Source organism: Microcoleus sp. B13-B6, assembly GCF_036705405.1.
Lineage (GTDB): Bacteria > Cyanobacteriota > Cyanobacteriia > Cyanobacteriales > Microcoleaceae > Microcoleus.
In genome coordinates, this window is record NZ_JAUBUJ010000064.1 from 1 (window position 1) to 50,682 (window position 50,682).

The 50,682-nt window shown below is 45.3% G+C and carries 40 protein-coding genes; 18 read left to right on the plus strand and 22 right to left on the minus strand.

Annotated features, from left to right (window positions below; genetic code table 11):
• Positions 1-204: hypothetical protein (locus QUB35_RS24495; protein WP_333144277.1), on the plus strand; the 204-nt coding region annotated here is incomplete at its 5' end.
• Positions 205-274: 70 nt separating this feature from the next.
• Here the strand turns inward: QUB35_RS24495 and QUB35_RS24500 are convergent.
• From QUB35_RS24500 to QUB35_RS24515, 4 genes are all read right to left on the minus strand, one after another.
• On the minus strand, positions 275-874 hold the full coding sequence (locus QUB35_RS24500) for a TerD family protein (RefSeq protein WP_333144278.1): 600 nt from the start codon (positions 872-874) through the stop codon (positions 275-277).
• A gap of 180 nt (positions 875-1,054) precedes the next feature.
• Positions 1,055-1,627, minus strand: coding sequence for a TerD family protein (locus QUB35_RS24505; RefSeq protein WP_333144279.1), 573 nt, complete (start codon positions 1,625-1,627; stop codon positions 1,055-1,057).
• A gap of 187 nt (positions 1,628-1,814) precedes the next feature.
• Positions 1,815-2,348, minus strand: coding sequence for a peptide deformylase (def, locus tag QUB35_RS24510; RefSeq protein WP_333144280.1), 534 nt, complete (start codon positions 2,346-2,348; stop codon positions 1,815-1,817).
• 131 nt (positions 2,349-2,479) lie between these two features.
• Complete coding sequence (locus tag QUB35_RS24515) at positions 2,480-3,721, minus strand: HhoA/HhoB/HtrA family serine endopeptidase (protein ID WP_333144281.1); 1,242 nt, start codon at positions 3,719-3,721, stop codon at positions 2,480-2,482.
• A gap of 207 nt (positions 3,722-3,928) precedes the next feature.
• Between QUB35_RS24515 and dnaA the strand changes: the two genes are divergently transcribed.
• The 3 genes from dnaA (at position 3,929) to dnaN (ending at position 7,063) form a co-directional block, all read left to right on the plus strand.
• Positions 3,929-5,296 carry a chromosomal replication initiator protein DnaA gene (gene dnaA / locus QUB35_RS24520; RefSeq protein ID WP_333144282.1) on the plus strand — a complete coding sequence of 456 codons (1,368 nt, stop codon included), beginning with the start codon at positions 3,929-3,931 and terminating at the stop codon, positions 5,294-5,296.
• Between the two features lie 11 nt (positions 5,297-5,307).
• A complete protein-coding gene (locus QUB35_RS24525; RefSeq protein WP_333144283.1) occupies positions 5,308-5,625 on the plus strand; it encodes a hypothetical protein in 318 nt (105 codons plus the stop codon).
• Positions 5,626-5,923: 298 nt separating this feature from the next.
• On the plus strand, positions 5,924-7,063 hold the full coding sequence (gene dnaN / locus QUB35_RS24530; protein WP_333144284.1) for a DNA polymerase III subunit beta: 1,140 nt from the start codon (positions 5,924-5,926) through the stop codon (positions 7,061-7,063).
• A gap of 233 nt (positions 7,064-7,296) precedes the next feature.
• Here the strand turns inward: dnaN and QUB35_RS24535 are convergent, their stop codons facing one another.
• Positions 7,297-8,757 (minus strand): ATP-binding protein, encoded by a 1,461-nt coding sequence (locus QUB35_RS24535; protein ID WP_333144285.1) that lies wholly within the window; start codon positions 8,755-8,757, stop codon positions 7,297-7,299.
• A gap of 317 nt (positions 8,758-9,074) precedes the next feature.
• Positions 9,075-9,209, minus strand: a complete 135-nt coding sequence (locus QUB35_RS24540) for a hypothetical protein (RefSeq protein WP_333144286.1) — start codon at positions 9,207-9,209, stop codon at positions 9,075-9,077.
• Positions 9,210-9,853: 644 nt separating this feature from the next.
• Between QUB35_RS24540 and QUB35_RS24545 the strand changes: the two genes are divergently transcribed.
• The 8 genes from QUB35_RS24545 (at position 9,854) to QUB35_RS24580 (ending at position 21,158) form a co-directional block, all read left to right on the plus strand.
• Entirely contained in the window at positions 9,854-10,933 is a 1,080-nt protein-coding gene (locus QUB35_RS24545) for a permease (protein WP_333144287.1), read from the plus strand.
• 160 nt (positions 10,934-11,093) lie between these two features.
• Complete coding sequence (locus QUB35_RS24550) at positions 11,094-11,882, plus strand: TIGR03943 family putative permease subunit (protein ID WP_333144288.1); 789 nt, start codon at positions 11,094-11,096, stop codon at positions 11,880-11,882.
• Between the two features lie 185 nt (positions 11,883-12,067).
• A complete protein-coding gene (locus tag QUB35_RS24555) occupies positions 12,068-13,444 on the plus strand; it encodes an oligosaccharide flippase family protein (RefSeq protein ID WP_333144289.1) in 1,377 nt (458 codons plus the stop codon).
• 234 nt (positions 13,445-13,678) lie between these two features.
• Positions 13,679-15,244, plus strand: a complete 1,566-nt coding sequence (locus QUB35_RS24560; RefSeq protein WP_333144290.1) for a hypothetical protein — start codon at positions 13,679-13,681, stop codon at positions 15,242-15,244.
• A gap of 82 nt (positions 15,245-15,326) precedes the next feature.
• On the plus strand, positions 15,327-15,893 hold the full coding sequence (locus QUB35_RS24565) for a hypothetical protein (RefSeq protein ID WP_333144291.1): 567 nt from the start codon (positions 15,327-15,329) through the stop codon (positions 15,891-15,893).
• 710 nt (positions 15,894-16,603) lie between these two features.
• A complete protein-coding gene (locus tag QUB35_RS24570; protein ID WP_333144292.1) occupies positions 16,604-17,959 on the plus strand; it encodes an ATP-binding protein in 1,356 nt (451 codons plus the stop codon).
• A gap of 713 nt (positions 17,960-18,672) precedes the next feature.
• Positions 18,673-20,046: an ATP-binding protein gene (locus tag QUB35_RS24575; RefSeq protein WP_333144314.1), complete on the plus strand. Its 1,374-nt coding sequence runs from the start codon at positions 18,673-18,675 to the stop codon at positions 20,044-20,046.
• A 242-nt stretch (positions 20,047-20,288) separates the two neighbouring features.
• On the plus strand, positions 20,289-21,158 hold the full coding sequence (locus QUB35_RS24580; RefSeq protein WP_333144293.1) for a hypothetical protein: 870 nt from the start codon (positions 20,289-20,291) through the stop codon (positions 21,156-21,158).
• Positions 21,159-21,448: 290 nt separating this feature from the next.
• On the opposite strand, the gene QUB35_RS24585 is transcribed toward QUB35_RS24580, so the two are convergent.
• Complete coding sequence (locus tag QUB35_RS24585; RefSeq protein WP_333144294.1) at positions 21,449-22,225, minus strand: ion transporter; 777 nt, start codon at positions 22,223-22,225, stop codon at positions 21,449-21,451.
• 46 nt (positions 22,226-22,271) lie between these two features.
• On the opposite strand from QUB35_RS24585, the gene QUB35_RS24590 reads away from it, so the two are divergent.
• Complete coding sequence (locus QUB35_RS24590; protein ID WP_333144295.1) at positions 22,272-24,239, plus strand: pentapeptide repeat-containing protein; 1,968 nt, start codon at positions 22,272-22,274, stop codon at positions 24,237-24,239.
• A gap of 283 nt (positions 24,240-24,522) precedes the next feature.
• The gene (locus QUB35_RS24595) at positions 24,523-25,044 is read left to right on the plus strand and encodes a hypothetical protein (protein ID WP_333144296.1); all 522 of its coding nucleotides are present in this window, start codon (positions 24,523-24,525) and stop codon (positions 25,042-25,044) included.
• 60 nt (positions 25,045-25,104) lie between these two features.
• Here QUB35_RS24595 and QUB35_RS24600 read toward each other — a convergent pair whose 3' ends face one another.
• Positions 25,105-25,725: a DUF4276 family protein gene (locus tag QUB35_RS24600; RefSeq protein WP_333144297.1), complete on the minus strand. Its 621-nt coding sequence runs from the start codon at positions 25,723-25,725 to the stop codon at positions 25,105-25,107.
• The gene (locus tag QUB35_RS24605; RefSeq protein ID WP_333144298.1) at positions 25,719-26,918 is read right to left on the minus strand and encodes an AAA family ATPase; all 1,200 of its coding nucleotides are present in this window, start codon (positions 26,916-26,918) and stop codon (positions 25,719-25,721) included. Before QUB35_RS24605 ends, QUB35_RS24600 begins: the two co-directional genes overlap by 7 nt.
• 223 nt (positions 26,919-27,141) lie before the next feature.
• Between QUB35_RS24605 and QUB35_RS24610 the strand changes: the two genes are divergently transcribed.
• Positions 27,142-27,486, plus strand: a complete 345-nt coding sequence (locus QUB35_RS24610; protein WP_332954908.1) for an NAD(P)H-quinone oxidoreductase subunit M — start codon at positions 27,142-27,144, stop codon at positions 27,484-27,486.
• Positions 27,487-27,865: 379 nt separating this feature from the next.
• Here the strand turns inward: QUB35_RS24610 and QUB35_RS24615 are convergent, their stop codons facing one another.
• Entirely contained in the window at positions 27,866-28,222 is a 357-nt protein-coding gene (locus tag QUB35_RS24615) for a hypothetical protein (RefSeq protein WP_333144299.1), read from the minus strand.
• A 1,284-nt stretch (positions 28,223-29,506) separates the two neighbouring features.
• On the opposite strand from QUB35_RS24615, the gene QUB35_RS24620 reads away from it, so the two are divergent.
• Positions 29,507-31,822, plus strand: a complete 2,316-nt coding sequence (locus tag QUB35_RS24620; RefSeq protein ID WP_333144300.1) for a protein phosphatase 2C domain-containing protein — start codon at positions 29,507-29,509, stop codon at positions 31,820-31,822.
• A 162-nt stretch (positions 31,823-31,984) separates the two neighbouring features.
• Positions 31,985-32,707 (plus strand): glycosyltransferase family 25 protein, encoded by a 723-nt coding sequence (locus QUB35_RS24625; RefSeq protein WP_333144301.1) that lies wholly within the window; start codon positions 31,985-31,987, stop codon positions 32,705-32,707.
• Between the two features lie 393 nt (positions 32,708-33,100).
• Here the strand turns inward: QUB35_RS24625 and QUB35_RS24630 are convergent, their stop codons facing one another.
• From QUB35_RS24630 to QUB35_RS24675, 10 genes are all read right to left on the minus strand, one after another.
• Positions 33,101-33,466, minus strand: a complete 366-nt coding sequence (locus QUB35_RS24630) for a DUF1823 family protein (protein ID WP_333144302.1) — start codon at positions 33,464-33,466, stop codon at positions 33,101-33,103.
• 158 nt (positions 33,467-33,624) lie between these two features.
• Positions 33,625-34,656, minus strand: coding sequence for a type I glyceraldehyde-3-phosphate dehydrogenase (gene gap / locus QUB35_RS24635; RefSeq protein WP_333144303.1), 1,032 nt, complete (start codon positions 34,654-34,656; stop codon positions 33,625-33,627).
• Positions 34,657-35,301: 645 nt separating this feature from the next.
• A complete protein-coding gene (locus QUB35_RS24640) occupies positions 35,302-35,610 on the minus strand; it encodes a P-II family nitrogen regulator (protein ID WP_015174010.1) in 309 nt (102 codons plus the stop codon).
• Positions 35,611-35,614: 4 nt separating this feature from the next.
• Positions 35,615-36,586, minus strand: a complete 972-nt coding sequence (locus QUB35_RS24645; protein ID WP_333144304.1) for a sodium-dependent bicarbonate transport family permease — start codon at positions 36,584-36,586, stop codon at positions 35,615-35,617.
• A gap of 203 nt (positions 36,587-36,789) precedes the next feature.
• The gene (locus QUB35_RS24650; protein ID WP_333144305.1) at positions 36,790-37,524 is read right to left on the minus strand and encodes a glutathione peroxidase; all 735 of its coding nucleotides are present in this window, start codon (positions 37,522-37,524) and stop codon (positions 36,790-36,792) included.
• Positions 37,525-37,865: 341 nt separating this feature from the next.
• A complete protein-coding gene (locus QUB35_RS24655; protein ID WP_333144306.1) occupies positions 37,866-38,507 on the minus strand; it encodes a Uma2 family endonuclease in 642 nt (213 codons plus the stop codon).
• 42 nt (positions 38,508-38,549) lie between these two features.
• On the minus strand, positions 38,550-40,451 hold the full coding sequence (locus tag QUB35_RS24660) for a tetratricopeptide repeat protein (protein WP_333144307.1): 1,902 nt from the start codon (positions 40,449-40,451) through the stop codon (positions 38,550-38,552).
• A complete protein-coding gene (locus QUB35_RS24665) occupies positions 40,444-44,535 on the minus strand; it encodes a tetratricopeptide repeat protein (protein WP_333144308.1) in 4,092 nt (1,363 codons plus the stop codon). The genes QUB35_RS24660 and QUB35_RS24665 overlap by 8 nt, the downstream gene beginning before the upstream one ends.
• Positions 44,536-44,559: 24 nt before the next feature.
• Positions 44,560-47,391, minus strand: coding sequence for a tetratricopeptide repeat protein (locus QUB35_RS24670; RefSeq protein ID WP_333144309.1), 2,832 nt, complete (start codon positions 47,389-47,391; stop codon positions 44,560-44,562).
• 523 nt (positions 47,392-47,914) lie between these two features.
• The gene (locus QUB35_RS24675) at positions 47,915-48,793 is read right to left on the minus strand and encodes a calcium-binding protein (protein ID WP_333144310.1); all 879 of its coding nucleotides are present in this window, start codon (positions 48,791-48,793) and stop codon (positions 47,915-47,917) included.
• A gap of 887 nt (positions 48,794-49,680) precedes the next feature.
• Here QUB35_RS24675 and QUB35_RS24680 point away from each other — a divergent pair.
• Positions 49,681-49,986, plus strand: a complete 306-nt coding sequence (locus QUB35_RS24680; protein WP_333144311.1) for a transposase — start codon at positions 49,681-49,683, stop codon at positions 49,984-49,986.
• Between the two features lie 7 nt (positions 49,987-49,993).
• Here QUB35_RS24680 and QUB35_RS24685 read toward each other — a convergent pair whose 3' ends face one another.
• Together QUB35_RS24685 and QUB35_RS24690 are read right to left on the minus strand one after the other, a co-directional pair.
• Positions 49,994-50,131, minus strand: coding sequence for a hypothetical protein (locus QUB35_RS24685; RefSeq protein WP_333144312.1), 138 nt, complete (start codon positions 50,129-50,131; stop codon positions 49,994-49,996).
• 166 nt (positions 50,132-50,297) lie between these two features.
• Complete coding sequence (locus tag QUB35_RS24690) at positions 50,298-50,477, minus strand: hypothetical protein (protein ID WP_333144313.1); 180 nt, start codon at positions 50,475-50,477, stop codon at positions 50,298-50,300.
• Between the last annotated feature and the right edge of the window lie 205 nt (positions 50,478-50,682).

The window sequence follows — 50,682 nt, forward strand, 5'->3', positions numbered from 1 at the left end:
TACTCATTATTGTCTCGGATGATTCACTTTTACGCCCTCAATCCGTCTATGTGCCAGTTGGGGGTGCGGAATGTGGGTTTAATTCCCACAAACAGTCTCTATAAACCCGCCCCACCACCACAGATAACCTACATCAACCTTGATGTTTCTTTAATGCGGAAAATGTGCATTTTGATGGCGGGTTGGGAGGGGGCGGGTTTATAGAGATTGTCAATTATTGACAGGTAGTTTGGGTGAACCCGCCCCTACAAGCCTGAATTTAACAGATTTGATATCACCGCATAAACGAACCGACAACACCGTTCATATCCTCAGCCAAAGGATTTCCTAAAGCCTTAAACTTCCACTCGCCGCCTTCTCGATAAACTTCTCCCATCAACATATTTAATTTTCCTTCATAAGATGGGTCATTTGACAAGCGATAGCGAGCTATTTCTTTCCCGGCGGCATCTACAGCTCTCACAAAAGCATTTTCTACCAGGCCGAAATGCTGTTTTCTCTCTTTTCCATCGTAAATATTTACGCCCAAAATAATTTTGTGATATTCTGCTGGCAAAGAACTCAGTTTCACCACTATTTGTTCGTCGTCTCCCTCTCCCTCGCCCGTGAGATTGTCGCCTGAGTGAACAACTGTTTTGTCCTTTGACTCCAAATGAGAGTAATAAATTACATCTTCTTTGTAGTTCTTTATTTTGCCATTTTCTCCCAGCAGCATAGCGTAGGAATCTAAGTCAAAATTTGCACCGCTGCTTCGCCCGAAAAGACCTTTTTTAGCTTGTGCAACATCCCAGCCCAAACCCATTGTGAGTTTGGACAAGTCGTATTCGCTTTTGCTGAGAACTATTGATTGTCCTTTGGTTAAGTTGATAGCCATAGTTTTGTGATTTTGTATGGTTTATAGTGGAGATGTTTTAGAAAGATTAAATCTTTCGCCCTTCTTTAATTGAATTCCCATCTGGTTTGTCACCTCATGAGTCTGATTGCTTAAAATCGAGGGAAACATTCCTGCTTCCGAATTTCCCCTCGATTTATTTAGCTAGGAGCGATCGACATTTTATGCGGCATACTTATCTACAAAGCTTTGCAAGCCGGAATTGTAGCCTTGTCCCACTGCTTGGAACCTCCACTCGCCATCTTTCTTGTAAAGTCGGCCAAATTCGATGGCAGTTTCCCGAGAAAAATCCTCATCCAAATCGTACTTCATGACTTCTGTGTTAGTAGTGGTGTCGTAAATCCTGATAAAAGCATTCCGCACTTGACCGAAGTTTTGCCTTCTCGATTCTGCTTGGTCGATTGTTACCACAAACACAATTTCTTGCACCGCCGGATCGACTTTGGTTAAATCGACTGTAACGGTTTCATCATCACCAAATCCTTCTCCGGTTCTGCTATCTCCCAGATGTATTACAGAACCGTCCGGCGACTCTTTGCTGTTGTAAAAAACAAAGTATTTTTCGCTGGGAATTTTTGCATTAGCCCCCAACATAAACACGGAAGCATCTAAGTCAAATGCTGCGCCTGTGTCTGTAGCATTGGTATCCCATCCCAGACCAATCCCGGCATTTTTTAGCCCCGGTGCTTCTTTAGAGAGATTGATTCTCCCGCCTTTTTCCAAATTGATAGACATTTGCCCTCCTATTCACAACATCACTGGCGTTACTACTAGCAATTATATCAAGTGTTATAGTAAGTTGACAATTTCCTTTTGGTACTCATCTATCGATTTTAGATTTTAGATTTTGGATTTTAGATTGGATAATTGAAGAAAGCGACCCTGCGGATGAATCGGGGGCCTGTACGCTGAATGCTTTTGGTTAAAGTAGCTTGACAAATTGCTGCTGATACTCATCCTCTGTGATTAGTTCGTGGGTATTTTCCACCCTGTCTAAAAACACGATTCCATCTAAATGGTCGTGTTCGTGTTGAAAAATTCGGGCCACAAAGTCTGTCAATTCTTGTCGGTGGAGTTTGCCGTCTCTACTGGTGTATTCTATCTCGATCGCCCTACTTCTCGGCACTAATCCCCGAATCCCCGGAATGCTCAAACAGCCTTCCCAGTCTTTGACTGTCTCTGTTGATGCAGCCACAATCCGGGGATTAATCATCGCTGTGGGTTCCATGTGGGGTGCTTGGGGATACCGCAGGTTGGGGCGGGATGCGACGATGAACAGGCGATCGGACTGAGCGGCTTGAGGGGCGGCAATCCCCACTCCGTTTGCCTGCTGTACTGTAAATATTAAGCTGTCAATCAACTGTTGAATGCGATCGTCCTTAATATTCTCGACAACTTGCGATCGGCGGCGCAGCACGGGATTTCCTAATTGTGAGATTTGTAAGATTTCTGCCATAGTTATTGGTTAGTCGTTATTGGTTATTTGTTGTTACAGTTTTGTCGGTTGGGTGGAGGAACAAAATATAACTTACTCACTCAATAATTAATCCGTGTATCCGTGTCCAAATCCGTGTCGTGCTTTCCTTCTTATCCAACTTTTTGAACCGGCAAACTCCCCGGTTTAACAGTCAAATTAACTATTTGCCCGTTGCGGTTGATTTCCATTTGCAACAGCCCGCCAACCTTAGCATTTTGCACGAACTCCTGAACAGCTTCCGACTGAATAATCGGCTGATTATTAATTTTTTGAATCACATCTCCAGCCCGCAAACCGGCTGCTGCTGCGGGAGAATTAGGAACTACACTAACAATAGCCACACCCCGATCGACTGCAACTCGCAGGCTGCTGGTAGCATTGCTGTTAATTTGCTGCTTAACCTCTGGAGTCAGCGTCGCCATTTCAATACCCAAATAAGCGTGTTCGACTTTCCCCGTCGTAATCAGTTCCTTCGCCACCTGTTGCGCCGCCTGAATGGGAATCGCAAACCCCAACCCTTGAGCACCTTGAATAATCGCCGTATTCATGCCAATAACTTGGCCCGAAGCATTCAGCAGCGGGCCGCCGGAATTCCCCGGATTAATTGCAGCGTCTGTTTGAATAAAACCGATCCGCTTGTCAGGTACGCCGACATCAGAGCTCGATCGTCCCGTAGCGCTAATAATCCCCGCAGTTACGGAATTGTCCAAACCCAAAGGATTGCCGATCGCGATCGCCCATTCCCCAGGCAACAGCTTATCCGAATTGCCGATCGTCGCCACAGGCACATTATTCGCCTCAATCTTCACCACAGCCACATCCGTCACCTTATCAGCCCCCAACACCCGCCCCTGAAAGCTGCGGCCGTCCTTGAGAGTTACATTTACCGTATCGGCTCCCTCTACAACGTGAGCGTTAGTGAGAATCAGGCCGTCGGCACCGATGACAAAACCCGAACCAGTGCCCCGTTCGATCCCGCCCCGGCCGCCCGAATTCGGTTCTCTGCCAAAAAAATCTTCCGGCGACAGCCCTCTATTTCCCGCTTTCACCCGGCGCGAAGCATCGATCCGAACCACTGCCGGCCCAACTTTTGCCACCGCCGCCACAATAAAATTCACATTAGTCCCGTCGCCGGACAAGGAAGCCGGCGGCAAGACTTTCCTAGCTTGATCCTTTGTATTAGGAGGCAGTTGCAATTTCGGTTCCAGCGCCCTTTGTCCAGAATCGCCAGAATTTCCACGAAATTGAGGAACCGTCAGACGATCGCCCAACATGGCGGCCCCGGCTCCCGTTACCAGCAGCAATATGTAAATTGCCGGTTGCTTCCAAAATTTGCCAGTAGAACTCTTCATGGCCATGTTTTAAGGCTTTCCTGCCAAATCTAAATATTTGCTGATCCGCTCCCCGATACCTGGCGCAGGACTGCAGAGCCGCCAAATTTTTGGGCGATGGCGTCGGGCCCCGCAAGCTACGGCAGACTCCCTTAAACTTTAGCATCTGACGACTAAACTCTCTAGAGTAGAATTAATATCTTGAATGCCGATCGGCAGAGGTGAGCAGTGGACATTCCCCTCGAAAGTCTGTGGAATCAGATACTTGAACGTCTCCAGGTACAACTGAGCAGACCTAGCTTTGAGACGTGGATCAAAACTGCTAGGGCCGAACAACTCGAAAATAACTGTTTGATTGTCAGCGCCCCCAACCCCTTTGCTCGCAATTGGTTGCAAAAATATTACAGAGAAATCCTTGCCGATGCAGTCGCAGAAATTCTCGGCTATCCCGTAGACATTTACTTGACCATTGCCGGAGGAAACGAAACAGGTGGCAGCAGTGACTCCGCCATAATTTGGCCCTCCCCCATCGCCGATATGGAAAGCCACTCGCTTCACCCCCCCAAACCCGCCAATTTAAACCCAAAATACTTATTTTCCCGCTTTGTCGTCGGTTCCAACAACCGCATGGCTCACGCGGCTTCCCTCGCGGTAGCCGAGTCTCCGGGCCGAGAATTCAATCCCCTATTTTTGTGCGGTGGCGTTGGTTTGGGCAAAACTCATTTGATGCAGGCGATCGGTCATTATCGCTTGGAAATTGACCCCAACGCCAAGATTTTTTACGTTTCTACTGAGAAATTTACTAACGATTTAATCGCAGCCATTCGCAAAGACAGTATGCAAACTTTCCGCGATCATTATCGCGCTGCCGATGTTTTATTAATAGATGACATCCAATTTATTGAAGGGAAAGAATACACTCAAGAAGAATTTTTTCACACTTTTAATACTTTGCACGAAGCGGGAAACCAAGTAGTTTTAGCTTCTGACCGTCCGCCACAGCAAATCCCCCGCCTGCAAGAGCGTTTGTGTTCCCGATTTTCGATGGGATTAATTGCCGACATTCAATTGCCCGACTTGGAAACTCGGATGGCAATTTTGCAGAAAAAAGCCGAGTATGAAAATATGCGACTGCCGCGAGATGTGATTGAATACATTGCTTCTAGTTACACTTCCAACGTGCGGGAATTGGAAGGAGCTTTGATTCGGGCGGTAGCATATCTTTCAATTACTGGTTTGCCGATGACCGTGGAAAATATCGCCCCCGTTTTGAATCCGCAAACTGAAAGCGTAGAGGCAACGCCAGATGCAGTAATTGCAGTTGTGGCTGAGGAGTTTGATGTTTCTGTTGAAGATTTGAAAGGAATTTCCCGGCGGCGAGAAATTAGTCTCGCCCGTCAAATAGGGATGTATTTAATTCGGCAGCATACTGGTTTGAGTTTGCCGAAAGTTGGTGAAGTGTTTGGCGGCAAAGATCACACGACTGTGCTTTACAGTTGCGACAAAATTGCTCAGTTGCGGAACACTGACCCGAATTTGGCTCAAACTTTGCGTCAGTTGAGCGATCGAATTAATGTTGTCAGCCGCAAAAGTTGAGAACAAGTCAGTTGTCAGTTGTCAGTTGTCAGTTGTCAGTTGTCAGTTGTCAGTTGTCAGTTGTCAGTTGTCAGTTGTCAGTTGTCATCACTCCACGCAGTCAACAGTTAACAGTTAACAGTCAACAGTCAACAGTCAACAGTCAACAGTCAACAGTCAACAATTCCCATAATAGACAATCTTGCCTGTGGAAAAACCTGTGGAAAAGTTGCCTTCCGTTTGTGGAAAACTTTACTCGATCGCCCGAAACAGCTTTTGCACAAAAATGGGCGATCGACCGCACCAGCTTTTCCACAAGTTTTCCACAGGTATTTATTACCTATAAGTGACGCCCAGCAAGCAGTTAGCTTTTTTTTCCACAGTTTCCACAGGGCGATCGATACAAAAATAATTCAATAAACTAAAAAAAACTGGTGAGCCCTTCGCACCCTACACAGATAGTTCACGACGCGCGCGAACCTCAGAAACCCGGTTTCTTGGAAGATTTCTCGTTTTTACAGACAAAATTTTGCGTAGAAACCGGGAATAAGCGCCCAGGCTTAAGCCCTGACAGAGAAAAACCGACCCGCCGGCTTTCTGTGATACCATTTGTTTCTGTTTCAAATCCGGTTAATTAACCTTCGTACCATGAAATTGGTTTGCACCCAAAGTGACCTCAACGCCAACCTCTCGTTGGTAAGTCGGGCCGTTCCCTCCCGCCCGACACATCCGGTACTCGCCAACGTGCTCTTAGTAGCGGATGAGGAAAATCAGCGGGTTAGCTTGACAGCTTTCGATCTCAGTTTAGGCATTCGTACCAGCTTCGCAGCAGAAGTGACTGGCGGCGGCAGTTTTACCATACCCGCTAAATTGCTTAACGATATTGTTTCGAGACTCCCAGATGGAGAGATTACTCTAGAAGACGAAGCGGGGGACACCGTAGCATATCTCACTTGCAGTTCTGGCAGCTACCAAGTTAGAGGCATGGGCCCGGAAGAATTCCCTGAATTGCCTGCAATAGAAGGCGGAACAATCCTTAAATTGCCACCGGAAGCCTTGATAGAAGGACTCAAAGGAACTTTATTTGCTACTAGCCCCGACGAGGCAAAACAGGTACTTGCAGGCGTGCATTTAAAGGTATTGCAAGATTGCCTGGAGTTTGCAGCTACAGACGGCCACAGATTGGCAGTAGTTCAAACTGCCAATGAAAAATCTGAAGGCGAAGAAACCCAAGAAGAATTTGAGGTGACAGTCCCCGCTAAAGCATTGCGGGAAGTAGAAAGAATGCTGGTGATGCGGCAGTGGACTGAACCTGTCACGCTGCATTTTGAACACGGTCAAGTAGTGTTTGAATGGGCAGACCAGCGGCTGACAACCCGCACCTTGGAAGGGCAATATCCCGCATACCGGCAGTTGATTCCGCCGTCTTTTGAGCGACAAATTACCTTAGAAAGGCGATCGTTCTTAGCAGCAGTAGAAAGAATTGCCGTTTTTGCCGACCAAAAAAATAATATTCTCAAATGCAGCATCGACGAGGAAAATCAGGAAATTACTTTGTCTGTAGATGCTAAAGATGTCGGCTGTGGCAAAGAGTCAATGCCCGCACAGATTTCGGGAGATAGCATAGATATTGCTTTCAACGTGAAATACTTAATTGACATTTTGAAAACTGCTCAATCCCCAGAAATTCAACTGCAATTAAACGGTGCTTTAGCCCCAGTAATTTTCCAGCCTTTGGGCGGAGTCAATGCTACATTCTTGGTAATGCCAGTGCAGCTAAGAGCTTAAAAAGAGTCATTAGTCATTAGTCAGTAGTCATTAGTCATTAGTCATTAGTCAACAGTCAACAGTCAACAATCACCGATGGTGCAACCGGAATTGATATAATTCATCTGCGTTAATCGGTGTTAATCTGCCTGTATCTGCGGTTAAAAAAAGAGAATGTATTAACCGCAGATGACAAGGGATTGAGGCAGATTCACGCAGATAAAGAGAAGAGAGATGTGATATGACTTATTGCTTCAAATCAATGGCAACAAAATTTCAAATTCAGTACCGGTACCGGGCGTTGAATGCAAATTCAACTTGCCTTTATGCTTTTCCGTAACAATTTGATGGGTAATTGCCAACCCCAAACCGGTACCTTTCCCCGCCGGTTTAGTGGTGAAAAATGTCTCAAAAATCCGCCGCTGAATTTCTGGCGGTATTCCCGGCCCGTTATCGGCAATTCGGATGGCTATCCAAGCGTTATTTTGATTTTTTTCCGCTGCTTCTAGGCTGAAGTCGCCGTTTTGGCTGGCGGATGATAGCTGTTTGGCATTTTGTCGTAGCTTGCGGGGCGGGACGCCATCGCCCATAACATAATTTTGAAGTAATTCCGAATTCACGCAGTCTCCGTCAGAACTCTCTATTACCTCGGTTTCAATAGTAATCGCCGGCATAAAATCTTTTTCTGCTTTTGCCTCTTCCAAAGCGTCGATCGCATTGCTGATGATATTCATAAATACCTGGCTCAACTGACCAGAGTAACACTTGACTAAAGGCAAATCACCATAGTTTTTAACTACATTAAACCCGTACTTCAGACGGTTTTTCATAATTAGCAGCGTACTGTCAATACATTCGTGGATGTTAGCTTGCTTCAAGTGGGTTTCGTCCATGTGAGAAAAGGTGTGCAGGCTGGTGACGAGTTCGGTCAGCCTCTGCGATGAAACTTTCATACTTTTGAGAATTTCCACCCAATCTTCTTGCAAGAAATCAAATTCTATGTGTTTTTTGAGTTCGCCAATTTTTTCGCTGTCACCCACAATGTCTTCGTAAGCAGACAGCAAATCCATGATGTCTTTCGAGTAGTTGGACAAAAAGCCGAGATTTCCGCTGATGCAGGTGACGGGATTTCTAATTTCGTGGGCGACTCCAGCTACCATCTGTCCCAAACTTGCTAGTTTTTCTGTTTGAATTAGTTGAGATTGAGTTTGCTGCCTCAGCAATTTTGTTGCTAGTTCATGAATGTTGGATTGGGCTACTAGCAGTTCGTGCACGTCTAGCAAACTATAAGTTTGAGGCGAAACTTGAACCACAATCGGTTCGTAAAGCAGTTCTTTAGATCGCAACAGCGACTTCCTCGCTGCATCCACAATTAAAGTATTGCTGGGAAAAATTAAACTCTCAGTTTCGGCAAAGCGGTACAAAGCCCTCACAGGTCGCTTTAAAAATAATTCTCGCCCAAAAGGACGGCTGATAAATTCTAAAAATCTCCGCCGGGAAATCATACCGGCAAATTCACCTTGATGGGTGACAATGACTCCCGGTAACAGCGGATTAGCTTCTAACATCTGGGAAATTCGCATTCCCCAATCCGTAGCTTCTACCTGAAAATCGTAAAGCGACAATTGTTGGAGAGTAGAGTCTAAACAAAGTTCTCCTAGGTCAGCCTCGGAGATGGGTTGGACGGGTCTTTCTACGCAGGAGGTATTCAACATAAATTTATCAGCACGCTTTTTTGGGTTCTATTTGCCAGCGACATTCAGCTACCAAAGGTCAACAGGTGACTTGTTGAGTGTTTTGACCGGCATCCCCCTGGCAAACTGCATTTTAAATTACACAAAAAACTGACTGTAGCAAGGAAAATTTTACCACTTAAAGTATTAGGCAAGATTGAGGATCACCGAGATAAATGCGCCCTGGTAATTATACCTGACTTTATTTTATACTGACTTGAGCGGTATTAACGCTTGGTTTAACTATTTAACTATTCATTAACCTTAAGTTATCGTCTTAACCTTTTGTTAATAAATTATTAGGCTGAGAAATATAATTGATTGATAATAGAAGAAAATCGGAATTGCCCGATCGCCAACACGATGTAGCCCGTCAGCAGACAAGTTAAAAGCACAAAGCTAGGGCGATCGCGTCCCTGAGTTTTAGCTTGCAATCGCGATGGCGGGACGCCTTGCAAGCTAGGGCATTTGAGGCGATTTCATCCCATCTCCCCGATCCGGTACTCGCAACCCCCCGTAACGGCCAGCCAGCGGCACACCTGCCAGTGCGTCCCCTATAGGTTTGTCGTGAAAACTAAAGTCATCGCTACAAAGCAATTTTATAGCGATCGTTATATAAAAGAGTTATCCTCGCCCGCAATCTGCCAAATCTGCCTTAGCAGTTGTTCTACAATCAACCATTGTTAACCGAAAGATCCATCAAATCGGCGACGGTTGGCAGAGTCAATCGATTTTAGATTTTAGATTTTAGATTTTAGATTTTAGATTTTAGATTTTAGAATTGAAGCATTGACCCCAGGGATAAATTCGGGGGCTTGTATCCTGGATAATTTCGGTCAATTATTGATTGGCTGTACGAGGCGGATATGAATAGAAATTCATTCAAATTAAAACAAGTTTAACCATTCCCAATCATTCAAGGCATCAGCATTGATTAAAATATAATATCTACAAAATCCAGCAAAAAAAAGGCAAAAATAATTAACGGGATCTTAACTTAGTGCTATGCTTTGGTATGATATACAAGCAGTTCTACCAAAGACGTATAGCTAAATAGCAATCTACCAGTAGGTGATCGATGCAACCCGCCCTGACGAATCAGTTAAATAATGCTTTCACCCTGTTTCTCAGCTTGTTAGTAGAGGCAATACCTTTTCTGCTGCTGGGAGTTTTATTCTCAGGTTTGCTGCTGGGCTTTGTAGACGAACGCAAACTCGTATCGCGCATCCCATCAAACCCGCTGCTGGCGGCTTTGATGGGCAGTTCGATCGGCTTTTTGTTTCCCGTGTGCGAGTGCGGTAACGTGCCCGTAGCCCGCAGGTTACTGATGCAGGGAGTTCCCGCACCAGCGGCGATCGGCTTTTTGCTGGCGGCCCCCACCATCAACCCCGTGGTAATTTGGGCGACTTGGACGGCATTTCGCGATCAGCCAGAAATTGTAGTTTTGCGGGTGGTATTTTCTCTGTTTATAGCCACAATTATCGGCTGGGTGTTCAGCGCCCAAAAAGACTTGCGGCCTCTGCTGCAACCTTCTGTAGCCCGCGCAATCCCCTTGCCAAAACCAGAGTTTTCCGAAAAAGAACTCGTCCAAGCTAACACTCCGCTGCTTTTGCAGTCGGGAACATTTATGCTGGGTCAGCCGGGGGGGGTGGTGCCGATCGAATCTTTGCTACAAGACGACTGGAAGCGATTACAAACAAGCAAAACAGAAAAAACCTCGAAACGTTCCTCCCTGTTCCACCGCGTTTCTAAAGAGCGTTTGCGCCTGCTTTTAGATACTATGGTACAGGAGTTGCGCGAATTGGGAGGAGTGTTGGTAATCGGAAGTGCGATCGCAGCCATCATTCAAGTTGGCGCACCCCGCGAACTAATTCTCAACCTCGGCCAAGGCCCCGTTTCCTCGATTCTAGCCATGCTGCTATTAGCCACAGTCGTATCGATTTGTTCTACAGTAGATGCCTTTTTTGCCCTGTCTTTTGCTTCCACATTTACCAGCGGTTCGCTGTTAGCCTTTCTCGTTTTCGGCCCGATGATTGACCTCAAAGGCATCGGTTTAATGTTGTCAATTTTTAAAGGTCGAGCAGTAGTTTACTTAATTGTCTTGGCCGCTCAGTTAACCTTTTTAATGACCCTTGCTGTCAACTTGCATTTAGGTTAATAATAAATTGAACCGGACTGACAACTAACGATAGATTCCCAATGACTAATGACTAATGACCAATGACTAATAACTAATGACCAATGACTAATAACTAATGACCAATGACTAATGACTAATAACTAATGACTAATGACCAATGACCAATGACTAATAACTAATGAATCTTAAAAAAATTAGCCCCTGGCTGGACGCCCTAGCTATCTTAGCCTGGGGAATACTGCTTCTTAAATATTGGATCACCGGCAAATTAAGCATTCTCATTCACCCCAATTACTTTGGCTTGACTCTAGCGGGAGGAATCGGCTTAATGGTTATTGGCGGTTTAAAAGCTTGGGAACTCTTAAAACTCGATCGCACCACAAAGCAATCGCGGACATCACCAGCAAATAACTCTCTCAGAACCACCGAAGTTGAACACGTTACTTTGTTTCCCCCCAGTATCGGCAGCACCTTAATGTTGAGCGTCGCATTAATAGGTTTACTAACAACGCCACGCACATTTACCAGCCAGACAGCATTAGAACGAGGCCTCACCGAATCCCTGCCCATCACCAGACTGCAACCCCAAGAATTTCGCAATAATACAAAACCAGAAAAGCGATCGCTCGTCGAATGGGTGCGGCTGTTAAATTTCAACCCCGAACCGGATATATACAGAGGTCAAAAAGTCAAAGTTCAAGGATTTGTAATTCATCCCCCCAACATAGCAGAACAATATATGTGGATCGGGCGTTTTATCATTACCTGCTGCGCGGCCGACGCCTATCCGATCGGGTTGCCGGTAAAATTACTGATCGGTCAAAGCCGCACCACCTTTGCCCCAGACAGTTGGCTAGAAATAGAAGGAGAAACGATCGTAGAAGAACTGCAAGGCAAGCGCAAATTAATCATTCAAGCATCCTCCCTCAAACCAATTCCTGAGCCCAAAAACCCTTATGATTATTAGATGTGGAGTAAGTATGAGATTAAATTTTACCTTTATTGTGGTGAGATGGACACCCCAGACCCGTCCTCCCTATGCAAATTAAGACAAGGTACAGTCAGCTATAAAAGTGGCAACACCATCCTGTAGGAGTTGCCAAAAACAAATTCAGCAACTACACTCGTCATTAGTAAATAAATTCTGAGTATATGTCATCAGGAAAAAAATTAGCAATCAAAGGTGCAGCCTGGACGATCGTCAGCTATGGAAGCAGTCAAATTATCCGATTTGGCAGCAACCTAATCCTGACGCGTCTGCTTTTGCCCGAACTATTTGGTCTGGTAGGTCTAGCCTACGTTTTCATCGTAGGGATCAACTTATTTTCAGACATAGGTCTAGGCCCAAGCATCATCCAAAATAAGCGCGGGGAAGATCCTCAATTTCTCAATACCGTTTGGACACTGCAAGTCATTCGCAGCTTTTTCGTTTGGATTTGTTTGATTATAATTACCAAGCCTGTTGCTATTTTTTATGGAGATGACCGTCTCCTGTGGTTGATTCCAGTAATAGGTATAACTTGCGTGATAGGAGGGTTCAACTCGACTGCTACATCCAGCCTCAACCGGCAGATGGCAGTCAAGAGAGTAGTATTTTTTGAGTTGGGCCTACAGATCGCTTCTACTACAGCGATGCTTGTCTGGGCCTGGTTTGATCGCAGCATCTGGGCGATCCTCGCCGGCGTCTTTACTAATAGTTTGGTCGAGTTAGTATGGAGCCATTTTTTAATTCCTGGCAAGTCAAACCGTTTTGCTTGGGATAAAGAAGCAGCTAAAGAAGTATTTTCTTATGGTAAATGGATATTTTTGTCTACGGCTTTGTCTTTCTTGTGTTCTCAAGCCGATAGACTCATCCTCGGTAAAATATTTACTTTAACAATGTTGGGCATTTACGGCATCGCTTTTACTCTCGGCGATATGCCGCGCCAAGTAATCCTCGCCCTTAGCGGCAAGGTGATTTTTCCCTCAATTTCTCTGCTAGCAGAGTTGCCACGGGAGGAGTTGCGCGCCAAGATACTGAAAAACCGCAAGCTACTTCTAATACCGTTAGCGGTAGGTTTAGCAATTTTTGTGAGCTTCGGAGATCAGTTAATTTTAATACTGTATCGGAAAGAGTATGCGGCGGCATCTTGGATGATGCCTATCTTGGCTTTAGGTATCTGGCACACCACACTCTACAATATGATGGGTTCTTGTCTGTTAGCCGTAGGAAAGTCTCAGTACCAAGCTATGGGCAATCTGCTGACTTTAGTGAATCTATGTATAAGTATACCGCTGGGATATCACTTAAAAGGTAATTTAGGTGCGGTGATTGCTATAGCTCTCGGCGACCTTCCTACCTATGCAGTAACTAACTACGGTTTGTGGCGAGAAGGACTAACTTGTTTTTGGCAGGATATTCAATTAACAGCACTGTTTGTAGGGGTGCTAGCTATTCTAATTTGGTGTAGAGTGGCTTTTGGTTTGGATCTGCCGATCGATAAAATATCACCGATGGATTTAATCCCAATCAATCCGCTGTTTCAGTAAACAAACCTGTTGAAAGTGCCGCGTGTCCAACCTAGTTAATATCTTAAGTTGCATTCAGTCCTGGAGGCACCACAAGTTTCAAAAACTAGGTTTGTTACGGAAAATAACTCGTTGCAGCAATTTACTGTGGTAAAAAAATGGCTTTTTGAGTGTTAGGAATGGGACCATAAGTGTAAAATTTAACAGGTAAAATTGGGCAGTTAATTTTCAGCAGAAAGTAGGAGAGAAAGATTGGTGAGTATTTTTAAGAAAAAAATTAATCCTTCACCCTTCGCTATTGGGCCATTCAAACAGCCGATCGACCGCACGGCCATCTTCCTCATGCTAGTGCTGAGCGTCTTAATAGGGCTGCTGCTGCTTAGCGGCGATCGCACGGCACCCAGAGTGCGAGAATTTACCTGGGAAAACAAACAAATCGGCGCCGAAGATACCGGCTTTATCCTCACATTCTTTCGCCCGATGAACCAGTCCACCGTCGAGGAAAACTTAAAGCTAGAACCCCCCCTCCCCGGTAAATTTAGTTGGGCTGGAAAGCGCATGGCTTACACCCTCAAAGATCCAGCACCCTACGGCGTTACCTACACATTAAAACTCGCTGGAGCAACCGACAAGTATTTCGGAGAAAAAAACCAAAATAAAGGAACGCTAATGCAACCGTTTAGCAGTTCCTTTCGCAGCCGCGATCGAGCTTTTGCTTACATCGGCGTCCAAGGCGAAACAGAAAGCAGATTAATGCTAGTCAATCTCACCAGCAGCGACTCGAAACCGATACCGCTGACTCCCAAAGATTTAGTCGTTACCGATTTTAAACCGTATCCTGAGAGCGATCGCATTTTATTCTCCGCCACAGATCGATCGATCGCCCGTACTCGCGGCACTCTCAATCAAGAACTATTCACAGTCACCACCGGCCTCAACCCCCAATCGGGATCAGGAACTCAACAAAAATACCCAGCCGGTAGAATCGACAAAATCTTAGACTCCAAAGATTACCAAAACCTCAAATTCGACCTCTCAGCCGACGGAAAAATCATAGTTGTCCAGCGCGTCAACCGCCGCAATCCCGGCGATTTCAGTCCTTGGATTTTGGAAGAAAAAGTGCCGCCCAGACCCTTGGAAAATGAACAAGGCGGAGATTTTATGATTCGCCCCGACAGCAAATCGATGGTAATATCTCAAAAACAAGGATTAGCGATCGTCCCCCTCAAACCGGAAGCAGACCCAGTAGAATTTTTGCCAAAATACGAACAAGTATTGGGCATGGCCCGCGACAACTCCGCCGCCGCCTATGTTAAATACAACAGCGACTTTACTCGATCGCTTTTCATCTTAGATAACCAAGGTGTAGAACAAGAAATATTGCGTATTCCCGGCAGCATTATGGCCGTTTATTTCGACCCCCGCAAAAACGAAGACAACCAAGTTCAGCGTCTCTACTGTTTGTTAGCCCAACGCCTCAAAACAGAAAGCTACAAAGAACAGCCTTTCATCGCCACCATCGACCTCAAAAAAGAGGGTACTCGTTTGGTAGGAACCATCAAACCGCTGCTGATTTTGCCCAACCAATTAGATACCCAAATCAGTTTATCTCCCGACGGGCTGGCATTAATTTTCGACCAATCAGTCACAGCAGCAACTCCCTCAGCAGCAGACAGTCCCCGCAACGATAGTGGACAGTCGATCGCCACCAGCCGCCTCTGGCTGCTACCCTTAGTAGAAATACCTGCAGACGGTTCTCCCGCCAAAGTACAGCCAGAAGAACTTCCCTTTGCCGGCTATCACCCCCGCTGGCTACCATAAACCAATTTGAGATTTGAGATCGCACTGCTGACTAATCACTGGTGACTAATCTAAAATCTAAAATCTAAAATCTAAAATCATTATGACTCCCGAAGAAATTAGCAATACCCTTAAAGACTTATTTGGTGACAGTGTTGAGATGCCTGCTGCCACTTCTTGGCAAGTAGAAACCCCCAAATTTCGCCTGTTAGTCCTCCTTTCAGAAGACGGGAGTTGGCTGCGGATTTTGCTGCCGATCGCCGATGCCCAGGAAGCTCAACCATTTTTTGATAAACTCCTAGAAGCTAACTTTGACACCACCCTGGAAACTCGCTACGCCTTACATCAAAACGTTTTGTGGGGAGTATTTCAGCACAGTTGTGCCACACTCGCGGCTGCCGATTTCTCAGCCGCCGTCGCCAGACTGCTGGCTTTGCAAGAGAGAGGTTTGTCTGACTTTTTCGACGGTTTGATAGAAAACCGCATCCGTCAAATCATCAAAGCTGCGAAGATGCAGGGACAGTCTGTCGAAACTACCCTTCAGACTTTAGACCGTTTCTACGCAGAGGGATTGATGGGTGAAATGGAACTAGGGCGAGAGTCTCGCGAAAATACTCTCGCGGCTTGGCGGTATCAGCTAGAACGCCTCTGGCCGGAGGTGGAACCCTAAGACGATTGCAGATTGCAGATTGCAGATTGCAGATTCCAAAAAACTGATGACTATTGAGGTTCGGAAGTTGCCTAAAGTTGCATTTCTTTTGAGTGGTATAGGAACTGTGGCCGACGGTTAGGACGTTCTTAATTCCACAAACCCTTGCGGAACATTGCTTCTTCCTTCTCTCCTAGATAACTAAAGCCTTCCATCCGTTACATTCGGTTACATCCAAAGAAAGCGAATCCGTGGCCGAACTTCCTTCTGCTGTACAATCTGCCGATTTTGGTCTGGGCCCCAGTCTGGACCGTTCGAGCCTCAAGCCCCTTGGACGATGGCTAATCCGGGCCCTCCAACCCTTGAAGGATGCCCGTATATTCACTGATAACCCGCTCGCGGTTCTCCAATTCCCTTCTCTCACTGGAAAAATGGTATAATTTATCACAATAATTAGTTATAAATATTAAAAATTTTCGGAAAACAGGCGATCGCAGGTATATCATGGTAAAAAGTTTAAAGTGCCTACTCCGTAAGTTACACAAAAGCTTAGATCGTTTAATATTAACTTAGAAACAAAATCTTTAGCAGACAATGCTACTGCGATCGGGTTTTCCCATCGGGTGCTCTTGTAATTTGACAAATTAGCAACTACCGCTACCAATTACCAGTTACGAATTAATAGCAACTTAAGTTGTCCATTAATACAATATTTAACAGGGGTTTCATCTATGTTTGCTGTGCGTGAGACTAGCTCGGAGTTATCAGTGTTGCATATACCTGAATTTTGTACTTGGAACATCTCCTTAGAATCAACTCTCCTAGACCTGCCCCTCTCCAACTGCCAAATTGAAATAACTCAACAGGCAAAAGAAGTAGCCCAGGCTTTTGAAGAAAATTCCATGCTTCCCGGCGTCATTTTGACAGATGGGGGGAATTTTGTCGGCATAATATCGAGGCGTCTATTTTTTGAAAAAGTTAACTGCCGCTACGGAGTAGAAATGTTTTTCAAGCGACCAATAGAGGTGCTGTACAAGTTTGCCAGGCCAGAGGAACTCGTACTTCCCGCGAGTAAATTAATAGTAGAAGCAGCCCAGGAATGTCTTTACAGATCAGCCGAATTAATTTACGAACCGGTAGTAGTGGAAATAGCCCCCCAGACCTACAAGCTGTTAGACGTACACCAATTAATGGTCGCTCAATCAAGAATTCACCAATTAACAAATAAATTACTCCACAAACAAACCCAAGCCAAACTCATCCAAACAGAAAAAATGGCGAGTTTGGGGAGGATTGTAGCAGAAGTAGCCCACGAAATCAGAAATCCGCTGAACTGTATTTGGGGAAATTTAACTTTTCTGCTGTCCTATTTTGAAAACTTGCTTCAGCTAATGTCCGTTTATGAAGAAGAATATTCGGCACCGTCTCCCCGAATAGATGCCCTTAAAAAAGAAATTGAATTTGATTTTTTACAAGAAGATTTGCCGATTACCTTAGAAGGGATGGAGTTGGGAGCCGCGCAATTGCTAAAAATAGTTAACGGGCTGCACCACTTCTCTCACATGGACGAGACAAAACCAGCCGAGACAGACATTCACGAATGCGTGGAGATGACGCTGTTAATTTTGAAAAACCGCTTTAAAAACAGCATAGAAGTGGTTAAAAATTACGGCGAACTGCCGCTAGTTAGCGGCTACTCCGGACAGTTGAGTCAGGTGTTTTTGAATTTGTTAGTTAATGCTCTAGACGCCCTGGCAGAGTACGCAGCCGATCGAGAAACACACACCCCGTGCCGGGACAACTGGCAGCCCCAAATCGAAATTACCACTAAAGTTATAGAAACCGAACACGGCAAGCGGGTGGCAATTTGCATTGCCGATAACGGGCCCGGCATTCCCCCAGAAAATCACCAGCAGATATTTGACACCTTTTTTACCACTAAACCAGCGGGCAAAGGCACCGGTATGGGGCTGGCTATCTGCAATCAAATCGTCACAGAAAAGCACGGCGGCCAACTGAGAATGCGATCGCAACCAGGTAAGAACACTGAATTTGAAATTCTCCTGCCTCTAGTTGGCACAACATGATTAACTTCAGAATATTCTCGGTGGTTCGCTCAGAAAAGTGAAGTGATAGGCTAGCTTAGTAGTAGGTTCTCAATTCACCGAAGAACGAGACGGAAGCCCCTGGCTTTAGACACGGGGAGGAAGTCGGCTTCGGTTTCAACCGCCTTCAATATTTCTTTATACAACTGATTGAAAGGTTGTTTGAGAATCAATAGTCCGGACAGTTTTTATAGGGCCCAATGGCTTATACTCGCTTGACTTCGCAGCCCCTGTGGATAATTAAATCAATGTCAGCTCCACGCCTGACTTACATTTAATTCGACTTTTTTAGGCTCCTTGCCCCGCGTAAGCTTGTAGTATCGTTCCAAAAACTGTCCGGAGTATTGTTAGAATTAGATTGTAAGTAAAACAACCATCTACGTGTTGAAACACTCTAGTATCGGAGAAATCCCGGCACAGTGAGCCACCACACTCCTTAAGGAGTAGTAAGCCTGTATAACTGACAAGTAATGGCAGAGTGTGAAGCGTACCTATCTGGCATTGTGATGGATTATGAAAGCAAACACAATTTAAAAGTAAGCGCAATTGCAATACCCTTTGTAGTGGTAGTTGTTTTGAGCGTATAGAGGTGCTTTGATAACGCCTTTGAGAGTTTTCGGATTCATTCAAGAATCCCCGTGGCTTCAGCCCTGGGGAGTATCAATTTCCCAGCGTTTCGGCAACTAAAAGTTCCAGTGGCAAATAAATTCAGTTCCAAACTCATTGGCCCTTCACTCTCCGAAGGCAGCCATCAAGATCTTTCCCTAGAATCTACCCTCTGGGATTTGCCCCTGTATGAATTTCAGGTAAAATCGAGCTGCTTGGCCGTGGCAGTTGCCGAAATGTTTGAACAGCATCCCCTAGTGCCGGGAGTCGTCTTGATGGAAGCAGGAGAGTTTGCTGGCATGATATCTCGCAGGCAACTGCTGGAATATTTGCTCAAACCCCAAGGCCCTGAGCTATTTTTGCACCTGCCACTAAAAGTTCTCTACAGTTACGCTCGCGTCGAAATATTATTGGTTGCAGAGAGTACAACTATTTTGGCAGCAGCCCCACAAGCTCTGCGTCGATCGCCCGAATTGCAGCCAGAACCGATCGTCGTCCAAATAGACTCCCAATCTTACCGACTCTTAGACCCTAACGCACTCAACATCGCGTACTGGCAAATTCGTGGCATAGAAACTCAAGTCCGCTACGAAAGAGCCCAAACTCAAATGATTCAAAGCGAAAAAATGGCTAGTTTAGGGCGTTTAGTCAACGGAGTCGCCCACGAAATTTTAGATCCGGTAGGCTTTATCTGGGGGAATTTAACCTACGTCAGCGACTACAGCAAAAACTTGATGGAATTGCTCTCAGTTTACGACGCATACTGTACCGATCCCCCGCCGGAAATAGCACGGCTCAAAGAAGAGATCGACTATGACTTTTTGCAAAGCGATTTTCTCCGAACTGTTGCCAGCATCAAATCAGGTGCAGAACGTTTGAGCAAGTTGGCAACCAGTTTGCAAAACTTCTGCCACATCGACGATATTTATCCCAAACCCACCGACTTGCACGCCAACATAGACAGCATACTTTTGCTGCTCAAAAGTCGTTTGACTAGGGAAATCCAAGTAGTGAAAAACTACGGCTACCTGCCACCAGTCCCATGCTATGCAGGACAGCTAAACCAAGTATTTATGAATATCTTAACCAATTCTATTCATACATTAATTAACGAAGCAGTCGGTCAAGAATTGGCGAAAGAGTTCAAAGGTGGAGGACTTAGAGAGTGCGATCGCCAGCCTAAAATTGAAATCACCACTCAAGTCTGCTGTCCCGAACCTGCGCCGGATTTAGACAAACTTCATGTTCGGTGGGTTTCGATTTGCATAGCAGATAACGGGCCAGGAATGTCACCTAGTAAGTACAAAAAAATCATAGAATCATTCTCTACGGAAAAACGCGCCCTCAAAGAAACCAGTTTAGCAGTTAGCTATCAAATAGTGACGGGCAAACACGGCGGTGCATTCAGAATGCGATCGGAGTTGGGAATTGGCACCGAGTTTGAAATTTTGTTGCCCTTATGATCCCGCAGTGCGAGCGCCCAGATGCCGGGATTCAGGTGCGAGCGAGCAGATATTTATATTGAGCGTAAAGCACAGACAACCCTCTGTCTATTTCAATAGCTTGCTGCTATAGCTAAATACTATTTGTAAGTCTATACTAAGATCAGCTAAGACTAGCTGTGACTGTTGCTGGTCTATGACCTAGGAAAAACAGCACTTGCCGATCGAAGAGCGTTGCTGTAGCCAATGATTAAGGTGAAGTAATGAATCAATCTATTTTTAACAATCTTACCTTCTGCACTTTCAGTACCAGTCAGATTATGGTGCGCGAAGTGCTTGAAGACTGGCTATCTTTTCTGGGGGGGCGGCCAAAACAAGTAATTTTCGCTGTGTCGCCTGCTGATAAACCGCCCCCGATTTATCATGAACTTTTGGCTGAAGGGCTGATTGACGAGATCGTGTATGTAGACTTGCGCGGGAGATCGGTGGGCGAGACAGATGCAGAGGGTATACGCGTGGCGATCGAGGCGGCTAAAACAGATTGGATTTTACTCGCTAAACTCGATACTCTGCCCTATCGCAAGGGTCACGAGAATTGGCTGGATGAGGTAATGCAAACAGTTCAAAAATATAACTGCTTTGGGTTTACAGGTTCTTTTCCTTCGCCAGATATGCAGTCGCTAGAGCCTGGTTACTCAAAAACTCAGAAGTTCAGCAACAATTTTTCAATTTTCCGAGGGACTGAATGGATAGAGGTAATTGATAGCTATGTGGGTAAAAAATTCGACGGCCCTGTAGCAAAAAATGCTCTGTACACTAAAGAAAGTCTTCGATTTGCTAATGAGGCCGCGATCGAGAGTTTTTTGGAAAAGAATCAGCGATATATGTTAGTTCGCTGGGAAACGCCGGAATGGACTGTTTTTCATGTTAATTTATGGGGAGAGCAACTGCGACAGATTCGCGATCGCTACCTCGCCAGAAAGGACATTAGTTCATTCCTAAATACTGGTAGACCCCAACAGATTGGCTTTCACCCTTGGGATCTGTATTACGGCTATCCCAAACCGCCACTGCTCGATCGTTTCAAAATCTTTGTGGGACGATGGCGCCGGATAATCTTCAGAAACCAGTAAAGGGAAGGCGACTCGTTTAATTAGCAATCGCCAAATTCCACAGCCACAAAATCACTGGAATATTGATACCACCTGGGGTGTTGTTTGGCGAGTGCAAAGTGAGTTAGCAATTTTTTCTACAGTCTTCTCCTAGTTGATATTTTTTTATCTACCTTCAGTAATTACGCAAAAGTAACGTATTTTTATCGCCAAGCGTTGGTCGTGCAGCACTCTCAAAATCTTGCTACATCCTGATAATGCGTAATTCCTGTACCTTTCTAAAATCGGAGGTAAAACATTAATTATGCGACTTAGATATCTAACTGACTGCCGCACATTTTACAAAATCTAGCATTAGCATCGTGTACAGACCAACCGCAACCTTTACAAACAGCTTCTCCGTGATTAGCACTTTTAACTAATTGTTTAATCAAATCCCCCAATTGCCACGGAATCAGAGCAATTCCCGTCAAAATCATCAAAATAGTCAGAAAACGACCTGATTCCGAAATCGGGGTAACATCGCCAAATCCCACGGTGGTCATGGTGACAACGGAGAAATAAACAGCATCCAAAAAAGTTCCAAAACTTTCGGGATTTGTCGGATGTTCGACTTGATAAATCAAACCAGAATAAACAAAAATTATTGCCAGCAAAGTAAACAAAATCCGAGCAAAAATCACTCCATCTTCGCTGCTGATGCGGAAAATAGAAATTTTCAATTCCAGAAAGCGGATGAGTCGGAGAATTCTAAACCAGCGAAAAATTCGGATAAAACTAACGTTGACAAATCCCAGTAAGAATGGTAATATTGCCAGCAAATCAATAATTGAAAAAAAACTAAAAATAAATTTAACTCGATTTTCGGCACACCACAGCCGCAATAAATACTCAACTGCAAAAACGATTAAAAGAACAGTATCGAGAGTTTGGAAATTAATTCTAACAGGTTGGGAAAGCGGGTAAGTTTCGGCGATGAAGCTGGCGGAAGATAAAAGAATGAGTCCGGTAAGGGTTAAATTGACGGTTCTGCCAATTGGGGTTTCGATGTCTTCGAGATAAAATCCAATTTGCGATCGGGTTAACATAGATGAGATAATTAATACCATTTATGAGGTAAGGGAATTATCGCATATGAGTATCGAATTAACTAAGGGTGAAAGGTTCAATCTTTCTAAAGAAACTCCTGATTTCAGTAAAATTGCGATCGCCCTGGGTTGGCAAGTCAGCCAGACAGCACAAAACTGCGACATTGACGCATCTGTTTTTATGTTAGCGGCGGACGGTCGGATTCCTGATGAAAAGTATTTTGTATTTTACAACAATCTGACCTCCCCCGACGGTGCGGTGCGACATTCGGGAGACAGCGCGACTGGGCAAATAGACGGAGATGATGAGACGGTTTATGTGGATTTGAGTAAAATCAATTCGGCGATTCAGGAAATTGTGTTTGTTGTGACTATTCACGAGGGACAGGAAAAAAATCAAAGTTTTAGTCAAGTTACAAATGCTTTTATCCGGCTTTACAACCGAGAAACTCTTAGCGAATTGGTTCGGTACAATTTAAATCAGATTTTTTCCCAAGAAACAGCTTTAGAATTTGGACGTTTGTATAAGAAGAATGGCGAATGGAGGTTTCAGGCGGTAGGACAGGGATATAATGCTGGGTTGCAAAGTTTTGTAGACAAGTATTATGTTGAGAATGCGGTTGAGAAAAGCTCGAATGCTGCTGAGAAGGTTGATGATGCTGAGGTTGTGAGGCGGTTTAGCGATCGCGTGGATCGGTTATTGCGCGAAGAGGCGATCGAGGAGACACCGATTCCAGTATCTAGCGAAGCGGTAGAACAGCCGATGGCTACTCCTGTAAATGCGGATACTGTGCAATCTCAGGAAGAGGAAAAAATAGATAATTCTGCACTAGAAAATCTGGAACCAGCGATCGGTGCTGAGGAATTTTTACAACGGTATAATCAGGGAGAACGAGATTTTACGGGAGTTAATCTAGCCGGAGTAAATCTGAGCGGCAAATCCCTGACCAAAGTTAACTGGAGTGGCGCTAATCTCAGCGGTGCAGAACTCGCTGGAGTAGACTTATCAGTCGCTAACCTGAGTGAGGCAAATTTATGTCATGCAAACCTTCACACAGCCAATCTCACCTCAGCCAACTTAGAGAAAGCAAAATTCATAAATGCAAATTTAAGTGAAGTAAATCTGCAATGCTCAAATCTAAGTGAAGCTAATTTGAGTGGGGTAAATCTCAGTAGTGTTCATTCCGTATCGGGGGCCAACTTCACCAGGGCAAACCTCAGTAAAGCAAACTTAACAGGGTTGAATTTGAGGGAATCAAAATTGATGAAGGCTGATTTGAGTAATGCAAACTTAAGTGATACTAACCTATTAATGGCAAACCTTGAAGGGGCAAACCTCGAAGGATCAAAACTTCAACAAGCTCTTTACAACGCACAGACTGTCTTCCCCAGAGGCTTTGACCCTGTTAAAGCAGGTGCTTGCTTAATTGCTCCTAATGTTTCACTGAAAGAAGCAAACCTAGCTCGTCGTAACTTGAGTTATGTCAACCTGAGTGAAGCTAACTTGAGTGGTGCAAATCTAACTAAGGCAAATTTGCAGGGTGCAAAACTCCTGCAAGCTAATTTGAATAAAACCAACTTAAGCGAAGCAAATTTGAGTAGTGCCAACTTAACGGCAGCAAACCTGATAGGAGCCAACCTGATGCAGGCAAATTTAGAGGGTGCTAACCTAACTGCGGCAGATTTGAGTGGAGCGAATCTGAAAAATGCAGAAACACGTTATGCAAATTTTAGTGGTGCTAATCTGAGCAAAGTTAATCTGGTTGGTGGAACTCTTCAACAATGTAATCTAAGCGGAGCAATATTAAGTGAAGGAAATCTGTGTGGGGCTAACCTTAGTTTTGGAAATTTTAGTGGAGCCGACTTAACTTCGGCAGACTTGCGCGGGGCAAAGTTGGATAATACAAACCTAGAAAAAGCCAACCTAAAGGGAGCGAATCTAAGTGGGGCGGTAAATCTGGAAAAGGCAAAACTCGCAGGTGCAATTATGCCAGATGGCACAATTCACGAATAAATTAATGTTTGTAGTAACCAATTGAGTCCTTAGAAATGGCAGGAGCAGGGCGTGTTTTCTTGACCCGGAGATCCCCCCTAGCCCCCCTTAACAAGGGGGGGACAAGAGCATTCTCAAAGTCAACCCCTACTCCCCTTCTTAAGGGGGATTTAGGGGGATCGAGACTTTGATAGAAGTGACATTTATTATGGCTTTCAGTCTTAAATTGATACCAAGAGTGGGGTGTGCATCGCTTTAGAAATAGATTATGATTAGTATTAAAGATCAAATACATAGATTTTCCATGAATGAATCTGACACGGAAATTATAGAATCTACCCTCAGATGGATGACCGAGTTTGTCGAGTTGCCGCATCCAGTTTTCAGCGATTTACCGATTTGTCCCTTCGCTAAAAAGGCACGCTTGGCAAATCAAATTTTATTCAAAATCGAGCGGTTTTCTGCACTGACTGAGTTCGATCGCGATTCTGCCATAATGAAATCCATTTATGAATTTTACAATTCGGAATTTGAAATAATGGTAGTAATTAATCCTGAAAAAACTGCAATTAGTGCGCCAGAAACTAAAGAATTGATAGACAAATTGAATAATCAGATTTCAGAGTTGGGCTTGCTGGCTTTTCACATCCATCCCGAAGAAGATTTTAATATTGACGGGCTTCATACTAGGAGGATGCCCTATCCGGGCTTCACTGTTCAAGTAAATTCTAAGCTGAAGCCAGCTTCCGATGCTTTAGAGAAAACTGAATATTACAAAAATTGGACTGCCGAACAACTGAAAAATTTCGGAATTCCGAGAAATTGACGATCGCCCACCCTCCCTTTCTCCCTGTCTTGCTTCGCGCCCTTGGCTACTTTCATCGCTTCAATCCTCCATGAGTTTGATGATAGTTGTAAAAATACGATCGCACTCTGAAGAAGCCTTGCGAACCTTGTCAACATCCAACATTTCTAACAGCTTGGAAGCGTGCTGTATCTTTTGATATTCGCCTTTCGATTTTGTGTCGCGGCTAGCTGCTTTCAGACTTGGTTCTAACAAATCCTTTTCAATCGTCTCTACATTAATATTTTTAGGAATCGCATTTTCTTTAAATCCCTGCCCGTAAAATCTTTTTAAAGTATCAATATCAGCTATCAACCAAGCTTCCATTGCTTGAACCATGAGATAGCAATGAGTCTCATCAACCCCAGGCGGCGAATCCCACTTATCCCTCGACTTCAAATGCTCCCAAGGCGGCTGCTTTACAGGGGCTTCTGAGTCAACTAAAAGGATGATAAAAGCATTTGGGTGATCTGCCAAAGCATTCTTGAAATCCCTGAAAGCATTATTCCGGGAACCGCAAACAGTGATATTCCACTTAATTTTATTGCTGCGGGCAACCTCCACAAGTTCTTTGAAAAAAAAGCTAAATCCTCCTCGAAGTAATTGCTTTGTATTCTTGCCATCGCCGCCGCCTTCGATGTAAATGCGAACCTCTTTTACCATCGGTTGCCCCCGATTTCTCCCATCCGCCAAAGGTCTCCCAAACTGTAATTCTCCAGCCATTTTTTCAGTCGTTCGGGATCGAGACGGCTCAGGTGACTTCCTCTATCATCCCGATCGCATATTAACACTGACTCAGGGCTCAGAGCCGACACTAAAGCATCGGAATGGGTTGTCACAATCAATTGTGTGCGCTGTGAGGCTTCGATCAACATTTCAGCAACAGCAGGCAGAATGTCGGGATGCAAGCCAATCTCCGGTTCTTCAATACAAATAAGTGGCGGGGGAGTTGGATCTAGAAGTAAAGCTATTAAGAATAAATAACGCAGCGTACCGTCTGATAAACGAGTTGCGGGAATTGGCTGAGTTAATCCTGTTTCGCGGATGAATATCTGGACAGTACCGCCATAAATCTTGATACTCAGTTCTTCGGCTGCATCGTAGAACAGCTTTAATTTTTCAATAATTTGCCTGCTTCCTAATTGATACTGTAAGTTGTTTAAAACAAGTCCTAAGTTGCCACCATCTTCTAAAAGCGGATGTTCTGGCAAGTCAGTTTGCTGAGCTTTTCTAGATATTGAATCTCTCCCTGTCTGCCAGTTACGATATAAACCAATGTCGGCAAATTTATTTCCCAGATATGAGAGTTCTGGATATTGTTCGGGATCTTTTCTTTGAGATAAGATAGATTGATCGGGAATGATATCTTCTCGTCGCAGATTCCGCAGCTTTCTTGTTTGTTGCTCGTTGTCCTCTATAACATTGATAACAGGGCGACCCCGATCGCTATAACGGTAATAGAAAAATGGCCCGCTTTCAGAACTATGGCGCGGTGCCATATCTTCTATAGCTTCGTCCACTACTTCAAGTCTCTGACCGACTGCGGTAAAACTAATTTGATAGCGCAGTGGCATCGTTCGTTCTGGGTAATCTAAAATAGCCTCAATTTTTGCTGTGGGAGTACCTTTTTCACCTTTCCACAGAAAATCGCTGATACCACCTCCTTGACGAATCGGAGCAAGTAAGTCGGTAGGTGTTGCCTTCAACACTCCCATCGCTTCAATTAAGTTAGATTTGCCGGATGCGTTAGTACCGATCAATACATTCAGGGGTTGCAGTTCAATTTTTTCCCCCTCACTTCCATAGGAAAGGAAGTTTTGCAGTTGCAGGGAGTGAATAAATCTCTTGCCTTCCACCTTGTCCTCCTATGCCAATTCTGGATTATTATACTTTACGAAAGCTTTCGTTTTTAGTCTTGAATTAACTAGGTCTCAAAACTACCGATTCCAAGTCTTTGCCTTGAAGTCGGAGGGGGAGTGAGATATGCCGATCGATCGCACAACAGGCGACCTACTCTCCTGCAAAGGTCTGTGACCCATTACAATTAATTCAGCAAAAAATCTTTACACATAAGAACTCATGCAGCTCAAGTCAACAACCCGCCATATTCGCATATACACCGCCATCCTCGAAGATAACGAACTCGTCCCCAGCAACGACCTTTTGACCCTCGACATTGACCCAGATAACGAACTTAACTGGAACGACGAGTCTGTCAAACAGGTATATGCCAAATTCGACCAACTCGTAGACGCCTACGAGGGCGAAGATTTGACCGAGTACAACCTCCGCCGTATCGGTTCGGAGTTGGAACACTTGGTACGATCGCTCCTCCAAAAAGGCCAAATCAGCTACAACCTCAACGGCCGCGCTGTTAACTACAGCATGGGCTTGCCTCAAGTTGATTCCAAAGTTCACCTGTAAGGGCGATCGGGCGATCGGCATTTATGTCAACTTAAGATTGAAACCCATAATAAATGTCGCTTGTAGCTGAGTTTCGATCCCTCCTACTTCTCTTAATCAGGGGAGTACCGCAGGGCGGTTTCATTTTCTTGTAGGGGCCGTGCTACCCCTACTCCCCGTGCCGGCCCTTTTGGTCTGACTGCCGATCGAATTGTCTAGGTCGGGGGTAGGCACGGGGGCACTACCCCTACAAAATTCATGTTTTTGGTGAGAATGAAACCGCCCTGGGAGTACGGGGGAAAAGATGGTTCTGTTTCCTCTCTCGCTTTGGGGATTGAGGGGAATTTAGACTTCGATACCAAGGAAAGGCCCAGATGGGGAGAATTGAGAAAATCTGCTTTTATTCTTCTTCCTGCTTATTTCTGACTCCTGACTCCTGACTCCCGGCTTCTTCCTTCTTCCGAGTGCCCTCGGACTTCTCCCCCGCCTCCCCAGCATCAACCCGAGAATTTGGAACGTGATCTCGTTCCAAAAACTGTTTAACTGCGACTTGGCGGTTGGCCATAAACTGACCCCAAGCGCCGGGAAACATCCCATCCAAGGTTTCCACCAGTGCCCAAACCTCAAGATTCATCACTTGGTAATAGAAACTGTGAGAATGTTGAATGCTAGTGAGTATTTCGTCTATTTCAACAGCAGGTGGCAGCTTCGGATCGGGCAAATTCTTGGGAAAGGCGCTGGGTTCATGTGGGTGCATGGTTCAATACTCAACAGCTTGCAGAGGCCGGTCAGTCGATTTGAGATTTGAGATTTTAGATTTTAGATTGATTCCACAGATGAATCTGCGGGCTTGAACTAATATCTAATTTTTTTTGCTCTCCACGACTCCTGTCGGGGGCTTGCGTCCATCAGTCGATTTTAGATTTTAGATTTTAGATTTGAGATTGACTCCAGAGATGAATCTGGGCGCTTGAACTAATATCTAATTTTTTTTGCTGTCCACGATTCCTGTCGGGGGCTGGCATCCGTCAGTTGATTTTAGATTTTAGATTTTAGATTTTAGATTGACTCCACAGATGAATCTGCGGGCCTGTATCCGTCTTTGGGTAGGGTTAAATTTAACTTCTGTTGCGAAACTAGGGTGCGAGGCACAGATGACCCTTCGCGAGAAAACCGAGAAGTGATATTTATTTATACCTGTCGGCTCAGGTGATTTCTACCTAGCTGCATCATACCATTAGAGTTAGTCTAAAATCTCCATTCCCTTGAGTGCTGCGATTTCTTCGGAAATTGCCGCTATCAGGAATATGCTGAAAACAGCGTCAGAAACCTCAGCTATCAGGCGTGAGGCTTGAAAGAGAAATCTAACAGGCCATTCTGACCAGACTAAGCTTTAAATAGCTACGTTATTTAGGTCACGACACCCGCTTGATGCGAAGCTAGTCCCTTGCTCTGTCGCTAGTGGTTAAACAGTCTTAAGGTCACGCTCGACAGTGCTGCTAGCCGGCGCAAGCCTTTATAACTTTGTCGAAGCTAACTTTACCCCAGAAATGGGAGTTTGGGGCAACCATTCCCCAAAAATCGGAGAGGTTGCATAAAATTCCCTCTCCGACCCCGAAAGGGGATTTAATTCAATGTAAAGCCGTCCTATAAGGACGGGGCTTCAGCCCTCCGCTTCGCTCCACCCAGTTTTTTGGTGATTTCAAGCCAATGACTGGGGTGTGGCGCGATCGTCTAACCGTGAAAGCTCATAGCAAGATTCATCCGACCGTCAACAAAATGGTAAACTGTTCGTGTCAGTACAAGACATTAAAACCTACCCCTAGACTGGGGAAAGTCAGATATCACTACGCACACAACAGTGGAAACGTGGTGAGCCCGGAAACCTGAAAAATCAGGAGATTAGGACTGCGAAGTCTTAAGAATCTCCGTCTGTTGAGAAAGCGGGGGTGTCAAATAATCGCCACGTATCAACCCGTCGAGGTTCAATCGCTAAAATAGTTCAGATCAGCACGCTTGCCCCAAGGCGTCAGGAACCCTTATGCAAAACTCTGTGGCAAAACACTACTTATGGGCTTTAGGTGAAGGGATCAAAGGGTGTAAGCCAGGCGATCTGATCGCTGGTCGCTACTTGGTCAAGCGCGATCGACTTCTTGTCGATACTCAACCCGAACACTTGCCGGAACTGCCCGATGAGATTCCGAGTGTTGTCACTCCTTATCTGAGACTGTTTGCCTATCAGTTGCACGTACCTCAAGTATACGGTCTGGTATCGTCCAAGATGAGCAAGCTATCGGGAGATATCTGGCTGCTGGAAAACGTGCCTATTTTGAAGGTGACGGAATCTTTAATGCCGGAATTGGCGGATTCCTGGAAAGGAGCCGCAGCGATGCGCCAACTCAATTGGCTGTGGCAAATAGCCCAGTTGTGGCAGCCGTGTATCGCTCAGGGCGTCGCTTCGACGCTGCTGACTCCCGAACTGCTACGGGTGGAAGGGCAATTGGTGCGGTTTCTGGAATTGCAGCCCGATCGCAAACAGCCTCATTTGTCGCAGTTGGGCAAATTGTGGCAGCAGTGGCTCGAAGATGCTCACCCGGCTATTGCCAATTTTTTGAGGCAACTTTGCCAGCAAATGGTTGCCGGTCAAGTGCGCCACGGCGAACAACTAATGGGCCAGTTGGATAAAGCTTTGGCAAAGTGCGGCCGATTTTACGATCGTCACGTTGAAATTGCCACGGGCACGGATGTAGGCAGATCCCGCGCTCACAACGAAGATGCTTGCTATCCCCCCAGCGGTACGCTGTTGGCAGGAAATCCGGGGGCGGAAGCTTGCGCGATCGTGTGCGACGGTATCGGCGGACAAGACGGCGGCGAAGTCGCTTCGGAAGAAGCAATTGGTGTGCTGCGCGACAAGTTGCAGCAAATGCCCCTGCATCAGGCTAATTGGGACCCGTTGAGCCTGACTTCCAAGCTGGAACGGGCGGCTTGTGCTGCTAACGACAAGATAGCCAGTCGCAACGACAGCGAACACCGCCAAGGCCGCCAGCGGATGGGAACTACGCTAGTTATGGGTTTAGCCCACATTCACGAACTCTACGTCGCCCACGTCGGAGACAGTCGGGCTTACTGGATTACCCGCACCGGCTGCTATCAAGTTACTCTCGATGATAATGTGGCCTGCCGCGAGGTGCGTTTGGGCTACTCTCTCTACCGGGATGCTTTGGAACAAGTGGCCGCCGGAGCTCTGATTCAAGCTTTGGGGATTACTTCGTCCAACACTTTGCACCCGACTGTGCAGCGTTTTCCAGTGGATGAAGACTGCGTTTTGCTGCTGTGTTCCGACGGTTTGAGTGATAAAGACCGGGTTGAGGAATGTTGGGAAGCGGAGATTTTGCCAATTCTCGACGGTAGCATTAGTTTGGCTAAGGCGCGCGATCGACTGATTGAGATTGCTAATACTAGAAACGGTCACGATAACGTCACTGTTGCTTTAATTCACTGTCAAGCACATTTGAGGGAAGACGGCAATACTTTTACAGAACTGTCTGTCGCACCTTTAGATACGCCGATCGAACTAATTTCCGATAGCGAGGATATGCCAACGGATTTGACCGAAAGCACAAGCCTGGGCGAGGGGAATTCTCAAGGAAAAACGCTGTTGTTACCGCCGGAAAAAAGCAAAAGTTTATTTTGGCTGCTGCTGAAAATTTTATTTTTATTAGGGTTGGGGGGTGTATTTGCTTATTTTTTCATCCCTCCGGTGGGTCGCGCGATCGATACTGCCGGGGAGTCGATTTTCGGGAAAGGCGGTTTAATTAAGGCTGGAAGGACGCCGGAGAAAACAGTTGAATCTGTAGCTTCTCCTGTCCAATCTTTAGAAACAGGCTCGTTTATAGAGATTAAAAGTTCTGGGGCTGGGGAATTGGGAAAAGAGGGCGATCGCTTGGATTTGCGAGGCGCAATCGGTGAGTTGACTGTCAAAGGAACAGTCCCAGCCGGCAGCGTTTTGCAGGTGACAAACAAACAGCTTACGCCTCAAGGCAATTGGCTGGAATTGAAAGTTTGTTCGATTCCTGAAATAGTGCGATCGAACTCTCCCAAACCCGAGTCAAATAAAGATTTTTCTACAGTTTCAAAACCGACACTGAATCCATCTCCCGCTGTGGCAAGTCCCACTCCCTCGCCTTCCCCGGTAGTTAAGCCAACAGTTGAAGTAGAAAGCGCCAAGCTGCAACCGGGGGAAATCGGATGGATTCAAGAACAAGCTGCTGTTTCTAAAGTAGTGTCTAACCTAGCCTTAAACCCAACTCAACAGGGGAAATGCGTTGCTTCTGACTCAAATCCCAATGCTAATTAAACTGTTAATAGTACATCCTGCCGAGGTAATTTGAGTAAGTTTAGGAAAATGGAAGATGCAGCTTGCTAAAAATAGAATAGTTTAAGGCAGACACAGACCTAAAATAAAATTTGAGACCGCTCAAGCCGAAGATTCCTCAACTTCTTGATTCGAGATAAAACTATGACGAAAATTACAGACTATTTCCAGGGAGTTTATGCGGTAAATCTCCCTGAAAGGAAAGACCGACGGCAACTCATAGTCAAGGAATTAGAGAAAGCAGGAATGCCCCTCACGCCCAATAAGGTTGAGATATTTCCCGCAATCCGCCCCGACGAAGCAGGAGGTTTCCCCAGCATTGGGGCGAGGGGATGCTTTTCCAGTCATGTAGGTATCCTCAAGCAGGCAAAAGACAAGGGGTTGAGCAATATTTTGATTGTAGAAGACGACCTAGAAATTTCAGCAAAGTTCAGAACAGACCAAGCTGTTATCCTCCAACAACTGTGTCAGCAAGATTGGGATTTCGTCTACTTCGGACACGTCGAAGAGGTTGAACAAAAGTCTCCTGTCGCCCTCGTACCCTTTTCTGGGGGGGTAATGACCACTCATTTTTACGCTGTCAATGGCAGGATTTTCGATCGCCTCCTGCGGTTTCTGGAAGAAGTGCAACACCGACCTCCGGGACATCCCGACGGCGGCCCGATGCACCTCGACGGAGCTTATTCTACTTTCCGATCTCAAAATCCCGATGTTGTCACCTTGATTGCTTCTCCAAACCTGGGGTGGCAAAGGAGTTCCCCTAGTGACATCACTCCTAATTGGTGGGACCGTGTACCTGGGTTGAGGCAATTGGCAGGTGCAGCAAGAACCAGCAAAATAAGGCTGAAGCGTTGGCGATCTAGTTAATTGAATTCGAGTTTAAAATCCTTCGCTTATATCAAATCTGTTAGCACAATCGCCCGGAAAATAATTAATACCAAATCCGGGTTTATTAGTCCCTTTATGAAGGCGGCGGTTGAAACCTTTTGACCTCAAAGTATACACATAAAGTCTGCCGCAGTCCGGTGTCAGGGTTCGGGGTGAGGATGTTGGAATTGGCTGGTTTTAGTGTGTTTTGACTTTCAACAGGCTTAATTTTTGTTAATTAACCGCAGAGGACGCAGAGGACACAGAGAAAGAGAGGAAGAGTTTAATCAAAGTTTCAATCCTTTATAGGGATTTAGGGGTTTTCCTGCCAAAAAATCTCCTATCTCTGTACTTTAACGGTGGCCACAACCGCGCAGCCATCCAAAATTCCTTTTACGCCCCAGATTCGATAAAACCCATCAACCAATTAGCCATCGTCGCCCTGCGAGTCTGTCTCGGCCCGAATTCCCCAATTTTATAGCCTTTAAAGCCCAATTTTTCCTTCAGCAACTGCTTGTTTTCTGGGGGGGTCGATCGAGTCAATTTCACCGTCGCCGGCCTAGAATCGATAAAATCCGGCGGTTCCGGGTACTCTTGCCGCCACTCGGCTGCAACACCTGCACTGTTCCACTTGCCAGTCTCGGCATCCCAGCGGTAGCCCAGATACAGCCAAACTAATCGGTTGACGGCAGCATCGTCGATTTCTTCGTTGAGAATAGCCCAAATAGTTTCGTTATTCAGCGGTGGTAATTCAGACATAAGCGCGATCGAATCGGAAACAAAAAAAGTTTAACTTACATTAGGTAACATTATCAGAAACGGGCAAGATGCCCGTTCCACAAAATATCCTAGGAATTTGTTTGTGGGGAGTAGGGGTTGGGCACGCGAGCCCGCCCAAAATGCCACCCCCAAAAAAATTAATTATTCAAAATTCCGTCTTTCTCGGCCATCGACAGCATTAAGTCAATCACGCGGCTAGAATAACCCCACTCGTTGTCGTACCAGGAAACAACTTTGAAAAACTTAGAATTCAGTTCAATTCCCGCACCTGCATCGAAAATGCTCGATCGCGCGTCGCCCTGAAAATCTGTCGAAACCACCGCATCCTCAGTATATCCAAGAATGCCTTTGAGTTCGCCCTCCGAAGCTTTTTTCATTGCCTCGCAAATTTCTTTATAGCTAGTTTCCTTCGCCGTTTTGAAAGTAAGGTCAACTACAGACACGTCGGGAGTTGGCACCCGCAAAGCCATTCCCGTCAATTTTCCTTTCAATTCTGGCAACACCAAAGTAACAGCTTTTGCTGCACCGGTCGAAGATGGAATAATATTTTGAGCCGCACCGCGTCCTCCCCGCCAATCTTTTTGGCTGGGGCCGTCTACAGTTGGTTGAGTAGCTGTCATTGCGTGAACTGTCGTCATTAAACCTTCTTCCAAGCCGAAGTTATCGTTGATTACTTTGGCAATTGGTGCTAAACAATTCGTCGTACAGCTAGCATTAGAAACAACCGTATCTTTTGTCGGGTCAAATTTGTGGTGGTTGACGCCTACTAGAAAAGTTGCCACTTTTTCCGGGTCTTTTGTCGGTGCTGAAAGTATTACTCGTTTTGCTCCTGCCGTCAAGTGTTTTGAGGCGCCTTCAAAATCTGTAAACAATCCGGTAGATTCTACAACATAATCGGCGCTCGTTTTACCCCAAGGCAATTCTGCCGGATTTCTAATCGATGTGCAGGGGATAAATAGTCCGTCAACGACAATCCCGTCTGGTTTGCTTTCAACTTCGCCTTTGTAAATGCCGTGGGTGGAGTCGTATTTGAAAAGATAAGCCAGGTTCTCTGGCGAAACTAAGTCGTTAATGCCGACAAATTGGATGTTGGGGTTTTTGATGCCGGCGCGCATGACTAGCCGTCCGATGCGACCAAATCCGTTGATGCCAACTTTTAATGCAGCCATGTTTAAACTCCTATTGAAAATCTCGTTAGTCGATCGGGCGTTAGCGAAGCCCGCCCCTACGGGGGCTACGCCAACGAAAAGGATCGCCTGTTGTGGCTTAGAATTTACCACGCTAACGGATTTTTGCAACTGATTCTTTTCTATCTCTTAAGAATTCTGAATTCGGCCCCGGCTGGGAAGGGCAATTAATCCTGAAAAGACCGCTGACTAATGGCTAATGGCTGATTTTTGTCAACTTGTAAAAGTGCTATAATAGACAGAAAATATTTTCAAAATTGCATTTTTTAAATCAGCCTAAAGTAATAATAAAAAACTTATCCAAAAGGAGAAACGGATTAGCATTCTCACCAGTGACGATTGTCGGAACCAAAGCCTAGGATTAAAGTCGCAGATACGCGCAAGGACACAGCACTGCCGTGTCCATACACCTATGGCGTACAATCTATAGCAATCCTTGCAGGAGTCGTAAATTTTTTACCCCACCCCAACCCTCCCCGAACTCGCGGGGAGGGAGTAAGAAATTCACAAATGATGCGAGGATTGCTATATGTGTAGCTCAAATTTTCCGAAGTGGTATAATCACCAATCACTAATGACTAATGACTAATGACTAATTACTAATTACTAATGACTAATGACTAATGACTACCCGACGCACCTAGTAATTAGCAATTCCACCGCATCTGAAATAAAACACGACCCACCAAATTTATTGAGCACGGGTCTAATGTTTTCTGCAACTGCTGAAACTTGAGCTGGTGAACAAAAAGCAAGCACATAAATGTTATCCAGCGCCGTCATTGATGAATCACGGGAAACGTGATCCCTAGTGCTTTTTCCAGCTACATCACGAATCACCGAATAACCGGGTACGCCCGCTTTGTCTAAACCGTCTAAAATCTTGCCGAGCTCCACTGAGTGGGCTATGATTTCTACTCTTTTGACTGACTCCATCATCTCACCTCCAAAACATATTGATTCCGTATAGATACAGGGGAATGCCTACAATGATATTAAATGGAAATGTCACTGCTAAGGCAGTTGAAATGTAAAGACTTGGATTCGCTTCGGGAACAGTTAGGCGCATGGCTGCTGGTACTGCTATATAAGAAGCACTCGCGCACAATACGGCAAACAGCAAAGTGTCTCCCTGCGGCATTCCGATTAATTTGGCTATTACCAAAGCAATTACTGCGTTGACTATGGGAATTAGGATTGCAAAGCCGATCAGAAAAATTCCTGCTTCTTGCAAATCTTTAATTCTGCTAGCAGCAACCAGCCCCATGTCTAGCAAGAAAAAAGTCAGAACTCCGTAAAACAAGTCTTGAGTAAACGGACTCATAACTTCCCAACCATGTTCTCCTGTCATTATGCCCATAATTAGGCTGCCAATCAGCAGAAAAACTGAACTGTTTAGGAATGCTTCTTGCAACACTTCTGACCAAACTATTTCGCGTTTTCCTTCTTCCCCCCCAAATACACTGACTAGAATCAGACCAACTATAATTGCTGGGGATTCCATTAATGCTAGCGCGGCTACCATGTAACCGTCAAAGTCGATCCCCTGTGCTGTGAGGAAGGAGGTTGCGGTGATAAATGTGACGGCGCTGATGGAACCGTAGGTGGCTGCGATCGCGGCGGCATTGTAGGAGTCGAGTTTGATCCTCAATATGAAAAAAGTATAAACGGGTACGAGCATTGACATCAGCATCGCTGCCAAAATTGTCAGGGCAACTTGCTGGTCAATTCCGCTTTTGGATAGTTCGACGCCGCCTTTAAATCCGATCGCAAACAGCAGGTAGAGCGAAAACAGTTTGGGGATGGGCGCTGGAATTTCTAAATCAGATTTGAGAAAAATTGCCAGCATTCCCATGAAAAAAGCTAATATGGGCGGATTTAAGATATTTGACGCGACTAAACTCAAATCCACGATCGTTCACTCCCCTTTCTTGCGTTTTTAATATTACTTCCCCAGTAATTGTGGCACGAGAATGGATAAATAGACCGATCGAACTAATGACCCGAAAGCTCGATCGGGCTAAATACCCCCAAATACGACAAACGCCCGCGTGCACACCTTACTCGTTGTAAGGTGTGCACGCGGGCACCCGCAATCTAAGTATTTTGGTTTAACTAAGCAACACCCAAATAAGACTCTAGGGCTTCGGAACCACCGATCAACTTGCCGTCGATAAATACTTGCGGCACAGTTGTAGCCCCAGTCATAGCCCGGAGCGATTTGGTTGTGATCTCCCGGCCCAAGACGATTTCTTCATAATCAAAGCCATGTTTACTCAGCAGTGCCTTAGCCTTAGCGCAGAAGGGACAGCCCATTTTTGTAAACAGCGAAACTACCTTCGGCTTGGCTGCTGCGGAGTTAATGTAGTTGAGCATCGTCTCGGCATCGGACACTTTGAAAGGATCGCCCGGTTCATCAGGCTCAATAAACATTTTGTCAACCAAGCCATCTTTTACCAGCATCGAATAACGCCAAGACCGCTTGCCAAAGCCTAAATCTGTTTTGTCTACCAGCATTCCCATGCCTTCGGTAAATTCGCCGTTACCGTCGGGAATTAACGTCACATTGTCTGATTCTTGGTCTTTGGCCCACTCATTCATCACAAAGGTGTCGTTGACGGAAATACAAACGATTTCATCTACGCCGTTTTCTTTGAAAACTTTGGCCAATTCGTTGTAACCGGGGAGGTGCGTTGACGAACAAGTGGGAGTAAAAGCTCCTGGCAGCGAGAAGACCACTACGGTTTTGCCTGCAAATATATCATCGGTGGTGACATCGACCCACTCGTTGTCTTTGCGAGTGCGAAAGGTGACTTTGGGTACTCTTTGACCTTCTTGGTTCGTCAGCATGATTTTAAATTCTTGGGTACTTGGGTTCAATTCCTTTGCTTATTATAGCGTACTCATAACGAGTATGAGTTGTCAAGGGGAGGCGAGTTTTTTTCTCGGACTTGGGCGCGCGCGCGAGCTCAGTTCATTGTCTTTGCGACAGATAGCAGATTTAAAACTTGCTGTTTAACCCTCTTTTGTCACTCTGGAAAATTAAAAATGAGAACCAAATTTTCAACTGTAGATAGATCAAGGATTTGAGCATTTATTTTCTAACAGAATGGCCCAAATCAAGGTTTTTGGTAAAAGCCTTATGATGTAACCATCCCAGATTATTTTCTGCCGAAACTGACAAAAGAGGGTTAAGTAGGTCGGCAATTCTGTCTCCATTCCTTTGCTGCTGCTAACGGGTGAGGATTTTTTACACATTCTGTCAACATATCGATATCAATTCCTGGCAGCAATTCGCTTTGTGTGATTAATTCATAACCGCAGTTGGACACGAATTCAACCGGAATTTCTTCTCGCAAATGGTAGATAGAAAATCGGTCATTTCGCCAGAACCAAACCTCTCGCACATTCAACCTTCTATACAGTTCTAGTTTATTGATGCTGCCACTGGTAACAATCACTTCAATTACCAAATCGGGAAATTCTTTATCTGTGCCAATACAGTAAGCTTCATCCGGTTCCGTACCGCCACGTTTTTCCTCTTGTCGCAGAGTTGTAGACCCAAAAGGGAAATATTCGATGTCAGCTTCTACAAAATAAATAAGCAGCAGATCTCCAATGCGAGTTTTTCTACTTTCATGGCGGCGAGAAGGCGACATAATTTCCAAAACTCCATCTAAATAAGTAACTCGATATCCCGCTGTATCTCCAATCCGATTCAGCAGTGTCTCGTATTGTTCCCAGTTGGCGCTATCGGTAATGTAGCGATCTTCAGGATCTTGGCGTTGGAGTGCTTGTTCCTTAAGTAGCGTATCTAGCTCGCTCGTCAGCATCGGTATTACCTCCTTACAAGTTGTTCTAATCTTAGCTCAACTTTATTCCCAATCAAACTCCCTCCCCAAATATTCCTCTAATTCCTGATTGTAAGGTCGGAAATAATCGCTCAACCAATCGCGAACCGATTCATTGACCGGCTGGTAAGAACCGGGATTAGCATTTTGGTATTCAGACAATTGATATTCCGGCAAATCTAAGAATTCTAAAACTTGCTTGACAGTTGTGGCCGCACCTGCATAAAAATCTTCGCTTTTCAAAATTAACAACTGTTCTTGGGGAAAGAAAGTCCGCCAGTTTTTGATAAATTCTATGTACCTACCGCGAGCTAAATAATTCCCCGGTTCCTCGCCGATGATGTATTCTGGATTTTGACTCAACCGTTCAATTTCATCGCTAATTACTCGATCGAGCGATCGCGCTTCCCAATTTAAGTCAGTCAAGCGGTAAAATTGAGAAATCGCCCGATCGACCGGATTTCGTAACAGTACAATCAGCTTAGCCTCTGGAAACGCGGTGTAGAGACGTTCCGGTGCTTCCCGATAGTCAAAATAGCTCGGACTTGCTTCGCCCGTCACAAATTCCTCTCCCGAAGGCATTGGGGGAAAATGAGCCAAATACCAATCAATCCCTCTGTCAAAGTGCCACGAGAAAAAATCCATCTCCTTTTTAATCGGAGTCAAAATTCGCGGGTGTTGAGCTAAATAAGTATACAGAGAAGTCGTGCCGCACCGCTGAGAACCAATAATTATAAAGTTAGGAACTTTAACGGCTTTTAAGTTCCAATTTTGTGGAACAGGCAAGATGCCTGTATCTGCTTGTGGAACAGGCAAGATGCCTGTATCTGCTTGTGGAACAGGCATCTTGCCTGTATCTGCTTGTGGAACAGGCATCTTGCCTGTTCTCTTACTGATAATAGATGCAAAACTTTGTTTAAAACTAACAGTTTGATAACAGCTAATCGCCTCAGCAATTTTACCTTGCCTCGTCAAAGCTTCGCCCAAATTCAGATAAGGCCAAAAAGCCTCCGGTTTAGCTGCAACAACTTCGCGGCAAAAGTTCTCAACTTCATCTAGCTTGTCTTGCTTAACAAAAACTTCCCACAAATTGTAATAAAACCACCAAGGAATATCGGGATTTATTTCTATTGCTTGAAAAAATGCCGCCGCCGCTTCCTCCCAATATTTTTGGTGGCTCAGAACAGCACCTAAATTATAATAAGACCAGCAATCATCGGGTTTTTGGGCGATAGTTGCGCGAGATGAGGCTAATGCGCTATTGCACTTTTCTTGCTGCTGCAACAACTCCTCTAATTTCGCTGAAACATTACCATAATTAGGCAGAGCTGTCAAGAGAGCTTGGTAAATAATAATTGCGCTTTTTGGGCGATCGTACTTGGCTAAATTCTCTCCTAAGTGCAAATAAAACTCCCAATTTTCCCGTGTAATTTGCAATTGAGATTGTTCTAACACTAAGTTTAAATCCGACTCTGTTTGTCCGAGAGCGTATCCCAACTTCTCGTAAATTCCCGGCAAATCTCCGTCAATTTCAATAGCTTTTAAATACGCGGCGATAGCTTCATCCCACTGTTTGAGTTGAGTTAAAGCGTCGCCTAAATTGCAAAAAGACCAAGCAAAATCCGAGTTGAGTGCAATCTCGCAGCGGTAAGCAGCAGCAGCTTCTTCCCATCGCCGAAGTTTCAGCAAAGCATCGCCCAGATTGTGATAAGACCAAGAAAAATCGGGATTTAACTCAACAGCGTTTTTGTAAGCAGCGACAGCTTCCTCCCATTTTTCAAGTTTCAGCAAAACATCGCCCAAACTGTGATAAGACCACGAAAAATTAGGATTTAATTCAATAGCTTGCTTGTAAACAGCAACAGCCTCATTAAACCGACCGCTTTCTTGCAGAGAATTACCCAGATTGTGGTAGTCATTATCCATGCAAAACTCCTGCAAGATTCATTAATTTTTCCAGCGAGTTCAAATCCACCCGTATATCTTTATGTCCCGGATATTTCTGAGTTTGGTCATCCACCAAATCGCAAAGTAAATAGTAATGTTCCAAAGCGCACAAATTGCTAATCATCCAATAACAATGCGGCACGTAAAGGGGAGAAAAAATCTCAATTACCTTGGTTCCCGGACTGCAAAAAACTAGATTAGTCAACCCCCCTCCGTGAGGTGCGACAACTACTTTAGCAGCAGCTAAACACGATGCTTGTTCCGCTACCGACATAGTTTCCAACTTAACACTGCGAAACCCCAATTTTTCTAAGTATTTAATTACCTCTTCATCATTGACGATTCGCCGATAGGATGCTTGTTGGCGGGTGATATAAATTCGCTCTGAATAGTCTGTGTTTAGTGGCGGTTTTTCATTTAAAAATGTCTGTTTAAGATATTCACACTTCCATTTAGAAACCGCTCCCGCTCCGTCATAAAATATTGACGGAACTATTAATTTATCGGCTGTAATGTGTAAATTGCAGCGACTTTCTAAAAGTTTATCTTGAGGAATTCCTAAAGTCTCTAAAGTTTCGGCTTGGTAGGAAGAATCCGAGGCATTGACAACAAACTTATCTATAGTTTCTATCAATCCGCTCCGCTGCAAAAGGTCAAATCGCGTCATCACATCAAACATCCAATGAAAATAAGCGGCTCCACCCCAGCGAGCCGATAAAAAAGCCACATTTCCATCGACGTGTTCAGCGGGAGGCAATTTGTCGGAAGTGATTACCAATTCAGAACAGCCCATTGAAATATCAGTAACAAGTTTATTGTCTGAAGTAATGACGGCGGTAGTCACAACATCTGCCCAAGCTCGTCCGTTTGGCAATACGGCAACAAAAGCTTTTCTGGAATGACTTTGATGTTCCCAAAATCTGCGGCTGCTGTCGATTGTTTTGGAATCAGATAAATTGATTTGACTCGCAGGATGGATGTCAATGCAGGTGAGGTGCGGATTGGATTCTGCTGCAACGGTCAAATCTTCTGTAAACCCACAGTATTTTTTGAGAATACTTAAGGGTAAGATTAGATTGCTGTATTCTCCCCGATCGCTCTCATTGACTTCTCCTTGTTGTTCCAGAGCATAACCTATGTTATCGTAAACTTCAAACAAATCGGGTTTAATTTGCAGGGCTTGAACTAAATTAGTGATTGCAGGTTCCCACTGCTGTTTAGCCATTAAACTCAAACCCAATCCTTCGTAACACCAACAGGATTTTGGATCGAGATTGATACCTTTTTCATAAATGGCGATCGCCCTTTCCAATTCCCCTTGCTTCCGCAGTGCATCGCCTAACTTTTTGTACAGCCAACTATGATCGGATTCTAGCTCAATAGCACCACCAAAAGCCGCTGCTGCTTCGGGCCAATTTTCTTGTAATTCCAGAACTTCTCCCAAACTATTGTACAACCAACAATCATCGGGATTTAATTCAATAGCTTTGCGGTAAGCCGCCGCCGCTTCTTCCCAGTTTTCCAATGCAATCAAAGCCTTACCTAATCTGTCGTAAGACCAACAAAAATCGGGATTCAGTTCAACTAACTTGCGGTAAGCAACAGCAGCTTCCTCCCACTCAGAAAGCTCCATCAGCACATCGCCTAAATTGTTGTAAGTCCAACAAAAATCGGGATTTAACTCAATAGCTTTGCGGTAAGCAACAGTGGCTTCCTCGTGTTCCTCCATCGCCTGCAAAGTTTCCCCCAAAAAGTGGTAAGACCAACTAAAATTAGGGTTGAGTGCGATCGCCCGTTGGTAAGCTGCCCGAGCTTCGTCAAACAGTTCTTTCTCTTGCAGAGCTTTACCCAAATTGTGGTAAGTTAAGTAGTTGCCCGACTTAATTTTAATAGCTGTTTGATAGCGGGCGATCGCCTCATCCACATAACCGGAATTCGCCGCTATCTCCCCCAACTTTTCCCAACCCAGAGACAACAGAGTTTGCTCGGCGCCCAAACTTTGATTGCCGAGTTTTTTAACAATCAGTTGATAGCCTTTGTGTACTACTTCTAACTGACTTCCAAACATCTCCAAAAAAACATCTATCCCAATTTTAGTATCTTGCTCCGGGCTGTCGGGAAAAGTGAACTCGTAATCGTCAAAAATCATCAATCCCCCAACTTTCACCAACCTCCAAGATAAAATCGCATCTTGCAGAGCACTTGTGGGTTTGTGACAGCCGTCAATGTAAGCAACATCGTAATATTCCGAAGTCAAATTCACTAACAAATCTTGAGAGTAACCTTCTAATTCAATTACCCGATCTGCTGCTCCCGTTTTAACAATATTGCCTTTAAAATGTTGTTGGAAATACAAATCAATACAAGTAATCTTTGCCGTCGGATGAGTTAAAATATTATCCAGCAGCCAGCAAGCCGACATTCCCTGAAAACTGCCGATTTCCACAACTTGAAAATCCGCAATTCCGGTAAATTCCTGCAAATGCCATTTCCAAATAGGAATATTGTGGGTAAACCAATCTTGGGTAAATTGATAATTTTTCGCCGCACACTCAGGCCAACTCCTCAATTCTGCCGCTTTTTGGTGGCAAATAATTGCTTCTTCTAATTCCCCTAATTGCGGTAAAATATTTCCTAAATCGTTGTAAGGCTGAGCATTGCTCGGAGCGATTTCTATTTGGCGACGGTAAGTGGCAATTTGTGCGTATAACTCCTGTTGTTTCGCCCGAACATCATTGAGTTGGGCGACAACTTCCGCAGCATTGGGTTCAATTTGCAGTGCCATGCTATAAAATACGATCGCACCTTCAAGCTGCTTCTGTTTCGCTAAACTATTGCCTAAATTTATATAAAACTCTGCTCCATCTAACTCAATTCCCAGCAATTTGTGGTAAATTTTCCCGCTTGCAAGTACCTCGATACCTTGACAATAAGTTTGGATTGTGCTGTCTAAGTCCGATTCGCTTCGCTTCCGCAAAACATATCCCAACCTCTGATTGATCCCCGTCAAATTCGGCTCAATCTGAACCGCGTGCAGGTAAGCGCTAACAGCTTCATCCCAGGATTGTTCGCAGGTGAAGGCAATTCCCAAATTGACATAAAACCAAGGGATATTTGGATTTATTTCAATAGCTTTGCGGTAGCAACTAATAGCTTCGGGCCACAGTTGTTTTTGAGCCAAAGCGTCTCCTAAGCAATTGTATGTCCAGTAGGAATTATCATTAATTTCCAGAGCCTGACGGTAACATTTAATGGCTGCATCAAAGTCGCGTTTTTGCGCGAAAACATTACCTAAACCCACGTAAGCACGAGCGTAGTTGGGATTGAGTTCGAGGCTTTTGCGGTAACAGGCGATCGCCCGATCCAATTCTCCTCGCTCCGCCCAAGTTTTACCCAAACTGTGGTAAGATTCAAAAAAAATTGGATTGATGGCAATCGCTTGTCGGTAATTGGCGATCGCCTCATCCCACCGTTTCTCCCCAACCAGCATTTCCCCCAAATTGTGATAAGCTATTGCCAGTTGCGGGTTTAACTTAATTGCGCGCGAATAACATTTAATAGCGCGATCGCACTTTCCCAATTCAACAAAACTATTTCCCAGAGTGACGTACTCCTCAGCCGTTGCCCAATTCGGCTCAATATTAAAAGCTTGATACCAACAGTCTGCCGCCTCTTCTCGCTTCTCTAACTGCGTCCAAATTCTCGCCAACTGGCGGTAAACAGCAGCAAAATTCGGTACTAAAGAAATCGCTTTTTCACAATTGGCGATCGCCTTTTCCCACTGTTTTTCTTGAGAATACAAAATGCCGAGATTAGCATAAACTTCCGGCAAATTTGGATTGCGATCGATCGCCCTTTCATACCACTGCTTAGCTTGCTCGATTTCACCTCGAACCTGCATCACCTTTCCCAGCGTCTGACACGCTGCCGCCAAATTCGGTTCAATTTTCAACGCTGACTCGCAAGCCGCAACTGCCTCATTCAACTTTCCTTCGGCGAAATAAACTTCTGCTTGCCGACTCAAATCAACCGCTGCCTTTTCCATCTTCTCAATCAAGGGCATAATTAAACTTACTCCAGACACCAACTAACCCAAACCCACCACCTCAACCATCTTTTTCAGCGAACTCAAGTTCACTAAAATATCCTCAGTCAGCGAATTCTGATACATCAACTGTCTAATAGGATAGCATTCAAAAGCCTCGCCCGCTAAAAAGTAATGTTCCAACTGCAAATATTGACTGATTCCCCAGTAATAATGGCTGATATAGTGAGGCGACACCAACTCAATTACTTTAGTTCCCTGGCTACAAAAAATCGTATTTGTCAAGCCGCTGCCGTGGGCGGCAACTATTACCTCAGCGTGGAAAAAATGAGCAATTTGCTCTGCCAAAGACATCGACTCAGGTAAAAGAGAAACAAACCCAAATTTCTCCAACACCTCAACCACATCTTCCTCGTTCAAAACTCGTCGGTATCTTGCTTTGCTGCGGCTGATATAAATGCGTTTGGGATAGCTCGAACTAGGTATAATTCCCTTGAGAAACTCCCGCCTCAAAAAATCCATCGCCCACCCAGAAGCCCAGCCCAAATATCCCGCAAAAGACGGCACAATTAACTCGGTTGCTTGAAGATGAGGCACGCGATCGCTCTCCAAGACTTTCTCTTCGGGAATGCCCAGAATTCTCAGACTTTCCCGCTGAAATTGGTGCTGACAACTATTGACCAAAAACCAATCAATCTCCGCCAAATCCCTACCGCTGAGCCGCAGCAATTCTATCCTCGGCAAAACATCAACCATCCAGTGAAAATAGACATTTCCCGACAAACCAGAAAGCACCGCCACCCTGCCGTCAATTTGCTTTAAAGCTGGAAATGATTCTAACTGAAAAACGCTGTGTTTTCTAACATCATGCTTTTCGCATCCCGGCAAAAACCCCGGATAATCTCTCGACACATCAGCCAACAAATAATTGTCTGGAGTAATTACAGCTATCGCCTTGCAAATCAGCCAATAATTTTCCTGTGGCACAATCCAAACTCGCCCGTTAGGAATTGCAGCCACAAAAGTCTTGGGCGACTCCACAGGTATCGGTTGCGAGTTGGACAAACGACAAACTCCCCAACCCAAATGCACCGGATCGAACCACTTAGAAAGTCGCTGCAAACACAGCCCGCAAGTTAACCCGGTACAATCGGAATTTGCCAATTTGGAATTGGATCTCGCAAATTGGGAATTCGGAATATTTTCTGCACTTGCTTCTGGTGCAGGCTTCCAAAATATTTCCACATAATTCTCTGAATCCAACTTAGCATTAACCAGCCAATCCCAGCTCGATAAATAAATAGCGTGAGGAGGTTTTATAGAAGTGCTATCAGGCCAGATAAAGCTCTGTTTTTTCCACTTTTTCTGCTCCCCATACCCGTGCAATTGCAACTCTAAAACTTTTTGATAATAATCGAGCGCCCGTTCCCAGCGCCCCTCTTTTTCCAGCAGTTTAGCCAACTCAAAATAAACCTGCGGTAAAGCAGGTTGAATCGTCAAAGCCATGCGGTAAACTGCAATTGCTGCAACGAACCGCTTTTGCTGGGCTAAGGAATTTCCCACCCGCCAGTAAATCTCTGCATTCTGTGGTTGAATTTGCAAAGCTTTTTGATAATAAGCGGCGGCAGATTCGTGCCCGCCGTACTCTGTTAAAGCATTTCCCAAATGCAGGTATATTTCTGCTAAATAATCGCAAATTTCAGCAACAGGTAATTCGCAAGCTGCACTTGACAAATATCTAGCCACACCATCTTTTTTATTTACTTTTAAATCAGTTAAATCCGTGACATCCGTGACATCCGTTACATCCGTTACATCCGCTACAAAATCCGTTGCCGAACTTCCCATCAATGCTGTGAGAAATCGATCGCACGCAGCGATCGCCCTTGACAATTCATCATCATCTACCGCCGCCACTCTGCGCCTGTCTCCTAAGCGGCAGTAAGCTTCAACAAAATCAGGCTTCAGAGCTATCGCCCGCTGAAAATAAGGCATGGCTTCAGCAATTTTGCCCAAAACCATCAAAGAAAACCCGGCGTCTGTATAGCCTGAAATATAGTCGGAATTAATCTCGATCGCGCGATCGAAACAAGCAAGCGCCGCCGAATGTTCCCCCTGTAATTGCCACGCTTTCCCCAGATTGTAGTGAGCCAAAACCATGTCCGGCTCCAACTCAATAGCTGTGAGGTAAGATGCGATCGCCCGATCGGGACTTTTGTCCAGGAAGGCTTGACCCAAATTATTGTGCAGCGTCGCCCAATCCGGCTTAATCTCGATCGCCCGCTGGTAAACTTCGATCGCCTCAGCCGCGCGATCGTCCTTTAGCAAAATCACACCCAGATTGCTGTAAGCTTTCACGTAATCCGGCGCCACGGCAATCACCTGTCGGTAGGTATCCATTGCCGCTTCGAGCTGACTATTTTCATCTAAAACCACAGCCAGATTGTATAAAGCATCAAGATAATCCGGTTTTTGGGCGATCGCATTTCGGTAACAGTCGATCGCCCCCAACAAATTACCCTGCTTGTGAAAAACATTTCCCAAGTTATAATGAACTTCTGCCCAATCTGGTTTCAAATCCAGAGCTTGTCGGTAGTGAAAAACCGCCTCATCCAGCCACGCATAGTCGCTGTAAAGTTGACCCAAATAAGCATGAGCCAGAAAAAACTGCGGCGAAATCTCCAAAGCTTGCACAAAAGCGTCTCTTGCCGCCGTCGGATCGCCTTGAGCTTCGAGAATTTCGCCTAAAGTCGTGTAAGCCGTGGGCGAAAACGGTTGAAGTTCGATCGCCTGTTTGCAAAACTCGATCGCCTCAGTTAACTTCCCCCGGTTCAAATAAATTTGGGCTTGCCGGATATATTCTTCAGTGCTCATTGCTCGCGGTGCAGTTGCGGTTTCTTTACCGCTTCAGTAAAACCTAGAAAGTGTAATTTAAAAACTTTGTATTTATATTTCAATACGCTTGGGTTAAAAATATTTATTCCGGGCGAGATCCCTTGCAGCATCCCTGGTTGTTGGGCGACGCAATAGTAAGTTCTTGTCCCACCCCCGTGCCTCCCCTTTGTAGGGGCGGTGCCCCCGTGCCCGCCCTAGGCGCCGGGGCGATGCCCCCGTGCCTCCCCCTTGTAGGGGCGGTGCCCCCGTGCCCGCCCTAGGCGCCGGGGGGATCGACCTTAACCCAAGCGTATTGATTTATATTTTTCCCCATCGGGCGATCGATTAATTTTATCAATAACTGTCGATGATTTTTTTTAACTACCCCTGCTGTAGTTCCTGCATTGAATATTTCAACCTCACCCCGCTTGTGGCAGAGTGAGGTTGAAATCCTTTAAAACTACCGGCTTTGTGAGAACAGCCCCGAATCTTATCCGGTGCCGCCCCACAACTGCCAGTTGTTTTAGAACAACTCGAAGTAGGTCGAGGGATTCGAGGCATTAAGCTGCAGGCCAGGCTGCAACTGAGCAACAGTTAGCACTCCGCTGGTGCCGTTGAAGAACAACTTACCGCTTGTTGGGTCGTAGACCAACTTGTTCGTCGTGGCTGCTCCTGGAGTATTTTCGTTGAAACCAGAAACCACGACAAACTCAGTGGAATCGACGCTGCTGCCTAAACTGTTAAACACACCACCCGATTTCAAGCGGATCTTATCTTCGCCTGGCGTAAAGTCAGTGATCGTGTCTAGGCCGAACTCGCCACCAACACCAGTCACGAAGGAGAACGTATCGTTGCCAGAACCGCCCGTAAGCACATCATTTCCTCTGTCGCCAGAGATAAAGTCATTGCCAGCGCCGCCATTGACAGTATCGTTGTCTTTACCGCCGTACAGACTGTCGTTGCCATCGCCACCACTGACAACATCGTTGTTTTGGCCGCCAAAGACTGTATCGTTGCCACCTCCGCCGAGTACGGTGTCGTTGGCTCTGTCGCCAGAAATCAAGTCATCGCCCTCGCCGCCGTCTACCAGGTCATCACCTTTACCGGCAAAGATGGCATCGGCGCCGCCGCCACCAGCGACCACATCGGCGCCGGAACCAGAAGCGGTCCTGTCATCCCCGTCGCCGCCGCCGACACTGTCATTGCCGCCGCCCGATAGAATCAGGTCGTTGCCACCGCCACCGCCGATGACATCATTGCCCAGAAAAGTCTGGATGGCATCGCTGCCGGGACCGCCGTTCAACCTGTTATCGCCTTGGGTGCCGATAACGGTAAAGCCACCGCCACCGAGACCTCCAGATAGTGAACTTGCTGGTGTTGTTGGATTTGTTACCTGTGTCATTTACACTCCTCCTAAAAGATTAATCATTTTACTACAATACACTTTTCCCTCCAAAGGGATTCAATAAAGGAAACCGGACATCGGTTGAGACCCTAATTGACCCGGCTGCTATAAGCTGTCATGTAATTTAAATTGTCAGCAGCGAGCCTGGGAGCGCGAGTTGAATCCTGTATTCGTTGAGCAGCAAATCTCGGTTGTTTCCTGCTTTTGACTCTCGACTCCACCACTGCCTCTTCTAACACGAAAATATTCCACTTAAACGTTTGCGAGTTTACCATAATGACCGTCTGTGTGGCTAGTCATTATTAAAACAATACCCGGAAGATACACAGAGACCATTTTTAATCGGAGTATGCTCTCAAGATTGAGAAGTTGCACCGGGCCCGCGGGCACTGTCATCGCCGGAGAGTTCGATCGCCCGCAATGGGGCTGGAACTGAGCTGCGACTTCTTTTAAGTACACTGTTGTTGACTTGACTTTTGATTTTCGCCAATAGTTCCCCAGAAATCAAAATTTTTTAGCTGGCTTTGAAAGCAAGTCGGCGCACGCTGGAGGCCGGATTCAATCACAAGTGCATCCCAACACAGTCCCTGACGGACTTTTGAGCCTCATCACCTTGATGTTTCCCGCCAAATCCCTCACGATCAATGTAGGATTTTGGCTAAAAAACCCAGTTTTTCAACCCCTCTCCGTCATTTCAACCATGAGCCGCATCCATCCGCCAAATCCGACAATGCAGCGATCTTCTTTTGGTGAAGTTGGGATGAACGGTTGGCCGGTAGATTTGTGACGGTACTGTCACTATATTTTAGATTTTAGATTTTAGATTTTAGATTTTAGATTTAGTCCACAGATGAATCTGGGAACTGGAACTAGCATCTAAAATTTTGGGCTGCTGGCGACTCCTGCTCCAGTTATGGGTTGGCGCAATTGTAGGTATGGATAATTTACCTATTTATAATGCTGAAGCCGTCAATTTTTTGATGGTATCTATCGGAGCAAAGGTAAAATTTTTACCTCGATACTCGCCGGATTTATCTCCGATAGAGTTGTCTTGGGCAAAAATCAAAGCGATTTTCCCTTCTCAAGCATATCCACCTTCAAATGTTCTTGATGAAGGGATTAATAAAGCTATTAATGCTTTTACTGATGAAAATGCTTACCCATCCTTTCATCACTCTGGTCTCTTTTGAGAACCCATTAAACAGTTAATTTTTGTAGTACATCCGATGGGATCATCTCAATATTTGTAAAAACACTTCTTCTGGCTCCTTCTTTCTTCCTATTTCCTCCTGCCTCCTGCCTCCCAACTCCAATTTCTAGGTTGGCTGCTTTCATTGATGTGCTCCCCATTCGAGCGCTAATACCTCTGAGTGAAACTATTTACTTTTTAGCCCATAGTTTTTTACTAATTGTTGTTAACTTCGAGCTGATCGTTAACGATTAGCAAATTTTCCGAAATTTAATTCGGCATTAATTGAGAGAAAATCTCTACTATTTATTCCTAGCGGTGTGCTGCTAGTTGGGCTGGTGACGCGTTGGAATTGCTCTGGCTATCGTACCTGTAGATTTGAGCGTCACTCTCGAAAATATAATTGATGGAAGTAGCTGCATAGTATGCCAGCGCTAGCAGCGACAATAGATTAAGAACTCTATAAATTGGTTTCTCAGATACTTCGTTCATTTGGACTCCTACTTTTTATGAAATAACGAATTTGGATACCGTGACGGCGCTTTTTTTTAGAAGTTCCCAAACATCTCGCACCTCTAAAAAATTAGCTGGATGCCGTTATACACTCCTGAGACCCGATCCAGGGTAAGAGCATCTCAATCAGCCTTGACAAAAGGATTTGAGAAGAAGCATCATGTATTCATCATTCATTGCAGCC

What these genes read in the sequence shown, in the direction of transcription:
- QUB35_RS24500 (WP_333144278.1), bottom strand. Translation starts at nt 874, where the DNA reads ATGGCTATCAACTTAACCAAAGGACAATCAATAGTTCTCAGCAAAAGC.
- QUB35_RS24505 (WP_333144279.1), bottom strand. Translation starts at nt 1,627, where the DNA reads ATGTCTATCAATTTGGAAAAAGGCGGGAGAATCAATCTCTCTAAAGAA.
- def (WP_333144280.1), bottom strand. Translation starts at nt 2,348, where the DNA reads ATGGCAGAAATCTTACAAATCTCACAATTAGGAAATCCCGTGCTGCGC.
- QUB35_RS24515 (WP_333144281.1), bottom strand. Translation starts at nt 3,721, where the DNA reads ATGAAGAGTTCTACTGGCAAATTTTGGAAGCAACCGGCAATTTACATA.
- dnaN (WP_333144284.1), top strand. Translation starts at nt 5,924, where the DNA reads ATGAAATTGGTTTGCACCCAAAGTGACCTCAACGCCAACCTCTCGTTG.
- QUB35_RS24535 (WP_333144285.1), bottom strand. Translation starts at nt 8,757, where the DNA reads ATGTTGAATACCTCCTGCGTAGAAAGACCCGTCCAACCCATCTCCGAG.
- QUB35_RS24545 (WP_333144287.1), top strand. Translation starts at nt 9,854, where the DNA reads ATGCAACCCGCCCTGACGAATCAGTTAAATAATGCTTTCACCCTGTTT.
- QUB35_RS24550 (WP_333144288.1), top strand. Translation starts at nt 11,094, where the DNA reads ATGAATCTTAAAAAAATTAGCCCCTGGCTGGACGCCCTAGCTATCTTA.
- QUB35_RS24555 (WP_333144289.1), top strand. Translation starts at nt 12,068, where the DNA reads ATGTCATCAGGAAAAAAATTAGCAATCAAAGGTGCAGCCTGGACGATC.
- QUB35_RS24565 (WP_333144291.1), top strand. Translation starts at nt 15,327, where the DNA reads ATGACTCCCGAAGAAATTAGCAATACCCTTAAAGACTTATTTGGTGAC.
- QUB35_RS24570 (WP_333144292.1), top strand. Translation starts at nt 16,604, where the DNA reads ATGTTTGCTGTGCGTGAGACTAGCTCGGAGTTATCAGTGTTGCATATA.
- QUB35_RS24580 (WP_333144293.1), top strand. Translation starts at nt 20,289, where the DNA reads ATGAATCAATCTATTTTTAACAATCTTACCTTCTGCACTTTCAGTACC.
- QUB35_RS24585 (WP_333144294.1), bottom strand. Translation starts at nt 22,225, where the DNA reads ATGTTAACCCGATCGCAAATTGGATTTTATCTCGAAGACATCGAAACC.
- QUB35_RS24590 (WP_333144295.1), top strand. Translation starts at nt 22,272, where the DNA reads ATGAGTATCGAATTAACTAAGGGTGAAAGGTTCAATCTTTCTAAAGAA.
- QUB35_RS24595 (WP_333144296.1), top strand. Translation starts at nt 24,523, where the DNA reads ATGAATGAATCTGACACGGAAATTATAGAATCTACCCTCAGATGGATG.
- QUB35_RS24600 (WP_333144297.1), bottom strand. Translation starts at nt 25,725, where the DNA reads ATGGTAAAAGAGGTTCGCATTTACATCGAAGGCGGCGGCGATGGCAAG.
- QUB35_RS24610 (WP_332954908.1), top strand. Translation starts at nt 27,142, where the DNA reads ATGCAGCTCAAGTCAACAACCCGCCATATTCGCATATACACCGCCATC.
- QUB35_RS24615 (WP_333144299.1), bottom strand. Translation starts at nt 28,222, where the DNA reads ATGCACCCACATGAACCCAGCGCCTTTCCCAAGAATTTGCCCGATCCG.
- QUB35_RS24620 (WP_333144300.1), top strand. Translation starts at nt 29,507, where the DNA reads ATGCAAAACTCTGTGGCAAAACACTACTTATGGGCTTTAGGTGAAGGG.
- QUB35_RS24625 (WP_333144301.1), top strand. Translation starts at nt 31,985, where the DNA reads ATGACGAAAATTACAGACTATTTCCAGGGAGTTTATGCGGTAAATCTC.
- QUB35_RS24630 (WP_333144302.1), bottom strand. Translation starts at nt 33,466, where the DNA reads ATGTCTGAATTACCACCGCTGAATAACGAAACTATTTGGGCTATTCTC.
- gap (WP_333144303.1), bottom strand. Translation starts at nt 34,656, where the DNA reads ATGGCTGCATTAAAAGTTGGCATCAACGGATTTGGTCGCATCGGACGG.
- QUB35_RS24640 (WP_015174010.1), bottom strand. Translation starts at nt 35,610, where the DNA reads ATGGAGTCAGTCAAAAGAGTAGAAATCATAGCCCACTCAGTGGAGCTC.
- QUB35_RS24650 (WP_333144305.1), bottom strand. Translation starts at nt 37,524, where the DNA reads ATGCTGACGAACCAAGAAGGTCAAAGAGTACCCAAAGTCACCTTTCGC.
- QUB35_RS24655 (WP_333144306.1), bottom strand. Translation starts at nt 38,507, where the DNA reads ATGCTGACGAGCGAGCTAGATACGCTACTTAAGGAACAAGCACTCCAA.
- QUB35_RS24660 (WP_333144307.1), bottom strand. Translation starts at nt 40,451, where the DNA reads ATGGATAATGACTACCACAATCTGGGTAATTCTCTGCAAGAAAGCGGT.
- QUB35_RS24665 (WP_333144308.1), bottom strand. Translation starts at nt 44,535, where the DNA reads ATGCCCTTGATTGAGAAGATGGAAAAGGCAGCGGTTGATTTGAGTCGG.
- QUB35_RS24670 (WP_333144309.1), bottom strand. Translation starts at nt 47,391, where the DNA reads ATGAGCACTGAAGAATATATCCGGCAAGCCCAAATTTATTTGAACCGG.
- QUB35_RS24675 (WP_333144310.1), bottom strand. Translation starts at nt 48,793, where the DNA reads ATGACACAGGTAACAAATCCAACAACACCAGCAAGTTCACTATCTGGA.
- QUB35_RS24685 (WP_333144312.1), bottom strand. Translation starts at nt 50,131, where the DNA reads ATGAAAGCAGCCAACCTAGAAATTGGAGTTGGGAGGCAGGAGGCAGGA.
- QUB35_RS24690 (WP_333144313.1), bottom strand. Translation starts at nt 50,477, where the DNA reads ATGAACGAAGTATCTGAGAAACCAATTTATAGAGTTCTTAATCTATTG.